The sequence below is a fragment of the Planococcus koreensis genome, assembly GCF_004761975.1.
In the GTDB taxonomy this organism is placed as follows: Bacteria; Bacillota; Bacilli; order Bacillales_A; family Planococcaceae; genus Planococcus; species Planococcus koreensis.
Genome location: NZ_RQII01000025.1, coordinates 1 through 57,671, shown reverse-complemented (window position 1 = coordinate 57,671; position 57,671 = coordinate 1). Strand labels below are relative to the sequence as shown.

The 57,671-nt window shown below is 48.7% G+C and carries 35 protein-coding genes; 6 read left to right on the top strand and 29 right to left on the bottom strand.

The window, feature by feature from the left end; translation table 11 throughout:
* Positions 1-624: 624 nt before the first annotated feature.
* Together EGV91_RS05930 and EGV91_RS05925 are read right to left on the bottom strand one after the other, a co-directional pair.
* The gene (locus tag EGV91_RS05930; RefSeq protein ID WP_135501631.1) at positions 625-1,644 is read right to left on the bottom strand and encodes an acyltransferase; all 1,020 of its coding nucleotides are present in this window, start codon (positions 1,642-1,644) and stop codon (positions 625-627) included.
* Between the two features lie 79 nt (positions 1,645-1,723).
* The gene (locus tag EGV91_RS05925; protein ID WP_135501629.1) at positions 1,724-2,743 is read right to left on the bottom strand and encodes a patatin-like phospholipase family protein; all 1,020 of its coding nucleotides are present in this window, start codon (positions 2,741-2,743) and stop codon (positions 1,724-1,726) included.
* A gap of 625 nt (positions 2,744-3,368) precedes the next feature.
* Here EGV91_RS05925 and EGV91_RS05920 point away from each other — a divergent pair.
* Complete coding sequence (locus EGV91_RS05920) at positions 3,369-4,160, top strand: C40 family peptidase (RefSeq protein ID WP_135501626.1); 792 nt, start codon at positions 3,369-3,371, stop codon at positions 4,158-4,160.
* A gap of 672 nt (positions 4,161-4,832) precedes the next feature.
* Here EGV91_RS05920 and EGV91_RS05915 read toward each other — a convergent pair.
* Positions 4,833-6,260, bottom strand: coding sequence for a S1C family serine protease (locus tag EGV91_RS05915; RefSeq protein WP_135501624.1), 1,428 nt, complete (start codon positions 6,258-6,260; stop codon positions 4,833-4,835).
* 484 nt (positions 6,261-6,744) lie between these two features.
* Complete coding sequence (locus EGV91_RS17455; RefSeq protein WP_277751536.1) at positions 6,745-10,977, bottom strand: S8 family serine peptidase; 4,233 nt, start codon at positions 10,975-10,977, stop codon at positions 6,745-6,747.
* A 934-nt stretch (positions 10,978-11,911) separates the two neighbouring features.
* Here EGV91_RS17455 and EGV91_RS05905 point away from each other — a divergent pair.
* Positions 11,912-12,847, top strand: coding sequence for a nuclease-related domain-containing protein (locus EGV91_RS05905; RefSeq protein WP_158290571.1), 936 nt, complete (start codon positions 11,912-11,914; stop codon positions 12,845-12,847).
* A gap of 552 nt (positions 12,848-13,399) precedes the next feature.
* Here EGV91_RS05905 and EGV91_RS05900 read toward each other — a convergent pair.
* From EGV91_RS05900 to EGV91_RS05885, 3 genes are all read right to left on the bottom strand, one after another.
* Positions 13,400-16,894: a DUF6359 domain-containing protein gene (locus EGV91_RS05900; protein ID WP_135501621.1), complete on the bottom strand. Its 3,495-nt coding sequence runs from the start codon at positions 16,892-16,894 to the stop codon at positions 13,400-13,402.
* A gap of 217 nt (positions 16,895-17,111) precedes the next feature.
* A complete protein-coding gene (locus tag EGV91_RS17340) occupies positions 17,112-18,653 on the bottom strand; it encodes an endonuclease (RefSeq protein ID WP_241666117.1) in 1,542 nt (513 codons plus the stop codon).
* A gap of 986 nt (positions 18,654-19,639) precedes the next feature.
* The gene (locus EGV91_RS05885) at positions 19,640-21,442 is read right to left on the bottom strand and encodes an FAD-dependent oxidoreductase (RefSeq protein WP_135501619.1); all 1,803 of its coding nucleotides are present in this window, start codon (positions 21,440-21,442) and stop codon (positions 19,640-19,642) included.
* A 147-nt stretch (positions 21,443-21,589) separates the two neighbouring features.
* Between EGV91_RS05885 and EGV91_RS05880 the strand changes: the two genes are divergently transcribed.
* Positions 21,590-23,461, top strand: a complete 1,872-nt coding sequence (locus EGV91_RS05880) for an LTA synthase family protein (protein WP_135501618.1) — start codon at positions 21,590-21,592, stop codon at positions 23,459-23,461.
* A 54-nt stretch (positions 23,462-23,515) separates the two neighbouring features.
* On the opposite strand, the gene EGV91_RS05875 is transcribed toward EGV91_RS05880, so the two are convergent.
* Positions 23,516-25,717, bottom strand: a complete 2,202-nt coding sequence (locus EGV91_RS05875; RefSeq protein WP_135501616.1) for a 5'-nucleotidase C-terminal domain-containing protein — start codon at positions 25,715-25,717, stop codon at positions 23,516-23,518.
* Positions 25,718-26,028: 311 nt separating this feature from the next.
* Here EGV91_RS05875 and EGV91_RS05870 point away from each other — a divergent pair, with 311 nt between their 5' ends.
* Positions 26,029-27,153 carry an acyltransferase gene (locus EGV91_RS05870; RefSeq protein ID WP_135501614.1) on the top strand — a complete coding sequence of 375 codons (1,125 nt, stop codon included), beginning with the start codon at positions 26,029-26,031 and terminating at the stop codon, positions 27,151-27,153.
* Positions 27,154-27,231: 78 nt separating this feature from the next.
* Here EGV91_RS05870 and csaB read toward each other — a convergent pair whose 3' ends face one another.
* The 5 genes from csaB to EGV91_RS05845 form a co-directional block, all read right to left on the bottom strand.
* Positions 27,232-28,377: a polysaccharide pyruvyl transferase CsaB gene (gene csaB / locus EGV91_RS05865; protein ID WP_338325021.1), complete on the bottom strand. Its 1,146-nt coding sequence runs from the start codon at positions 28,375-28,377 to the stop codon at positions 27,232-27,234.
* Positions 28,365-30,233 (bottom strand): DUF5693 family protein, encoded by a 1,869-nt coding sequence (locus EGV91_RS05860; RefSeq protein ID WP_135501610.1) that lies wholly within the window; start codon positions 30,231-30,233, stop codon positions 28,365-28,367. The genes csaB and EGV91_RS05860 overlap by 13 nt, the downstream gene beginning before the upstream one ends.
* A gap of 108 nt (positions 30,234-30,341) precedes the next feature.
* On the bottom strand, positions 30,342-31,892 hold the full coding sequence (locus EGV91_RS05855; RefSeq protein ID WP_135501608.1) for a putative polysaccharide biosynthesis protein: 1,551 nt from the start codon (positions 31,890-31,892) through the stop codon (positions 30,342-30,344).
* The gene (locus tag EGV91_RS05850; RefSeq protein ID WP_135501606.1) at positions 31,889-32,623 is read right to left on the bottom strand and encodes a WecB/TagA/CpsF family glycosyltransferase; all 735 of its coding nucleotides are present in this window, start codon (positions 32,621-32,623) and stop codon (positions 31,889-31,891) included. The genes EGV91_RS05855 and EGV91_RS05850 overlap by 4 nt, the downstream gene beginning before the upstream one ends.
* Before the next feature lie 118 nt (positions 32,624-32,741).
* A complete protein-coding gene (locus EGV91_RS05845; protein WP_241666116.1) occupies positions 32,742-34,703 on the bottom strand; it encodes an S-layer homology domain-containing protein in 1,962 nt (653 codons plus the stop codon).
* A 434-nt stretch (positions 34,704-35,137) separates the two neighbouring features.
* Between EGV91_RS05845 and EGV91_RS05840 the strand changes: the two genes are divergently transcribed.
* The gene (locus tag EGV91_RS05840; RefSeq protein WP_135501602.1) at positions 35,138-36,532 is read left to right on the top strand and encodes an N-acetylmuramoyl-L-alanine amidase; all 1,395 of its coding nucleotides are present in this window, start codon (positions 35,138-35,140) and stop codon (positions 36,530-36,532) included.
* Between the two features lie 85 nt (positions 36,533-36,617).
* Positions 36,618-38,276: a S8 family peptidase gene (locus EGV91_RS05835; protein ID WP_135501600.1), complete on the top strand. Its 1,659-nt coding sequence runs from the start codon at positions 36,618-36,620 to the stop codon at positions 38,274-38,276.
* Between the two features lie 382 nt (positions 38,277-38,658).
* Here EGV91_RS05835 and EGV91_RS05830 read toward each other — a convergent pair whose 3' ends face one another.
* From EGV91_RS05830 to EGV91_RS05755, 16 genes are all read right to left on the bottom strand, one after another.
* Complete coding sequence (locus tag EGV91_RS05830; RefSeq protein WP_241666115.1) at positions 38,659-39,696, bottom strand: C40 family peptidase; 1,038 nt, start codon at positions 39,694-39,696, stop codon at positions 38,659-38,661.
* Between the two features lie 278 nt (positions 39,697-39,974).
* Complete coding sequence (locus EGV91_RS05825; protein ID WP_135501598.1) at positions 39,975-40,457, bottom strand: VanZ family protein; 483 nt, start codon at positions 40,455-40,457, stop codon at positions 39,975-39,977.
* Between the two features lie 575 nt (positions 40,458-41,032).
* A complete protein-coding gene (locus EGV91_RS05820; RefSeq protein WP_135501596.1) occupies positions 41,033-42,448 on the bottom strand; it encodes an alanine/glycine:cation symporter family protein in 1,416 nt (471 codons plus the stop codon).
* Positions 42,449-42,542: 94 nt separating this feature from the next.
* Positions 42,543-43,634, bottom strand: coding sequence for an amidohydrolase (locus tag EGV91_RS05815; RefSeq protein ID WP_135501594.1), 1,092 nt, complete (start codon positions 43,632-43,634; stop codon positions 42,543-42,545).
* The gene (locus tag EGV91_RS05810) at positions 43,624-44,760 is read right to left on the bottom strand and encodes a mandelate racemase/muconate lactonizing enzyme family protein (protein WP_135501592.1); all 1,137 of its coding nucleotides are present in this window, start codon (positions 44,758-44,760) and stop codon (positions 43,624-43,626) included. Before EGV91_RS05810 ends, EGV91_RS05815 begins: the two co-directional genes overlap by 11 nt.
* Positions 44,761-45,372: 612 nt before the next feature.
* Positions 45,373-46,986: a M20/M25/M40 family metallo-hydrolase gene (locus EGV91_RS05805; protein ID WP_135501590.1), complete on the bottom strand. Its 1,614-nt coding sequence runs from the start codon at positions 46,984-46,986 to the stop codon at positions 45,373-45,375.
* Between the two features lie 45 nt (positions 46,987-47,031).
* A complete protein-coding gene (locus EGV91_RS05800; RefSeq protein WP_135501587.1) occupies positions 47,032-48,192 on the bottom strand; it encodes an aminotransferase class I/II-fold pyridoxal phosphate-dependent enzyme in 1,161 nt (386 codons plus the stop codon).
* Positions 48,193-48,288: 96 nt separating this feature from the next.
* Entirely contained in the window at positions 48,289-49,203 is a 915-nt protein-coding gene (locus EGV91_RS05795; RefSeq protein WP_135501585.1) for a DMT family transporter, read from the bottom strand.
* 549 nt (positions 49,204-49,752) lie between these two features.
* Complete coding sequence (gene panF, locus EGV91_RS05790) at positions 49,753-51,213, bottom strand: sodium/pantothenate symporter (RefSeq protein ID WP_135501583.1); 1,461 nt, start codon at positions 51,211-51,213, stop codon at positions 49,753-49,755.
* Positions 51,210-51,479 carry a YhdT family protein gene (locus tag EGV91_RS05785; protein ID WP_135501581.1) on the bottom strand — a complete coding sequence of 90 codons (270 nt, stop codon included), beginning with the start codon at positions 51,477-51,479 and terminating at the stop codon, positions 51,210-51,212. Before EGV91_RS05785 ends, panF begins: the two co-directional genes overlap by 4 nt.
* A 116-nt stretch (positions 51,480-51,595) precedes the next feature.
* Entirely contained in the window at positions 51,596-52,894 is a 1,299-nt protein-coding gene (locus EGV91_RS05780; RefSeq protein WP_135501579.1) for an efflux RND transporter periplasmic adaptor subunit, read from the bottom strand.
* Entirely contained in the window at positions 52,887-53,579 is a 693-nt protein-coding gene (locus EGV91_RS05775; protein ID WP_241666114.1) for a hypothetical protein, read from the bottom strand. Before EGV91_RS05775 ends, EGV91_RS05780 begins: the two co-directional genes overlap by 8 nt.
* A gap of 184 nt (positions 53,580-53,763) precedes the next feature.
* Positions 53,764-53,985, bottom strand: a complete 222-nt coding sequence (locus tag EGV91_RS05770) for a DUF2187 family protein (protein WP_135501577.1) — start codon at positions 53,983-53,985, stop codon at positions 53,764-53,766.
* 377 nt (positions 53,986-54,362) lie between these two features.
* Positions 54,363-55,304 (bottom strand): C40 family peptidase, encoded by a 942-nt coding sequence (locus tag EGV91_RS05765; protein WP_135501575.1) that lies wholly within the window; start codon positions 55,302-55,304, stop codon positions 54,363-54,365.
* 23 nt (positions 55,305-55,327) lie between these two features.
* Positions 55,328-56,251 (bottom strand): S66 peptidase family protein, encoded by a 924-nt coding sequence (locus EGV91_RS05760; protein ID WP_135501573.1) that lies wholly within the window; start codon positions 56,249-56,251, stop codon positions 55,328-55,330.
* Between the two features lie 48 nt (positions 56,252-56,299).
* The gene (locus EGV91_RS05755) at positions 56,300-57,124 is read right to left on the bottom strand and encodes a M55 family metallopeptidase (protein ID WP_135501571.1); all 825 of its coding nucleotides are present in this window, start codon (positions 57,122-57,124) and stop codon (positions 56,300-56,302) included.
* Between the last annotated feature and the right edge of the window lie 547 nt (positions 57,125-57,671).

The following is a 57,671-nucleotide window of genomic DNA, read 5'->3' as shown; positions in this document are numbered from 1 at the left end:
TCAAAGGATTAATTGGAAAAGCCCTTCGCTTCGGCGAAGGGCTCCTTCTCTTGCACTTTCGCATTTCGCCCAGGCGAAATGCATGCATTTATGGTTTTAGGTTAAGAAGGTTCTCCCGTTAACATGATCTAAACCGATGTTAACATGATCTAGCTTGAGATTAACATGAAGTGTGGGAGCGTTAACATGATCTAGCTGGAAGTTAACATGAACTGTTTTGCGTTTAACCGGCACTAGCTGTGAAGCTTCTCTCCAAGGTCTAAGTTCAAGAGCGGAATTGGAAAAGCCCTTCGCTTTGGCGAAGGGCTCCTTCTCGTGCACTTTCGCATTTCGCCCAGGCGAAATGCACGCATCTATAGTTTTAGGTTGAGAAGGTTCTCTCGTTAACATGATCTATATCGAGTTTTACATGATCTAGCTTGAGATTAACATGAAGTGCGGGAGCGTTAACATGATCTAGCTGGAAGTTAACATGAACTGATTTGAGTTTAACCGGCACTAGCGATGGAGCGTCTCTCCACGGTCTAAGTTAAAGAGGAAAATTGGAAAAGCCTAACGCAGCTGACAGCTGCATTAGGCTCTTTTTCATAAACGTGCGCATTTCGCCGAGACGAAATGCGCTGGCTACGGCACCAGGTGTTTGACACCGGGCAGCTTTTGCAAGACGCGGATGATGGCGTAGGACACGATGAAAATGATGATCCAGGTGATGGGAATGGCTAATGCCGGATGGAACATGGTCGGGCTGATGGACAGGTATTTGTCGAGATAGTATTGGATGAGCGGATGGATGACGTAGATGCCGAGTGTGGCGGCGCTGATCCGGGTGATGAGTTTATTGGCTTTCAGGCGACCTTCCAAATGTTGGAATAGAGTGAAGACGAACAGCGTGATGGCGAGTGAGTTCGGCCGGTAATGCTCGTAGAAGAATTCGTCGAGTTCGCCTTTGTAGTCGCTCAGGCCTTCGGTGCCGATGTAAGTGCCAATATAGCCGAGAAAGGCTGCGGCAGCGAGATGCGGCAGGTATTTTTTCGGGATGGGATAAAGGAATAGGTAAGCGCCGAGCATGAAATAGCCGATATACGGCTCGAACATGCCCGCTTTGAATGCGACGTCGAAGCCGAGAAAACGATTGATGAACGGCATCAGGACGCTGAAGAGAAACCAGAATCCCAGGAAATACAGGAAGGTCTTCTGCGTCATGCGGTCAACGAGGATGCGCAGGAACGGCGCCATCAGGTACAGGCCGATGATCGTGTACAGGAACCACAGGTGGAAATAGACATCATCTGTCAGGAATAAGGTGATGGCTTCCCCGGCGGTATAGCTGCGGCCTTGTTCCAATATGCGGTACAGCAAGTAGATGCCGCTCCAGAACACCAACGGAATAAATGCTTTGGCGAGGCGTTTTCTCAAGAAGCTCCATACTGGTTCGTCGGGCTTTTTCGTCAAGAGCAATGCGCCGCTCAGCATGAAAAACACGGGCACACACCAGCGTGTGGCGGAGTCCATGGCGTTTGCGAGCTGCCATTCCCATGCTTCCGGCGGTTCGGCGTTGATGATTTTCGACAAGACGTGGATGCCCACGACGGTGAAAATCGCCAATACCCGCAGCCAGTCCATGTATTCAAAGCGTTGCGCCATCGTCTTGCCTCCTTCATTTATTCATCCGATCGGTGTTTGTACGTTAGTAATCAATGCCCTGCTTTGCTGCAGGGTAAACTCACCCGTGCAGCAGGCAGTCGCATAGTTCGTCAAGCAATTTGCGGTATTGCGGATCCTTGGTGATGTCGATGCCAAGCGCTTCGAGCTTGTCGAGGTTGAACGGATCGGTGTTGTCGAGTTTTTCCGTGCCAGCCCCGTCCAGCTGCGCTTGAAAACGGAAATAACGGCGGCGGCCGTTGACGGGCGGAACGACTTGGCGCAGCTGGTAGTCGACCGTGTCGCTGCTGCCGTCCATCATGATGTCGAGCATCGGGCGCGCCCAGCCGATATGGCCCCATTTCGAAGCATCCTTTTCGTTGATCGGCGCATGGGCGGCCCCGGTGCCGAGCGACACGACAAGGAACTCTTCCTCATCTGCGTAAATCGCTTTGGCTTCGGCGTACGCGCACATTGCCGGATTATTGGCGAAGACTCCGCCGTCAATAAAAGCATATCCGGGCAGCGAGGAGATTTTTTTCGGCACGAAATACGTCGGCGCCGCAGAAGAGGCACGAGCCGCTTCTTTCATATAGATGTTTTTATGCGGAGGCGTATCGTTGTGAGGAGCTTTCGGCGCTTCCGGCACTTCCCCCAGCCTTGAATGCGGACTACGGAAAAATTCCGGGCTGCGCTGTTCGATTTCATAGCTCGGTATGAGGACGTCGGCCAACGCGTCCGACAAGCGGGCTTCGCCGAAATAATTGTCCAGCACGCTTTCGATGCCGCGCTGGCTGTAACGACGGTAAAAGAATTGCCCGAATGGCAGGTTCAAGAGAAACGGCCGCTTGAAAATCGTCGGCAAGTCGCGCTTCAACGATTCACCAAGTTCTTTCGCGCTATATTTGGGAGCGGAATTTTGGCTTTCCGGATTTTTCGGTATGGCGAGGCCCAGTGCCAGCATGCCCCCCACTGATGTGCCGGCAATCAAATCGAACAGTTCGGAAATCGGTTTGCCGGTGCGTTTTTCGATATCGTCGAGCACCACTGCAGGAATGATGCCGCGCACCCCTCCGCCATCTATGGATAGTATCTTTTTCATCGCGCTGCCTCCTCAAAATATCAAATTTCTATAAATTCTGATTGTTATCAGGGTAAGTTAGAAAGGCTTAAATGTCAAAAAGAGCAAACACGCGGTTTCTTTCCGCCTAAAAAGGAAAGGTTTTATTATTTTATTTTAACAAATACATTTTTCAGAATAGTAATTTATCCAATACATCAAAAATATATTAATTCGAGATAAGTATTTCCGTATTCGAATTAATTCTGAATACTCTCAATTGTTGTGTATTTGTATAATATTTATACAGCATTTCTTCTGATCCAGCGGCGTTTGCTGGCGGATGTTTCGCCTTCGTTTATTACGACAAGCGTAATATTTATCACTAATCTTTGGTAATTAATGACTGAAATTCATGTAATAATTACGTAAAAAACGGCTCAAAACCCATTTTTTCTGGATTTTAAACATTTTTTCGAAAAAAGATGGACGCTGAAAGCGTTGATACGACTGGTTTTATTAACACAGAATATTTTTGTTATACAACTGTAATATAACTGCAATCGAATTGACGTTGTTATTATATGACCCAACATCTATAGTAAATATCAGATTGGTAAACAGACAAACTTATTGTTCGATAATATAAAACGTTAGGGGAAAAACAATGAAAAAATTAGTCTTCACACTTCTTGCAGCTAGTTCATTGGTATTTACTAACTCTGCTACTGACGCACAAGCAGCGTTCACATCAGAAAACAACACAACTACTACAGCTTATGAGGCTGTTCAAACATTAGAAACTAACGAAGTAAACGAAGTGGTGGAAGTCGCAGCAGCGAAAGCAACTGCAAAATCCGGTACTTATAAATTGAAATACAACACAAATGTCCGCGCTGACGCTGGCACGAAATACAAAGTGTTGAAAGTCGCTAAAAAAGGCGCAACTGCAACAGCTACTCACCAGAAAAAAGTCGGCAAGCAAACTTGGTACAAAGTGAAAGTCAGCGGCAAACACGGCTGGGTCCTTAGCACATTGTTGACATCTACGAAAAAAGCTACTGCTAAAAAACCGACAGTAGTCAAAGCTTCAAACTCAACTGTAACTTCTAAAGCCGTTTCAGTCGGCTTGTCACTTAAAGGAACACCTTACCGTTTCGGCGGCACAACAACTGCAGGATTCGATTGCAGCGGCTTCACGCAATATGCGTTCAAACAAGCAGGCAAAAGCATTTCACGCACAACACTTGGCCAATTCGCTGATTCAGTAACTGTTTCAAGCCCACAGCCAGGAGACTTGATCTTCTTCGCTAACACGTACCGCCCAGGCATCTCTCACGTCGGCATCTACATCGGCAACGGCCAATGGGTACACTCTGGCGGCAAGAAAGCTGAAGTCCTAAGCGTAAACGCACCATACTGGGGCGATAAATTCCACAGCTACAAGCGTCTTAAATAAGAAATTTCGAGAGTCCCCTGTATGGGGGCTCTTTTTTGTTGTTTGGAGGATGTTGTTTTATATAGAAGGAAGTTTTTTTTTGTGGAGAGTTTCTTCTATATTGATTGATGCATTTCGCCATGGCGAAATGCGCACGTGCACGAAAAGGAGCCTAACGCAGCTGACAGCTGCATTAGGCTTTTCCAATTCATCTCTTGAACTAGAATCTTAAAGAGACGCTACACGGCTAGTGCCGGTTAACTTCCCAACAGTTCATGTTAATGTCCAGCTAGGTCATGTTAACTCTCCCGCACTTCATGTTAACTTCTGGCTAGATCATGTTAACGCCGATTTAGTTCATGTTAACGAGAGAATCTTCTACTCAAACCACAGATGGATGCATTTCGCTCAGGCGAAATGCGCAAGTGCTGGAGAAGGAGCCGTTCGCCGAGGCGAACGGCTTTTCCATTTATACTCTTGAACTAGAATCTTAAAGAGACGCTCCATCGCTAGTGCCGGTTAAACTCAAAAGAGTTCATGTCAAACTCCTGCTAGGTCATGTTAACGATCCCGCACTTCATGTTAACTTCCGGCTAGATCATGTTAACGCCGATTTAGTTCATGTTAACGGGAAAAAGCTTGAATCTTAGCCCATAAAAAAAACACGCTCGGCAGCTGCCGGGCGTGTTTGGTTTATTCGTGCATCATCGTTTGGATCTGGTAGTCGCCGTATTCATCGATGACGACGGTGAAGATGGTGTGGTGTGTTTCTTTCAGCGTTTCGCCACTTTCCGTGTCGTGGTAGATGAATTCGGCTGTCGCTTCGATCAGCGCGTCGTTTTTGCTGATTTCAACGCGGGCAATAGTGGCGTTTACGGCGTCGAACGTCCGTGTTTCACTTCTCAGCTCTTCCACTTGCTTCTTGCCTTCAATCGCCCCTTCACTGTCTGGAAGCAGGTAAGATTCGTAGTAATTCATTTCTGGGTCGTTCAATGCGTATGGCAGCAATTCGTAATAGCCTTCAATAAAGCTTGTCAGTAAGGCTTCGTCGAAATAGGCGTCTTTGACGTCTGGCAAGACAACTTCTTCTTCTTCGTATTCAATCGGATTGCTGATCCATTCGGCCAATTGGCCGGAGATGCTGTGGAGCGGAATGGCGTAGCCAAGTTCAGGCGTCTCTTCGAGGATAATCGAGTTGATGCCGATGATGCTTTCCGATTCAGCATTGATCAGCGGTCCGCCGCTGGAGCCTTTTTTCAAGATTGCGGTCATTTCGTAAAGTCCATTGTATTCGTAATCGGATGAAAAGCTCTTGCCGACTGCGGTGATTTCACCTTCGGTAGCGGTGTTCGCCTGGTCTTCCGGGCTGCCGATTGCGACTACTTTCGTACCTACAGCAACTTCTTCTGAAGCCATTGGCATCGGCTGTTTGCCGGCCAATTCTTTGACCCGTACCAACGCAACGTCGGTCGTTTCAGAAAAGCCAATGACTTGGCCGTTGAACTCCTGGCCGTTGCTGTTTTTCAGCATCACATATGACGCATCCTTGACGACGTGGGCGTTGGTCAAGATATCCCCTTTATCGTTGTAGAGAAAGCCTGAGCCTTGTTCCAGGTCCGTATAAAGCGTATAGACATGCGTTTGGGCGTTGGCAATCATTTGGTCAAGGTCTTTTTCAGGTGCTTCGACCGATACGGCCACCGGTTCCACTTCTGGTTCCGGTTCTTGTTCTGCTTCAGGCTCCGGCTCGGTCACGACAATTTCTTCAACCGGCTCTTCTTGAGCAGGTTTGTCTTCCCGTGCGTCCTCAACAGTACCTTCAACAGGCGGCGCTTCTTCTGCCGGCACTTCGATTTCTTCCGCTTTCGTATCAAAACCTGCGTAATTCTTCTCGCTGAATGCGTGTTCTTTCATTTGCATGTCAGGCTGGTCGTTTTGCTCAATCAAGGCATAGCTTCCGCCGGTAACTCCCAGCAAGAACAAGAGTGATAATACCGCTGTCCAAATGCGGCGTTTCGGGCTCTGGCCTTGTTTTCTATGTTCAATGCGTTTATTCATAAAATCCGTCACTTCCCTTTTCGTGTCCTTCATATAGACGAGCGAAGGTGCTAATGGTTTCACCTGGCCAAGTTGCTTTTTCTATTATAGCAAGCCCCGGCGAAAAGTTCCGCTCAGAGCGCTAAGATGCATCAAAAGAAACCCTAAAAGCACCGTTATGCAACTTTTTCTTTAGAAATGCAAAAAAACTCGCGCAGTCATGGAGGCTGCGCGAGTTTTAAACTGACGAGAATCTTGATGGTTCGAAGCGATGCAGAGACAAGAAAGTGCGTTCCGCTTCATTCAAAGTTATTTCTTAACACCAAGTCAGTTCTTTTAATAATGAACATAAAACATACATCCTCTGATTTTTCTTGGAGATGTCCCAGATATGGAGCAAAACTGCCGAGACGCCTCCGGAAAGCGAGACAGCCGAGACCCTGCAGGAGCGAAGCGACGAAGCGGCTCGGCGCTCGCCCGCGGCAAGCGAGGTAGTTTTGCGGAATATCGGCTCATCTTAACAAACTGAAAACCCGCACAACCATGTAGGCTGCGCGGGTTCAAGAAATTAGTTATTATCCAAAAGCTCTAGAATATCAAGGCTGCGATAAAGCACTACTGCTGTTTCGCCGCGTGTGATGCGTGCTTGTGGATCGAACGTATTGCCTTCGCGCCCAGTGAACACGCCAAGTGCTTCGGCTTGTTTCACAGTTTCAAGCGCGTACGAACTGATTTTCGATTGATCCGCAAACTTATGCGTTGCGTCCAAGCCTTCAAGGAGTGAAGCATCCTCATAAGCGATTGCTCGGATCATCATCGTTGCAGCTTGTTCGCGTGTAATCGGCGCGTTCGGGTTGTAGTTCCCTTTTTCATCGCCTTTGACGATTCCAGCGCGTGCAGCTGCTTCGATTTCTTTGTAAGCCCAAGTCGTTTTCGAGTTGACGTCAGAGAATGTCCCTGTCGAGTCTTTGACTTCCAACTCCAGCGAGCGGACCAATAATGCCGCAAGTTGAGCGCGCGTCAAGTCAGCGTTCGGTCCGAACAATGTGTCTGTTTGGCCGTTGATGATGCCTTGTGTCGCTAGCGTTTCGATCTGGTCTTTAGCCCAGTAAGTCTGGATATCCGAGAAAGTTGTTTTCTCTTTCGTGATTGTGAACGTTTTCTCTGTCACGTGCCCAGCCAAATCTTTCACTACGAATTTGAATTTATTTTCGCCCATCTTCACAGGTACTGTTGCCGTGATGTTTTTATTGAAGGCTTTGTCATATGGCTCTACAAGGTCTTGGCGGAACACTTCATCGTCATAGATGTAAGCGGCGATTTGGCCGAAATTGTCTTTGACATTGAATGTTACTTCCACTTCATCCACATTGCCTTTAACTTTTGCCGGTACGGTTACTGCTGTAACGACAGCCGGTTTCGTATCAACGTGCACTTCGCGGCGCAATTCCATTTCGTTGCCGAATGCATCCACTGCTTTAACCGTTACATATTGCACGCCGTCAGCCAATGTCAATGTGTGTGCAAAGTTCTTGCCATCGAATGAAGTGGCTTCTTGGCCGTTCACTGTCAATGAAACGATTTTCGAATCGTCTTCGACCGTTCCTTTGACTTCGACTTTATTCGTATTATGAACTGAAGTCACTTCAGGTGTTGTGAAGAAGATGACCGGTTCTTTCGTTTCTTCTGGGTACGTTGAAAGTTCGACTTCTGTTGAGTTGCCAGCAACGTCGTAGAATACCGCTTTCACGTCATCGCCTTTCACAACATCAGCAACTTTGTATTCGTTTGTTGCTGGAGACAATGATTTCGCCGTTTCGCTTTCCGTCACTTCTTTGCCGTTGACGAATACTTCCCAGCGGTCTGCGTCGTTATTGTCTGTGAAGCTTGATACTTTTACAGTGCTTGCAGCTGTGTCGAATGAAGCGTCTGCTTCAGGTTTAACCGTATCCACTTTGATCGGGAATTCGATTGACTGCCATTCAGCGCCTTCAAAATCGATGACTGCGCGCAGCTGGATTTGGTAATCGCCGTCAGTGACAGTTTTGCCGTAGACTTTTCCATCCCAAGCATAAAGCGGGTTAAGTGTGTACGGTGCTTCTGTCGAATAATGTTTGATCAGGTCTTTGCCTGTTGCGATCGTACGCAATTTCTTGCCGTCTTTGTCCAAGACGTTGACTTCCAAGTTTTTCGCGTTGCGCATCAATGTGAAGACCGGAAGCGCCAAGTCGACTGATCCATCCGCGTTCGGAGAAAATGCGAATTTCTCTGGCACGTATCCGCCAGCGAATGTGCCGCCAGTGATGTCATTGCCTTCGTCGTCAATCAAAAGAGTCGTGCCGTAGAAAGATGTTGGATCCCATGTAAATTCATCGAAGATGCTTGCGTCGTCCCATTCGCCGTTAAAGCCGAAGAATGGCACTTGCAGATCCGGGTTGCCGGTTACTTCTTCTTCAGGATCCTGTAAGGATACGAAGCCATCGATGAAGAATCCGTTAGTGAAGTTTTGGTAGAATTCTTCATCGCTCAATGCTGAAGCATCAACCGTTACTGTGAATTCTTTGCTGCTGTTTGCCGGTACTGTCAGTGTTTCCGGAGCGTCGATTTGAACGTCGTCCGTGATCACTTGTGAGCCGTAAAGGTTCGGTACTGTGATAGCCGTTCCTTTGTCATCCACCAGATTATCCGTTTGCAAGTCTACATATACATCGTAGCTAGCGTCTTCATCTTTGAAGTTCTCCGCTTTCAATGTGAATGAGAATTTGCCGTCTTTGATTTCTTTCAAAGCCACTTTTCCAAGGCCAGTTGCTGTGTCTGTCAACATTACGTCCGTAGACAAAGCATCATGCAATGACATAAGCCCTGCACCTTGGCGTCTTGGCGAAACGAATTCGTTTTCATCCAAGTTCACGACGTCTGCCGTGTTCATCATCAAGTTTTTCGCGTATGTCACGCGGTCTTTGCCTTTCAGGCCAAGCTCGTTCATCCGCTCGAACAATAACGCCGCGCCACCCGCTACGTGCGGAGCTGCCATTGACGTACCGCTCATCAAGCCGTACTCGTCGTTGTTCAATGTTGAGAAGATGTTGCCGCCTGGTGCTGTGATTTCAGGTTTGAAATCCAAGTTCGGAGTCGGGCCCCACGATGTGAAATCGCTCATTTCGCCCGCTGCCGGGTTTTTCATTTCAAAGAATTCGCCGTCGAACTCAATTGTCGGTGTCGTGCCTGCATCCAATGCTGCTTTCATCGCTTGTCCATCCGCTTGAAGCGCTGACATATAAGGGATTTGAATCGCTGCATCAGAAGCCATGCTGATTGTGCCAGTTGTGTTGTTGTAGATGATGACCGCTGCAGCGCCTGCTGCTTGGGCGTTCAATCCTTTTTCAACAAATGAAATCGATCCGCGGGATACAAGAGCTACTTTGCCCGTGAAATCTTTGCCTGCGAAGTCAGCCGCTGTACCGAAACCAGCGTCCATCACTTCATAAGAAGCTTCCGGCAAATCGCGTGGATCTTTGTCGTTCGCCAACAAGTACAAACCGCGCTCTTCGCCTGTGCCGATATCAAAACCGAAGCTCATCGCTGTGATGATGTCGTTTTCGAATGAAGCCACGCCGAACGAATCCACTGATACACTTGGTGAACCTGTCAATGCGTAATCCTGGTTATCCGCTGATGGGTAATAATAGCCTGATCCGAACATATCCGAGTTCCCTGCAGAAATGGACATCAAAATGCCGTTATTCGTTGCGCGTTCAACCGCTTTTTGCTCAGGGTTCGACGTATCAACGAAACCTGCAGTCGAACCAAGTGACATGTTGATGACATCCGCGCCCAATTTAATCGAATCGTCAATTGCTTTTACATAAATATCGCCGTAAGTCGATGGGAATTTAGGATCGTTGCCGAATACTTTCAACGCCAATAGCTGCGCTTCAGGAGCAACACCTTTAATGCCGCCGTTTTCTTCATCTCCGTTCGCCCCGACCGTACCTGCAACGTGCATACCGTGCATAGAAGCTTCTGGTCCAAGGTCAAGGATTTCGTTATTGCCATCCATGTAGTTATAGCCGAAAGGCACTTTTGCTGTATGGTATTGACCATTTTCCACTAAACCGTCTGCCGCCAATTGATCCACTTCCGCTTTCGTGATGTCGCCAGTCGCGTCATCCGTCAGCACCATGTCTTTGTGGCTTGGATCGATTCCTGTGTCAATAACGCCGACAACCATGTCTTCGCCAGTGTAACCGTAATCATTCCACACTTCTTGTGCCTGTACCAAATCCTTCGAATACTTCATCTCCGGCTGGACTTCAGGGCGCTGGTATTCAGTCGCTTCGTAGACTGCTTGTACGCCAGTCGTATTCGCGATGCCTTCTACTTCACCCGCTTCAACTTCTGCTGAGAAGCCGTTGAAAACAGTAGTGAAATTCTCGAAATATGTAATGCGGGGTGATTTCTTCAAAATCGAAGCCTTAACAGAAGCTTGATCTTTTTCTACCGCCGCTTCTAATGACTTCTTCTGGGAATCCGGCAAGCTCTTATAAAGAACGCCTTGGTTGGTAGCCGTTTCAATTGCTGGCGCTTTCTCAAGCTCTACAATGATCCGCACTTTCTTGCTTGGATTTTCCGGATTGACGAACTTGTCCGGCAAGGCCAAAGCTGGCTTTTCTAGTTCCATCGTAATGGGTTGTCTTGCTTGCAGCTCTGCTGCCGCCGTGCCGGTGATGCCGAACGTCGCTGAACTCAGCGTCATCATGATGGCTGCAGCCACCACTAAAACTGATTTAGACTTGCTCAATGTGTTTCCCCCTTGTGCTTTTTTTGCAATTGATACAATGTTTTCAATTGCGTAACAAATTAAATTTACCATAATTTTTCATTAAAGAAAAGATTATTAAATGATTCAAAAGGTTTATTTTTTGGAATGTGCTTACAATTTAATATGTATTTGTAATACAACAGTCTACACTTCCAATTTCAACCTTATGAACTTGGTATGAGATGGAGGACTGTAGTCAGGGTGATGTTTTTTTGCGAATATGGGTTGAATTTTATGTGGTTCTCGTTAAGTTGAGAGCTTTTTAAATTGAAAAGTGAATGGTTGAGAGGTGCTTTCTGCTAGTACCGGTTAAAGTCCAAACAGTTCATGTTAAGCTGCTGCTAGTTCATGTTGATTCTTCCATACTTCATGTTAACTTCTTGCTAGATCATGTTAACTCTGATTTAGGTCATGTTAACTTGAGAACCTTCTATCTAAACCCACAGATGGATGCATTTCGCCAAGGCGAAATGCGAAAGTGCTTGAGAAGGAGCTGTCCGCGGAGGCAGACAGCTTTTCCATTTAGGATTTTGAACTTGGATCGTGAAGAGTCGCTTTTCCGCTAGTGCCGGTTAAAGTCTAAACAGTTCATGTTAACCTCCTGCTAGGTCATGTTGAATCTCTCGCACTTCATGTTAATGTCTCGTTAGATCATGTTAAGCCCGATTTAGGTCATGTTAACTTGAGAACCTTCTATTTAAACCCATAGATGGATGCATTTCGCCCAGGCGAAATGGGAAAGTGACTCCATGTGCAGAACTTTAACCAAGATATGGCTTATAACTCGTATTCCGACTTTTTCTGTAGCGCTTCAAATTTCATTTTTGCTGTGTATAGGGCTTTCAAATATGACATTTGGATATTTATGGAATTTAATTCAGATACCTGATACACTCTTCTGGAGGTGATGCTAATGATTATGAAATACCGCGACAAACCAGCAAAAATTGCCGGGTATGAAGCGATGCTGAAAAGGTTGGCTCCAAATCATCCAAAACGCACGATGATTTCCGATGCACTTTACAATCATGTCGCAGGCATCGGTGGCGAAGAACGCGTCGACGATGCACTTTCCTATTTTGAACCGGATTATCCATTTTTGATTATCCAAGATTTACAATTACCAAACCGCGCCCAAATCGATACACTGATTATTACTGAGGATTGTGTCATTATTTTGGAAATCAAGAACCTTGGTGGCCAGCTGCGCCTTCGAAGCAACCCGAGCGCGCTGGACCAAACCGCATTGAACGGCCAGCGCCGATTTTTCCGGAGCCCTGTCATTCAAGCAGAGACGGCAAAAATTAAAATGGAAAGTATACTGAAAAGCTTTAATTGCCCACTGCCAGTAGAAACCGCGGTTGTGATGGCTTACTCTTCTCAATTCATCGAAAATGTGCCCCCTGGTGCAACAGTTTGGTCAGCTGATGAAGTATTGATTCAGCTAAACCGAAGAAACATTCACACGAGACTTTTGACTCCCGCTCAAATGGAACAACTGGCGCAAAGCCTTCTCTCCTTCGATCTCGAATATCAACTTTTCCCACTTTCCACTAAATACGGTATCCCTCTGAGCGATATTGAAAAAGGGGTATTCTGCCCGCGCTGCCAACTCCGGAAAATGGAGCGCACCGGCCGCCGCTGGGAATGCAAATTCTGCAATCTCTATAGCAAAGATGCTCATTTAGAGGCGGTCGATCATTGGTTTATGCTATGCAAATCCACGATCAACACCAATGAATGCAAAAACTTTCTTGGGCTGACTGATCTCGATGCAGCTAAACGCGTCCTTAAACGCAAAGGACTAATCGAAGTCGGGGGACGAAGAAATCGCACCTATCACCAATAGCTTTTTTTGCATTTACGCTTTTGAACCTGGATTGTGGAGAGTTACTTTTCTGCTAGTGCCGGTTAACTTCCAAACAGTTCATGTTAACCGCTGGCTAGGTCATGTTGAATCTCTCGCACTTCATGTTAACTTCTCGTTAGATCATGTTAACTCCGATTTAGGTCATGTTAACACGAGAACCTTCTCCCCAAACCCACAGATGGATGCATTTCGCCTGGGCGAAATGCGCAAGTGCTTGAAAAGGAGCCGTCCGCCGAGGCGGACAGCTTTTCCATTTACGCTCTTGAACTTTGATCATGGGGCGATGCTACACTTTTCTGCTCTCTCCTAAAAGGGACTCTCCCATGCTAATTCATCTTAAATGCTAAACAGAACATGTTAACCGCTGGCTAGATCATGTTGATTCTCTCGCACTTCATGTTAACTTCGATATACTTCATGTTAAACCCAATTTAAGTCATGTTAACGCCAAAAAAGCACAGATCAACGTATAAAATCTCTCCACAAAAAAAAGACCCGAGGCGCATCAGCGCCTCGGGTCTTTCGACATTTTTATTTCTTCTTCGCTTGCCCTTTGTTCGTGACGACTGTGTAGTTGCCCAGTTCGTTGATGCTTAGGGTGAACGTTGAGCCGTCAAGTTCGCCTTGGATGATTTTCCATTTGCCATTCTCGTCTTCGCGTGCACCGAATTGAATTTTGATCTTGCTGTCCGTTTCAAATGCCAGTTCTACGCTTGACGTGAAGTTGACAGGAATTTCATTGCCTTCAGCGTCTGTGATGGCCATGTTGATTTGCTGCGTCAATGCCGGGCGGCTGTCTACTGTTGCCGCGTCTTCAACTGCCAGTTCCAGGTTGAAGCCTTCGCCAGCTGCTGCTGCGATTTGCTGAAGGTTTTCTGCTGACAAAGTCAAATCTGCTGTCGGCAAGTCGATCAATAGGTCTTTGCCGCTTTCAAGCAATGCTTCGACTGTGCCTTCTGTGAATTCAATCGTCAATTCGCCTTCTTCGTTGAATTCTCCAGCTGTGACGACAGCTGTTTCACCTGTTGTGTCAGGCTCTGCTTCCTGCTCGCCAGGGACTGCTGGCTGTTTGAATGTGATTTGCGCCAATAATGGATCGTGGTCAGACGCGCGTCCGTGTTCTTCCATGAACAATGCGTTGATGTGGACCATGTCCAATTCTGTGTTGGCTGCCAAATTATTCGTTACCAGCAAGTGGTCAAGCACTTGTGAATTGCCTTGGTAATAATAAGAGAAGCGGTCTTCCAATGGCACATCTTCGACTTTATTCGTCAAAATGTCGCCTTTTAATGCTTCAAGTGCTGGTGTGAATTCGAAATCGTTCATGTCGCCTGCAACGATGACGTTCAAGTCAGGGTCTTGTGCAAGGCCATCTGCAATAAATTCGTTGATAGCTGTAGCCAATTTGATGCGTTCTTCAACTGAACCAAGGAATGGAGGCTGGTTCTGGCCGAATAGACCTTGGTCGCCGCCTTTCGAGTTCAAGTGGGCGCCGATGACAACCACTTCTTCACCTTGGAATTCGAATTGTGCTGCTACTGGCTTGCGTGTGTTCGGCATAGCGAACGGTTGGATGCGTCCAGGGTTCAATGACAATTCGCCGTCCACCCATGTTGTATCTTGAGTCGCTGTACCTTTCGTGCCTTCAGAAAGTGTGACGCGTTCCGGGTTGTACAGATAGCCGACGCGGATGTTCCCGCCTGGCTGTCCGCCGTCCTGGTTGTATTCAGGTGCGATGTCAGTCCACGCATAAGTTGGTCCGCCAGCTGCTTCGATTGCTGCAATCAAGCGCTCGTAGCTTCCTGTTGCGTCAGAGTTTCCTGATGCAATCGGGCCGTCCGTGTCTTGTACTTCGACCATCGTGATGATGTCCGGCGAGTTCAAGTCGTTGACGAATGATTTGCCGATGCGCGCTGCTTTTTCATCGCTAGTGTGGCTTGGATCTGCCGAGAAGTTCTCGACGTTATACGCTGCGACCGTCAATTTGTCATCTGCGTTTTCGATCCATGTTTGTTCCGGCTGGGTTCCGCCGTCAATTTTTTCTGGCAATTCGTTTTCGTTTGTCCAGATCTGGTAGTTTCCGAAGCCGTAGCCAAGGACGCCGACTGGCGCTTCAGCGAACGTATCACCCGCTTTGGCAATAAAATCTTCGCCTGTCTTAACTGTTATGCGTTCCGGGTTGTAGTCATCTTCAGCAAGAAGGATGCCGCCCATTTTGTGGAACTCGTTATTAGTCGCGTTTTTTGATACAACGAACACTTCGCCGTAATCCTGCGGTCCGACGATTTGTGCGTCAGCTACGCCAACTCGCATCAACTCTAAGGATTCCCAGAAATCAACGCCGTCTTCTTTCGGATCGAATGTAGTCAATCCGTCATCGTCGATGTTTTGAGTCGGCGGGAATACGTCTTCGCCGATAAGCAATGGTGCAGGAAGTTCAGCCGTGCCGTCTTTCACGACTTCTGTTGAACGGATGCGTGTCAACGGAAGGTCATTTTCCTTCATGTCCGAATAGCCGCTGTAGAACCATTCTTCCACTGTTCCGGCAACTGTTACCACGTCGCCGACACTGAATGAACTGCTCGCGCTTGAGCGGTTGACGAGGATGGCTTCAGACGTTGTATTATCATTATCTGGATTTGTATCTTGGATGACAAAGTTTGCGCCGTTATAGAAATGCGTAATGACGCCCGTGATTTCATTTACCGCTACGTTTTCGTAGTTCGTGAAATGCTTTTTCGCTTGGATATCACGGATTTTCAGGTCCGCTGTTTTCAAGACGGTGTATTTGAATGTGAAGACTTCCGACGTTTCAGCGCCCACTGCGATGGCTTTGATGGCCACGTCTTCTGTCAATGTGATTGGTGCTGTGTAAAGTGTGCTTGCAGCCGTTGGCGTTGAGCCGTCCAACGTGTAATAGATCGCTGCGTTTTCCCAGCCGGATTGGAGATTGATCTCTACGCCTTGAGAAACGACGCCTGGGAAGACATCTGTGTATACTGCTGGCTTGTTGACGAGGTCAAAACTTTCGATGCCAAGCGTTTTCACTTGGTACGAATCGTTGTATTTCGAAGCGATTCCTGAAACATGGACCAAATCGCCTTCTTTGTATTGCTGCATGAAGCGTTCGTACGTCAATCCGTTGCGGTTATCATTGCGGATGACGACGCTCTCGCCGTTTTCATGTGTTGCCGTGAATTCGAACGTACCGAATGAGTTCACTGCCGTAAGGCCCGTGATCGTCACGTTTTTAAGTTCAACCAATTCGCCTTGCGTATCTTCATTGACGCCAGCTGGAGTGATTTCCTGCAGAGCTGGCACTTCGTTGTTTGAAGAAAGGACTTCTATTGTATTCGGCTGGAATTGCAGTTCGCCGGAATACTCGGATACTGTACCCACGAGGCGCACATTATCGCCAGGCGCTACTTTTGCACTTGATGTATAGACATAAATCCCGGCAGTTTCGTCCTGGATGTAGAACGCGTTTCCGCCCCAGAAGCCCGTTCCAGTTGTCACTGTGCCTTCAACTGAGATCAGCTCGCCTGGTGTTGTACGTGCCTCAGCAAGCGTGTCGACTGCAGTTGGTTCAGGCGGTGCTTCGCCTTCCGATAAAATTGTGTAAGCAGATGCACTGCGGAGGCCTGGAACTGTGAAGTAAGCGCCGAGCGTTCCTGTGATTGTTACTTGTGCTTTGAAGTTTGAAGGGTTATCGACAAGATTCACTCCTGCACGTACAGAGCCTGAAGGCAATTGTACCGGCAGAATTTTCTTAGGATCTGTTTCATCCGGAGAATCCGCTAGACCAACGTTGGTGCCACCTGTAAAAGGAGCTTCCTGATCGTAGCTCGTGCCGCTATTGGCCACTCCCACGATATATCCTTTCACGGTCGCCGTTCCTGTATTATTTGCAATGGCATCCGCTACCGTAATCGGGTCTGCGGCATTTGCTGTTGCCATGAAAGGCAGGACAGCGGATAAGGCCAGTAAAAGACTTAGAAAAATCTTACTGAACGAACTTTTGGTCAAATTGCTCCACTCCTTGGATTTTTTTTGAGTTACAGGATTTATTATACATTTCGTTTGTAAGCGCTTCATTAAGATTTTGTAATATTTCAAACTCATTGCCCATTCAGCCTATATAAGTGTAAAAATATTGAAGATATAACGAAAATATATTTATGTTATATACCTATAATGCAAAAAGAGTTGTTTGTGCGCCAAGCACACGAACAACTCTTTTCAATTACCAGATGGATTCAGCCCATTCCGGATGGTCGATAAATGGATTGCGGTTGCCTTGAATCGCTTGAATTTTTTCATTGCGCTGTTGTTCCCAAGCGCTGACAGGATCTTGCGCATGCCATTGGAGCAATACTGAAAGTTTTCCGTGGTAAGGCGCTGTCCCGTTATTCAATTGGTCGTTTAGCTCAAGGTCGACTGGGTCGCCCGGTTCGTAGCGGACCGCCATGTAAAACAGCATACGCGCTACGTCGCCTTTCACATTATTCGGCGGTTCCCACGAAGTCGACGTGCGCAAACAGCCATCACAGCCACTCACCGTGCTGCCCCCGAAATCAAAATCAAGGTTGCCGCGCAGACCGTTCACTTGCACATCGGTCGGGCGCAAATGATGGATATCAGTTCCCGCTCCCATTGCCGTCCCGAAATCACCATGCGATTTTGCCCACGTGTGTTCACGGTTCCAGTCGCCGACATCACCGCCATTCAGAAGCTTCGAGCGCGATTCGCCAGTATACAGCAAGAGGACGTTATTCGGATTGTTCGGGTCTTCATCCGTTACTTTCAATGCATCCCATACGCCTGAATAGCTGAGCTGCTGGTGGCCATCGATGATTTCATGCAGTTCCGCTTTCAACGCCGGCCCCTGCAAACCCGCTGCTGTTTCGTAATAGCCAGTTGCAGGAGCTGAAGCGCTGACAGTCACTGAGAACGACTGGGTGACGCTTTGGTTGCCGTCGCTCGCGGTCACTCCGACAATATGTGAACCTTCCGGCAAATCGAGAGTCAGTACAGAACCGGATACGGTCCCTTTCGTCGCTGAGAATGAAAGGCTCTGCCCTTCAGGATCCGAGAAATACTCACGCAGATCGTATTGCAGACTCGCTCCCGTTTGAATTTGTTCATTCACAAACGTTTTCGTCGCGACCGGAGCCTCGTTCGGCACCGTGCTTGAGCCGTTCATGGTGTGCGCTCCGAGTTTGCTGAAGGTGTCTGATGGATAAGCTGTCCATTGTGCAGATGGGCTGAACGCATCATTGATGACGCGATCTCCGGACGTTACGTCCGCATTTCGCACGAGCGTGACGTCGGCGATATTATTGACGCGCGCACCGGCCTGGCCGATGGAATCGATTGCCGCGCCAGACTTCTCCAGCACCAACGCATCATCTCCGTTGAAATTAATGACGCTGTCATTCCGCAAATCGCCTTGGCCTTTGATCGCAGTTGACGCACTGCCATGATAGACAACAAACGTTTCACCGTTTGCGAGCGTGCCGGACAAATTCACTTCGCTTTGCGGGGATGTGCTGCCATTCGAATAAAGGGATAGCGAATACGAGCTCAAATTGACTGAAGCCCCAGTGCCGTTATAAAGTTCGACCGCCTTGTTCATGCTGCTTCCTTCAACGTATTCCGAAATCAAAAGATCGCTTGCCGCAGTAGCAGCTTGAACCGTATCTTGTGAACCTGGCAGCCATAAACTTGCAGCTAACCCAGCCGAGAGTAAAACTTTTATTCCCTTATTCCAATTGGTTTTGGCCATCTTAATGTGTTCCTCCTCTTTTCTGGAAAATGGACTTCATGGGCAGGTATTATGCATGTCTATCCTTTCTTGTATTAATGTAAATTATTAACTATTAACATCAATAATTTACATTTTTATCTATTTACTTCTTTAACTCTAGCGAATCCCCAGCTCTTCGTCAACGCTATTCAAAAAGACTTACACAAACTTAATAGAAGCATTTCAATGAGGTGAATGCTTCTATTGAAAGAGCTGTTCAAGCGGACTTTGCCAATTATGATCTGGAAGTTTTAGAGCCGCTTCATCGCTAGTGCCGGTTAAATTTCAAACAGTTCATGTTAAAGTCCTGCTAGGTCATGTTGATTCTCCCACACTTCATGTTAACTTCTGGCTAAGTCATGTTAACGCCGATTTAGTTTATGTTAACGAGAGAAACCTTCTATACAAAACCACAAATGGTTGCATTTCGCCAAGGCGAAATGCGCAAGTGCTTATAAAGGAGCCGTTCGCCGTGGCGAATGGCTTTTCCATTTATGCGCTAGAACTTGAATCGTGGGGCGATGCTTCACTTTTTTGCTCTCTCCTAAAAGGGACTCTCCCATGCTAGGTCATGTTAAATGCTAAACAGTTCATGTTAACAAGTGGCTAGGTCGTGATGATTCTCCCGCACTTCATGTTAACTTCCCACTTGATCATGTTAACGCCGAATCAGTTCATGTTAACGAGAGAAACCTTCTATCCAAAACCACAGTTGGATGCATTTCGCCTGAGCGAAATGCGCAAGTGCTTGTAAAGGAGCCTAACACAGCCGGCAGCTGTGTTAGGCTTTTCCAATTTTGCTTTTGAACTTGGATCTCAGAGAGACTTTACTCCACTAATGCCGGTTAAACTCGAAACAGTTCATGTTAATATCTCGCTAGGTCATGTTAACGCAAGAACCTGCAAAACCTCCCCCAATAAAAAAGCTCTTCGCCGAAGCGAAGAGCTTTTTCCCAGTAGAAATTTCATTGCCCATTCTTTAACTTCTCCAACGCAGCAGCAGCCAAGCTATATGCTTCTGCCCCATTGAGCGGGCGGTTTTCCTGCAAACGTTCCTGCAGTGTTTCGTCTACTAGGCCCGCGCTAATGGCTTGCTTCCATACATCCGTTCCCGCAAGCTCTTCACCGGTCAATTGCAGCACCAGCTCAGCGGCTTTGTCACGCTGCAGTTCCGTTTCATCCTCAGACAACTGGACTGCCGGCTTGGCGTCACTGCCAGCGAGGCCGGCAATGCGGGATGCGCCTTTATTGAGGATCAGCGTGAAGTCCTTGATCGCCATCGGCTCGTCAACAGGCATCTTATTTTCATATGCCCCTTTGATGAGGCCCAGGTTCAGCAGCGCTTTCAGCTGTGGATAAAACCATTCGCCTTGATACGGATAAGCCAGTTCGAACGGATACAGATTCGTCCCTTGCTGTTTGAGGCGTTCCTGCAGCTCATGGATCAGCGCTTTGTCAGCAGCCATTTCCCTGAATCCTGTCTCTTCTTCAATCGACAATGCCGCAGCGGTCCCCGCCGCTTGCGCTGTTGTCATGCCTGCCGGCAAAACGCGTGCACTGCCGGCCGCCAGCGAACTATAGCCGGATGCTTTGCTCGCAACAAGCAAGCCGTCGACTTTGAGCGGCACCAGCGATCGGAAAGGGATGGCGTATTGCACGGGGCTGCTGTAGACTGCACCGTAATCTTCTATAGAAGTCGCTTGTTCATCGACTGGGTATCCGCCGAAGCCGATGCTGTCCCAATGGTCTTTGAATTCCCAGACATCGCTGAGCGGCAGCTGGTATTCCGCTTTCACGTGGCGGGTTTCCCGGATGTAAAGCTCTTCCGGGTAACTGGCCACTTCCGCATTTTCGAAACCTGGGAAGTTTTCACGCAGGAATTCTACGATATAACCGGTTTCTTCTTTACCGATTTCAATCGCTTTGGCCCGCGACTCCGGGTCTAGCCCGTCAATGCCGAAAACTTGCAGCGCGTTGATGACAATCGTGTTGTCGCTTTGGCGCATGATGTTGAGTCCGCGCAGCCGCGTCTCTTTTTTAAAATGCGGCATGTAATCGAAATGGAGTTCGCCGAAGCCCCATGCCGTATTGCCGTTCACGCTTCCTCCGCCAAAAACACCGTTTTTCGCTGCGAGCTGGATGCCGTGCCAATCGACCCCTTTCAAGTGGATCATCAGCGTCACAGCCATTCTGCGGTCTTCGACTCCGACGTCTTCACCGCCGATATAATACGGCGCTCCCGCTTCTGCAGCAAGGTCCGCGTCTTTGGTGCTGTCGATAAAGCGTTTCGCAGAGACGGCCACTGTCTCGCCTTCCGCATCCGTCACCTTCACACCAACCAGCTGGCTGCCTTCTTTTACGATGCCTTCGAGTTCAGCGCCGGCGATGAGCGTCAGATTTTCTTCCCCTTCCACCAGTTCATGGAAAGCTGTTTCTGCGGCTTCGATGTCAAAGCCGACCTGGCCGCCGACACGTTCATGCCATTCCTGGAAAATCCCTGTATTCAGCGGATTGCCGTCCATGTCCGTGCTGAGGTCCAGAAAATTGAGCATGCCTTTCGTCATCAGCCCACCGAGCCGCTCTTCTTCAGCCACCAACAAGGTTTTGCTGCCGTTCCGCGCCGCAGCCACCGCAGCGGCTACGCCTTCAGGCTCTCCACCGAACACCACGACGTCATATGCTTGGTCTTCGCCAAAGGCGAACCACCCTGCCGCAAATAGCATGGAACCAGTCGCAATGATTAATAATACGATCAAATAATTACGCATGTTGCCCTCCCGTTCCGATATACATAGTCATGTAATTTTACCAGACTCTCCTAGTTCATTCAATCTATCCTACCCTTGACTTCTAGGCCATATTAACGAACAATAAGAGCAAGGAAATAAAATGGAAAAAGAATTAGGTGGTTGATTATGGAGAAGGACAAACGGTTTGGTTTTTTCAGAAGCCATTTCTTTATCATTACAGCATTTCTGCTGAGCAAGGTGATTCTGCTGCGGTTTCTGTTGTTTGAAGAGTTCAGCATTTGGCAGGCGGTCGTTCTGGAACTCAGTTACATCGTCGTCTTTGCGGCGATTATCGAGTTGATCGCAATTAAATGGAAGCCTGGGTTCTACTTGCTGCTGAGCCTCGTGCTGTCGACGCTGTTTTTGGCAGTCATTATGTATTATTCGTTTTTTGGGCGCATCGCCACATATTTCGCGCTGTTCCAGGCTGGACAGGTGGGCACGATCAGCGACAGTGTAACGGCATTATTGAATCCGGTGTATATCCTGTTTTTCCTGGACATCGCCGTTTTGCTGGTGCTCCTTGCGGCCAATAAATACCCGATCCACAGCAAGCCGGTCGACCGCAAGTCCATCGTGCTGCCGCTGCTGGTTCTGGGTCTGGCCATTTCAGCTATTAACTTCGTCATCCACAAAGATGAAATGATCGCCAATAACGTCATTGCGGCGCAAGAAAAAGGCATCCTCACATACGAAGCGCTTGAAATCGTATTTGGCCCTGAAGCCTTGGCGCAGAGCAATCCGGGCATTGAAAACGCAGCTGAATTCAAAGAAGAAATCCGCGAGTTGAAAAAACTCGAATTTCTTCCTGTTGCGGAGCGTAAATTTTTCGGCGATGCCCGCGGGCGCAATTTGATCATCATCCAAGTGGAATCGATGCAAAGCTTCCCGATTGGCCTCGAAGTCGGCGGCCAGGAAGTCATGCCTCATTTGAACAATATGCTCGGCGGCAGCTTTTATTTCCCGGACACGGCTCAGCAGACCGGCCCCGGCAATACATCCGATGCCGAGTTTATCGTCAACACATCACTTTATCCGCTCGCGTTCAATCCGACATCGCAAACCTATGGCAATAAAAAATTTCCGAGTTTGCCGCGCTTGTTGAATAACCTCGATTATTCGACGATGACGTTCCATGCCGATGATGTCGAATTCTGGAATCGCGATGAGCTGTATCCAGCACTTGGCTTTAGTGAATATTACCATGGCCAATTTTTCGGTGAAGAAGATGTCATCGGCATCGGCCCATCCGATGAAGTGATGTTCCAGAAAGCGCTGCCCGTGCTGCAGGAACAAACTGCACAAGGCAAAGCGTTTTATGCGCATCTTGTCGGCCTGACAAGCCATCATCCATTCAAGCTGCCGGCGGATAAAAAAGAATTGCAGCTGCCCGCTCATTTCGACAATTCGCTGACCGGCGATTACTTGATTTCGATGCATTATACCGACCGCGTCATCCATGATTTTATTGAACAATTAAAAGCTGAAGGCATTTACGACAATAGCGTCATCGCCATTTATGGCGATCATTTCGGCTTGCAGCAAAGCGCCATCAGCGAGAACGATGTCGATTTGGTCAGCGAATTGCTGGGACACGAATATAAGACGCTCGACCGTTTGAACGTGCCGTTTGTCGTCCATGCGCCGGGCATTACCGACCAAGGCGAAACTTTTGAAGGCACCAGCGGCCAGCTCGACATTATGCCGACGCTCGCGAACATGCTGGGCATCCCGCTTGATGACCAAATCATTTTCGGACAGGATCTGTTGAACCATGACAGCAACCTGCTTGGTGCGCGCTATTATATGCCGGCCGGTTCGTTCTGGAACGATGAGATTTTGTTCATGCCGGAAAAAGGCTTTGAAGACGGCAACGCCTATGACCTTGAAACCGAAGCGCCGCTGGAGGATTTCAGCCGCTTTAAAGAAGATTATGACCGCATCCTCAAACTTGAAAGCTTGTCGGACGCCTATCTCGAAAGTTTGCCTGAACGCTAAAAAAATCCCTCTGTTGCCGGATATCCGGCGACGGAGGGATTTTTTAGCGTGCTGTTATTTTGCTGCGTAAGGCAAGTACAATGAGAACACTTTAGCTGTTTCTTCACGTGAAGTGAGTTTAGCCGGCATGTAGTTGTTTTCATAGCCTTCGACAATTTTGAAGTCATAAAGCATTGTGATTGCTTTTTTCGTTTCTGCATCAAGCTTGCTGATGTCTTTGAATGGCGCTACGTTTGTATACTTGTACTCGCCATTGTCTTTTTCGTACATGCGGTTCATGATCAATGCGAAATGGTCGCGCGAGATTTTCGCGTTCGGGTTGAATTTCGTGTCTGTAGCACCTTTGATCAATCCTGCAGCATAGGCAGCGTTGATCTCAGCTTGGCGCTCAGGCGGCAAGTTGCCGATATCCGTGAACTTCGATTTTGGTGCATTTTCAGTTTCCAAACCTAACGTACGGACCATCAGCGTTACTGCCTGCCAGCGCGGCAAGTCTTGTTTCGGTGAGAATGTTGTTTCAGTTGTACCGTTGATGATGCCGCGGTCGAACAAGTCTTTGATGTAAGTGTATGCCCATCCTTCTGTATCCACGTCAGTGAACGGGAATTCTGCAGGCTCTTCAGAAGCGCCAATTGTGATGCGCCCTTCAACAGCCGGGTTTACTTCTGTTAATGAAGTAATGTGATCAACGAACATATCGAAATCCGTGAATCCTGGCTCTGATACGCGTCCGTCTTTATAAGCTGCGCCGAATGACGTATAGCCATCGCCGCCTGCAGCTACGAATGTGTTCGTTGCTACTTTGTAGTTTTTAGCAGTGTCTAATGCAGTGAATGTTCCGCCTTCATTTACGCTTACAGAAGTGACGCGCGATCCTGCTGCTTTCGTTGGATCGAATGTGAACTTCATGCCCGCTACGTGAAGGAATGAACCCAATTCGTTCGGGTATTCAGAAACACTGTGCTCAAGAGCTGTTTTCAGCTCAGCACCAGTCAAGTCCATGATTGCAAGCGAGTTGCCGAATGGCAATGTCGTCAAGACTTCACCGTAAGTGATCGGTCCAGCATCGATTGATGCACGGATGCCGCCGCCGTTTTGGACAGCGATTACTGTTTCAGCATCAACGGTTTTCGCTTTTGCAAGCATGCCGTCAGTGATCAAGTTTCCAAGGTTCGTTTCAGAAGAGCGTACACCAACTCCGTCTCCTGGAGTTTGGCTGCGTCCACCGTTAAGGGCAACTTTTGATTCTGCGCCTGTCGGTTGGGTCTTGATTGCAGCAATTTCGTCTGAGTACGGTTTAAGTGCAGCTGCTACTTCAGCATCTGGAGTCAGTTGAGTTGCAGCTACATCATGCAAAGTACCCGTATGGCTTGTGATAACGCCGGCATCGTCGAATGTAACATCCAATTGGCCAAGGAATTTACCGTATTCGTTCGCTTGCACGATGACAATCGGGTCGCCATTTTCCACAACAACTGGCGGTGTAACTTTCGTATGCGTGTGTCCGCCAACGATAACGTCGATTCCTGGAACTTCTGCAGCCAATGTCAAATCATTGTCGTATTTTGCTGAATCATTAAATCCGATATGCGTAAGCGCGATGATTTTATCGACGCCTTCCGCTTCAAAAGCCGCTACAGCTCCTTCAGCCGCTTCGATGTAGTTTGAGAATGTTACATCACCAGGGCTTGAAATGTCTACTGTCTCTTCTGTCGTCAAACCGAAGATTCCGACTTCTTCACCATCGATTTCTTTGATGATGCCGTTATAAACTTCACCGTCTTCAAATACTCGTGTATATTCTGCATTTTGGTAATCTTGGATAAATGGGTTTTGCGAAAAGTCCACGTTCGCCGATACGAATGGGAAATCAGACGCGAACATAAACTCATCAAGCGCCTCATGGCCGTCTGATGCGCCAAGGTCAAATTCGTGGTTGCCGAAAGTCATGGCGTCATAGCCCATCAAATTCATCATTTCAGCGTCCGCTTGCCCTTGGAATGTATTGAAGTAAAGTGTTCCTGAGAAAACATCTCCCGCGTCCAGCAATAGATTATTCGGTTTTTTCGAACGGATATCATTGACGATTCCGGCGCGCTTCGCCACTTGGTCCAAGTTCGCGTGCGTATCATTCGTGTGCATGATCGTCAGTTCGAAATCACCTTCTGCAGCTTGTGCATTGCCCGGAGCTTGAACTCCGATTACACTGGCTGTCATTGCAACAGCAATCGCGGTTTTAAAGATTTTTCCTTTCATTCGACACCATCCTTTGTTTTTTTTCGAGCGATCGGCAGCTACTGAGCTGTTGCCTGTGCACACAAGCACTGGGGCAAGTTGTATTTCTATGTATTCTGAACACAGCAAGTAAGCGCAATCATTCGATTTCAGTTTAACACGTCTGATTTATTAGAACAATAAAAATTTATAATCATTTCCCATTTAACTAAATCTTTATACCCCCTTTACAATAGATTAATAAGACCTATGTTTTATGTGATAAAATTGTAGGGGCATAAAGGCTGGGGCAGTTCCTGCAACCTGGCAACTAAAGAAAGAACGGTGATTAGATGGCTTTGCCAAGAAAACACTTAAGCGGAATTCAATACGCACGGGCGCTCGCTTTGTTTGCAGTATTCGCCGTGCATTCCAGCTCGACTGGCGTCGGCGGCAGCGGCAAAGATTCGCTGGCGTTCGCATTTTATAATTTCTTCAATATTGCCGGAAAAATAGGAACGACAACTTTTATTTTTTTGAGCAGTTTTATACTATTCTATACTTATTACCACCGGGACTTAACGATTAAGCTGTTTCTTCAATTCTATAAGAAGCGGCTGCTGTACATCTTGGTCCCTTATCTCGTGTTCTCCGTCTTCTATTTCTGGTTGAACACCTACCTTTTCGGCAGTTTCAGCGATATCCCGCTGCTGTTTGAAACATTTATGGCCAAGCTCGCCACAGGAAAAGCAGGCTATCATCTGTATTTCGTATTTGTCAGCGTCCAGTTTTACTTGATGTTCCCTGTGCTGCTCTTTTTGTTCAAGAAATTCCGCTGGATCCGGAAATATTCGATTTTCCTTGGCATCGCCTTGCAATGGGCATGGGTCTACTTGAATTCGATTTATTTCCAAGTACCGGCTAAAGGCTCGATGGCATTCTCTTATTTCATGTTCTATTTCTTCGGGGCATTCCTCGGCGTCTATTATGAAAACGTGATGGCTTGGCTCGCCGACCGCCGGCGCAGCCTTCCGGGGATTGCGCTGCTCGGAGCCAGCTTCGCGGCGATGATCTATTATTACGTCAACATGATGTATGAAATGCGCACCGGCCAGACAGTGTTCACCACCCGCCAAATCGAATTTGCGTGGAGCACACACGCCCTGCTTGCGTGCGCGGTGATTTTCCTGGCCGCCCATTTCATCGATTCGAAAAAGCTGCCTACTATTAAAAAAATATTGGCAGAGCTTGGCACGGTGTCGTTCGGCATGTACTTGATCCACCCCGTATTCCTGATGGGCATGCGCGGTTTCCTGCCAAGCGGCGACCCGCTCATCTTCCATTCATGGCAAGCGCTGAGTTTTCTCGTCGCATTTTTCGGCAGCTGGTTCATTGTCCGTACGGTATTTGAATTCCTTCCGTTCAGCTGGGTCATTTTCGGCAAAGGCAATAAGCTGCTTAAACCGAATGGCCAATAGGCATTCAAAATCTATTCAGAAACAAAAAAAGCAGGCAATCTTTGGCCCATCACTGATGGGGCAAGGATTGCCTGCTTTTTATCTATTGCGCAATTTCGCTTTTTCAGCGTATGTGATTGGTTTTTGTGAGCCATCGGGTGCTTTTCCAAGCGCATCGATCACGGCTTTTGCAGTCGCCCCGGCACTTTCATGGAGCGGTTCGACGAATTTCTTCAAGTTATCGATATGGCAGGATGGATTCGACAGAATGCGCTCGATCGCTTCGACGATTGTGTCAGCGAAAACATCGCGTTCCTTGATGCTTCCAACCACTTGCTGGTCGACGATTGCAGAGAATGAATCGATTTTCGGGTCATACGAGATTGCAGCAAACGGCGTATAGCCGACTGCCGCGAAAATCAATGCGTGAAGACGCATACCAAGCAGCACATCCGAATCCTTGATGACAGCCATCTTTTGTTCGATGGAGCTGTCATGTGGAAAGATTGTTGCATCGTTTGCCATCATGCCTTTGACGCGCTCCGATGTGGACAAATCGTGTTTGCCATGCATCGGCACCAAGACGATGTTACGTCCACGCTCCGCTAATTTATCAAGAGCGGAGGCGATTTCATCCAAATAAGAAAGTTCCTCTGTCCAATCGCGAATTGATACGGTGACGACCGGTCCAGTAAACGATTGGGCGGCGAGCCAGTCACTTTGAAAACCGCTTGGGTCCATACCCATCACCGGATCCGGCACCAGCCCAATCGGCGCTTTGACGCCAATTTCTTCAAGCAATATTTTTGAAGCCGTGTCGCGCACTGTCAATAAGTTTGCTGACTGCAATGTATTTTTGACAATCAGCTGGTTCGCCCGCAAATTGATCGGCCCGATGCCTTGTGCATAAACGAACACCGGTTTCCGCAATAGCTGAGCAATCTTCATGACACCGGCGTAATACGCGATGCTTTTGCGGCCGGTTTCATCCTGCAGCAAACTTCCGCCGCCGCTGATCAAACCATCCGCACTTTTTAGCGCACGCGTGACCTCCAGCAAACTCCACCGATTGACGGCATCTACACCATACGTGTCTGCCGTCTTTTCAGGTTTATTCGACAGGACGGTGATCTCCACTTTCGGCTGGTAAGCCCGCAAAGATTGGATTATGGCATAAAGAATAGCTTCATCCCCTACGTTGTCGAATCCATAATATCCAGATAAAACTATTCTCAACCTTGCCACCTCGCCTTTATCTTTTCAACGGCGCGCTTCCCTGCCCAGTTATAGAGCAGAATCAGCGCATAGCCGATTATTAATCCCAATATGATGCTGTATAAACTTCTTAATAGCGAAATCGACAGCGGAATGTGCAGATGGGTGAATGTATTGACCATCGACAAAAATCCGATCACTGCCCCGACCAGCAAGAAGTAACTGGCCATTTTATACGTTCTCCCGATATGCAGCGCCAGGATGAACAATGGGAATCCAATAAGGAATTCCTTCGTCCGCGGGCGAACATAGAGGATTTTCTCCAGGAAAAGCCTTGCCTGCACCTCGATATTGCTTACTGAGCCCTCGTTGCCTGTGCGTCCGATATAATACAATCCAAGCACAGCGATTATGCCGAGCAACGCGACATGCCAGTATTTCACACTTTCTTTCATCAAAGGAATGAGGTACTCCCAAATCGCATATAGTAAAACGGCCGCAATCGGCACGATATAAATCAATTTTACGCCTCTGAACGAGTCTATACCTAACAAGAATTCATTTCCATTAAGCAATACGATTATAAACCAAATCCCTACGAAAGTCACAGCAAGGGCTTTGATGTATTCCTTCAGAATAAATCCTTTGGCACTCTCGTTGCGATCCTGCAGTATGGCCACAATCGGCGCTGCTAATCCGACAGCCAGCGCAGCCGCTTTCAAGATGAGGCTTGTGCCGAGCACTGCATAGAGCAGCGCCAACAAAACGGTGCCTGCAATTGCTGCAAGCGCCAGCCAGCGTTTTTTGAAAAGCGCCAAAGCCCCGAACGCCAGGAATGCACCGGCGCCGATCAACCCGACGAGTTTTTGCCATAACGGCGCCTCGTATTTCACAAAGGTTTCTGACTTGCCTCTTTCAAACGAAGCGGGCATGCCGCGGTCCACTTCCGTTTTTAGCTCGTTGAGCAAATCCATCGATTCTTCACGCTCGATCGTATCCAAGTTCAGAAAAATCGCCCGGATGTTACGTTCTTTTACCGCCCGGACAATGCGTTCCGCTGTCGTCGTAATTGTGTCCTCCGTCACCGGCACACTATGCAAGCGTACAACGTCCAAGTCCATTGCGTATGCAGCAGCTGCAAAACCGATTTGCTCGGCAAGCTCGATGCTGAACAGCGAATAGCCCGCCTCTTTCAAATCGGCCATTGCTTGTTTCATCAATTCAGGTTCGTCTGACAGCAGCAAATCCGTCCCGCTAAACAATATGTTGTCGATGCCTTCTTGCTTCAGCGCCAGCAATTCATCCAGCACCCGGTCAGTTTCAACTTCCGTCTCGTATTTGCCGATCCGCGGAACAACGTCCATGCCGGCTGCCAAAATCGCTGCGGCCGCCTCTTCATCGTAGCCGACCGTCGTTGTCAGAATATCCGAACCTGTTCCTGAAATGAACGTATACTCATAACCATTGATTTCCACATTCCGCGTTTCTTCGAAAATGGATGCTGCGATGTCCGCAAACGGATAATCAGAGTCCGCATTGACAAACAATCCGGCACGATCGAAATAATCATCCAATGGCTCCTGGTTGTTCAACAGCAAATGCTCCCGCATGCGCGCAGCATTTAAGGTTGTAATCCGCCCTTTCGTTTCCAAGGTCTGGACCGTATCCGGCTCCAGGCTCACCGACTGTACGCCCGTTCCCCTGACATCCGACAGCGCCTGTTCAAGCGTCAAATCCGGATCAGCGGCCATCCATTGATGCAGCAGTTTATAAGGAACGATCGTTTCCACTTTTTTGCTGGATTCTTCTGCTTGGATCCGTTGGTACCAAGATGGGATTGTTAAAATCATGGCGGCGATGATGACGCCGATTAACGCTTTTTGCAATGCCTACACACCCTTATTCATTACTTGTATAAATTTTAATATGGCTAATGGCCCGTATAGCAGATTCAATATGCCACTTGTTTGGTTCAGCTTAGATATTTATGAAAATTACACGAATCTCTTGAATATCGGGATTCTGCTCAATAGCTCCGGGCCGACTGCTTTGAAGGCAATCAGCAAGCCGAAATAGAAGGCCGCTCCGATGGTGATTGTAACGGTTACGTATATTAATGAAAGTACTCGTGAAAGTTCACTGAAATCGAAGTAGATTCCAGGCATCCATACGGCTGCTCCCATCGCGAGTCCCGCAACGGATACCAATAGGAGTTTTTTTGAAAAGAAATTGAATTTCGTGTATTTCCAGATGAAATACGTGTTGATGAGATAAAGCACAAAATACACGACAGCGGTGGAAATCGCCGCTCCCATAAGACCGTACATATTGACGAAAATCAGGTTCAGCACCAATTTCAGCACGACACCGGCAACGATGATCCATGCTCCGAGCCGGGCTTTGTTGATGCCTTGGAGAACACCGGTGCCGAGCACAGCCAGCGAGGTGAAAAGTGAACTGAACGAAACGACGGCAAGTACGGCGCTTCCTTCCAGGTCTGTAAATAACGCCCGGTTGATCGGCAGCGTCAATGCTACTAAGCCGACAGCTGCAGGAATCGATATGACATAAGTCAGGAAAAATGTATTGTTGATCAGTTTTTTCACGCCTTCAGAATCCTGTTGGGCGAGTTTTGCTGAGATGGACGGGATGAGCGGCAAAACGACGGAGCTGGCGAACACTGTGACGATTTGCACGAGTGCGAGGCCCCTGCCGTAGATGCCGTATAAATAATTGATGTCTCCTGCAGAAGTGCCGTAATTTTTCAGGCCTGCCGGCACTGTTATGGAATCTGCCAGATTCAATAAAGCCATCGTAATGGCGCCGATTGCAATCGGAATGGAAATTTTCAGGATCATGCGCCCTGTTTTCCAAAACGGTTTGTGGTTTGCTTCAGTTTTTTGCAGGGCCTTTTTATGTGTGCGCTGATAAAGCAGGCGCAGGTAAATGAGTGACGCAGCTGCGCCGAGGAACGAACCGATCATGATGCCGCCTGCCACTTCTTGGTCGCTGTAAAGATTTTGCACCATGATGACCGCAACAACCAAGATTAAACCGACGCGGACAAATTGCTCGATGACCTGCGACACTGCTGTCGGCGCCATGTTTTCATAGCCTTGGAAAAAGCCGCGGTACACAGCCATGTATGGGGCGATGAGCAATGTCAACGCGACAACGATCAATGCGGGCCGTGTAGAAGAGCCGCCTAGCACTTCAGCCAATTGATGGGAGAAAGCGTAAATCAGCAGGAAACTCGTCAGCCCGAAAAGGCTGGCGAGCACGCCTGACACCTTGAAAATATGGTTGATTTCCTGCTCGTCGCCTTTCGCGCGCGCTTCGGCGATCAGTTTCGATATGGCAATCGGAATGCCCGCAACCGATAAGGTCAGCGCCACCATATAGACCGGATAGACGAGCGTGAAAATACCGAGCACTTCATCCCCCGCGATGTTCTGGAGCGGGATGCGGAACAGGCTTCCGAGTATTTTTGACAGGAGCGCGGCGATGGATAAAATCAGCGTGCTTTTGAGCAATGTATTCTTCATTTGCTGCTGGCTTTCCGCTGCAGTACCACCAAAGCGAATTTCGGCAAGACAAGCATTCTTCTCCAGCGGGAAGGCTGTTTCACTAGCCGGTAGAACCATTCAAGGTTCATCTTCTGCCACATTTCCGGCGCCCGTTTGACGTTTCCGCTGAATACGTCGAAACTGCCGCCGATGCCGATGAAGACGCCTTTATCGAATTTATCGATGTTTCCGCCGATCCATAGCTCCTGGCGCGGGAAACCGAGCGCCACAAACACAAGATCCGCCTGTGATTGGCGGATGCGCTGCGGAAGTTCAGGGTCTTCCCAATCAAAAAAGCCATTTTGCTGCCCGGCGACGATAACGTTCGGGTAGCGCTCTTTCACCAGCCGTACCGTTTCTTGAAGGACAGGTTCTGCTGCGCCCAAAAAGAAAATGCGCTGGTGCTTTTCATTGGCCAGGACAAGTAGGTCGAGCATCATATCATAGCCGCTCACGCGCTCCGGCAATGAATCGCCGATCAAGCCGGCCGCTTTGACAATACCGATGCCATCAGCGGTAATGTAATTCGCTTTATCCAATATCTTTTTGTAGGCCGGATCCTGAAGCGAATGCATGACGATTTCCGGATTGGCGGTGACGACGAATGTTTTGTCGTTTTGGGCAATGCGCTGTTGCAGTTTTTCTATAAACTCGCGGCGCGTAGCTTTGATAAAAGGCACGCCGAGGATGTGTACAAATTTTGATGTCATAACAAATCTCCTATTCAAAAAGGCAAAATATCTTAGCCTAGTATAACATAAACAAAAAATCCCGGCTCCGGCGAAAAGCGCCAGAACACGGGATTCTTTTGTAAAAATTGTTAAGATTTTATTTCGCTGTCGGTAATTCACGTAAATATGCACCATGAACGAAAGCGTCATTATAGAGCTTGTTTTCCGACTGGACGTTATACCAAGTCGCTCCATTTGATGCTGCTTGGACCGTGCCTTTGATGACGGCAGGAATGCCGGCCATCTCCAGCTTGTAAAGCGGAGCATACAATGTCGAAGCGTCTTTGCGGAAATTCAAACCGCTTGTTGTCGTTTCGCCAAGCGCCATTTTGTTGATGTCTTTGCCGCCCAAGTTGATATCCGCTCGGTACATATGCCCGGCGATTTTCTCTCCCCAGAACGGATCCGACGCGTAGCGCACGTTCATGCCCACGCCTTTATGGCCCAATACCGAACCATTGTAGTAGCTCGCAGTCACTGTGTGGTAATTGGCGTTGATTTTTTGAGCCGCATATTCGATCGACTCTCTGAACGTCGCATAAGAATAAGCCCCGTTATACGGATCGGCATCTACCGCGCCGTAGCCATAAAGATTGAATTTATCCTGAGCGATTTTGCTCGTGCCCCATCCGCTTTCGTGGATGGCATGCGCCATCAAGTACAGCGCATTCACTTTATACGTACTTTCCATCTCTTTAAAGAATTTCCCTGTTCCAGCAAGCGGGCTAGTCGTCCACGTCTTGCCTGCTTGAAGTTTATTGTAATAAGGGAATAAATCCACCAGGAATTTATCAAGCTCTTGGGCGGAATAATTCGACGGTGTATAAAGCGGAAGTTTGTTGAAATACTGATGCGCTTCCGTCACCTTGTTGCCGGTTTCGTCAGTGAAATTCGCGCCGTCCCAGCTGTAATATTTTTTTCCGACAGCCATTTGCGCCGGCGCTTTGCCGATGACGCCCATCGAGACAGTCTTGCCTGTCGAATGGTTGTACAAGTAATGGATCAAGCTGCCGTATTGTGATACCTCGTAATACGATTGCCCTTTTTTCATCACTTCAGGAATCTGGTTGATCGAGTCTTGGCTGACGTAGCCGACCTTCCCTGCCAATTCCACTTTAACCGTACCAGCCGTTGCATCCAGGTATTTCATTTCTGTCTGCGCCGGTACATACGGGCGGAATTGTGAAGCCATCACTTTCAAATCGGTTGTCGGATATATTTCTGTGAACTTGTTCGTCACAGCAATCCCTTTTTCCATCCAGACAATTTGGTTGGAGCGTTCCACGGCTGTTGCCGCGGAATTTGTTTTGACGTATGACTTCGCTTCTTCAAATGTTTCAAAATGCTTTAATACGGTTGTTTTTTCTGCTGAAACCGCTGATGCCTGAAACTCCAATGGTGTTGGCGGGAATACAAGTTCTCTTCCTCTTAACATAACAAGCGCCACCATCCATCGTTTCGAACTGTCTTTCGGTTTGAACGTGCCGTCGTCGTTGCCTTTCACAATGCCAAGATGCGTCAAGATCTGAACATCCCCGACATGGACTTTCAATATAGTCGACAGATCTTTAAAGTCCAAAGGCGCAGCTTCTCCTTCAGTTAGCGTGTAGCCTTTCGCAGTCAATGCGCGCGACACCATTGTTGCCATTTGTTCGCGTGTAATCGGGTCGTTCGGGCCGAAGGTATTGTCCGGGTATCCTGTTACGATGCCGGCTTCCGCCGCTTGCATGATCGGATTATAAAACCATTTGTCCATTGGTACATCTTTGAAGCTGGCGGTAAGGCCAGTGGTGTTGGAAGCTACAGCAGCACTTTTGAATTCGGCGCTTGCAGCGTCCGTTCCCAATTCAAAAGACAGAATCACCATCTTCGCAAATTCTGCGCGCGTCACTTCACGCTCCGGCCGGATTGAGCCGTCATCGTAACCCGTAATGATCCCGAGCTCCATCAATTCTCTCATCTCTTTTTCATATGGATGCCCTGTCAGGTCGTCGGCCGCTTTCGTATGTAATGGAGCGGCAATCGATATGACCATCGTCGCCATAATTAATAGCAGCATTAATTTCCTCATTTTTTGAATGCTCCCCCTCTTAAACTAGTTATTTGACAACGAAAAGTTATTATCTAGTAATCACTTTCCGGTATTTCTAACCTTATATCATTTATCACATATAAACTATACTTCTTTTTATCTAATTCACCTTATTTTTAACATTTATTGTATATGTATATAGTTCAAGTATAGCATTAATTCAATAATAAAAAGGACTGCATTTATTCATTATATTTCCAGTTGATAAAATATCATTATAAAAATAAACTTTATTTTCATTTTTGCAGGTAATATTAACTAAGAAAACGAATATTACCCTATTAGCAAATTTTTAAACATTACTTTTTGTCTGTTTCTAAAAAATATACATATTTTTGAACAAAAGTCTGCTAATATGACTAAAGAAATTAATAAAAATACAGGGGGAACATTACAATCTTATGAAAAACTTGTTCATGAAGGTTAGTTTATTTCTCGTCGCAATCGTCTTAGTGATCTCTTCCATCGGCTTAAGCCCCACATCTGCTGCAGTTCCATTTAAAGATATCCTGTCCACTGACAAGGAAATCATCTACTTGTACGACAGAGGCATGATCAAAGGAACCTCCGCTACTACTTTCAGCCCTGACGCCTCGGTGACGCGCGAACAGGCAGCGGTGATGATCGGCCGCGCATTCAATTTTAACAGCACTCCAAGAAAAACTTCGTTTACCGATGTGAAATCATCTTCTTACAGTTCCGGCTATATCCAAGAGGCCGTTAATAGAGGCATCATCACTGGCTACGGCGACGGCACATTCAAACCGCTTCAAACAATGACACGCGGCGAAATGGCATTTTTACTAAGCCGCGCATTTAATTTGACCAAGACAGGAAATGTCTTCTTCACAGACATCAAAGTCGATACAGCTTCTACCAGCCTTTACACAGCTGTCAACAAAATCGCTACTTTCGGTATTTCAAACGGAACTGGCACAGGCACTTACGCGCCGAACGAAGACTTGAACAGAAGACAGTTCGCAGCATTCCTGGCACGCGGACTTAACCCGAACTACCGGGTCGTTTTCCAGAACGCTTCAATTGATACATTATATGTAACAGTCGACAGCTTGAATGTCCGCACTGGACCAAGCACAGGCTATACAGCAGTAGGGAAATTGAACACTGGCGCTAAATTCACGGTTTACGGCTATAACGGCGTTTGGGCATACGGCACAAGCGGCACGATTTCAGGCTACGTCCATTCAAGCTACCTCTCAAAAGCAGTTGTATCTGCTGAGAAAAGATACATCGCGATCGATGCAGGCCACGGCGGCACTGATCCAGGCGCAGTTGCAAACGGCTTGCGCGAAAAAGACGTCAACCTTGATGTTGCAAAACGCGTAGAAGCTTACCTTAAGACAAAAGGCATTTCCGTTTACATGACACGCTCGACTGACAAGACGATCGCTTTGGACCAACGCGTGCCATTAGCTGTGAAGAGCGGCGCAAACGCATTCGTCAGCATCCATGCGAATTCAGCAACACCTGCAGCTAGCGGTTCTGAAACATTCTATTCAGCAGCACTTGACGAAAACGCAATCCACAGCAAGCAATTGGCAACATTCATCCAGAACAGATTGTATAAAGCGATGTCCCATAATAACCGTGGCGTTAAAGAAGCACCTTACCTGGTACTCCGCACAAATCCGATGCCAGCCGCTTTAGTGGAACTCGGATTCCTGACAAATAGCTCAGACGCTTATAAATTATCAACTGTGTATTATAAAGACCGCGCAGCAAGCGCCATCGCAAGCGGAATCGACGATTACTACAAATGGAAAGCGAATAACTAATCAAAAAAAACGGGCATTCAAGCCCGCTTTTTTTTTGATTTAAGCTATAATTACAAGAAAGCCTATAGCAATTGGAGGGACCCCCTTGAAAAAATTATTGATGTTTTCCGCTGCATTGTTGGCCGTAAGCGTGATGGATTATGCCCCGGCAGAAGCCTCCGATTCCAAAACTGAATCTGAAAAAGTGATCATATCTTTCAATGGCGAAATCGATTATGAATTCCTGGAAGAAGCTGGAGCCGAGGTGCACGAAGAATTCGATTCGATTTCTGCGGTGTCGGCCACATTCCCGGACGGCCTTCCCGCTACGGCTGCAGACGCACATTCTTCTATAGAATATATTGAAGAAAACCAAACCGTAAAAGCTGCTGCACAAAAAGCGAGCTGGGGCTACTCGTTGATCCGGGCTAATAAAGCAACTAGCCTCGGCTATACCGGCAAAGGCGTGAAAATCGCCATCATCGATTCCGGCATCAATATTAAGCACCCGGACCTGAAAATCGCCGGCGGCATTTCAAAAGTTCCTGATCGCTCCGCTTATTCGGATATAAAAGGACATGGCACACATGTCGCAGGCATCATCGGCGCACAGAACAACGACATCGGGACCATCGGAATCGCACCGGATTCACTCATTTATTCGGTGAAAGTCTTGAATGATATCGGCGTCGGTGACCTCGATGACGTCATTGCCGGCGTACAATGGGCGATCGATCAAAAAGTGGATATTATCAATATGAGCTTAACTACTGCAGGTGACAGTGAAGCGCTGAAGGATGTACTGAATAAAGCATATGACAAGGGCATCATCATCGTTGCCGCTTCCGGAAATTATAACCCTGAGCTCCAAAAGACTCCTTCCAATGTTTTGTTCCCGGCGCGCTATTCTTCTGTCATCGCCGTCGGTTCCATTTCCCAGCAGAATAGGCTGTCCTATTTTTCCCATTCTGGCCCTGCCCAGGAACTGGTCGCTCCGGGTGAAGGAATCGTCAGCACGTTCGTCAATGCGAAAACAACGACACAAGATGATTACTCAAGCTCTGAAGGAACGTCGGTCGCAACTCCGTTTGCAGCCGGCACGTTCGCCCAGTATATGGAAGCTTATCCACATCTGAGCAACGTCCAATTGCGCGCAACAGTCGCACGCGCTGCACTGGACCTCGGGACAGCCGGAAAAGATATCCGCTACGGCCACGGCATGGTCCGTTCGCTTGCGACGGCCGCTGCGCTTTTCCCGGATATGAAGCGCGACCAATGGTATACAGCCCCTATCCAGTCTGTTTTTGACCGCGGCATCATCAATGGCTTCCCGGATGGCACTTTCCGCCCCGGGAGCTCGATCACACGCGCCGAAGCCGCCACCATAATCGGACGTGCATCAAACTGGACGCCTGATACCACAGTCCAGCGCTTTACCGACGTGCCGAAGTCGCTTTACTCTGCCGGCTATATCAATAAAGCCTACGACCTCGGCTACATCAAAGGCACATCCGACACCAAATTCAGCCCGGATGCGCCGATCAAGCGCGCTGACCTTGTGCTAATTCTTCAGCGCATCTACGCTTTCCAAAGCAGCCAAAGCCACACTTTTGAAGACGTAGCACCTGAGGCTTATTACTTCAAGGCCATCGAAGCTGCTTACGATAATGGCTTGCTGACTGGTTATGATGACGATACGATCCGTCCAGAAAACCCGATTACACGTGCGGAAAGTTCAAAATTGCTGGATGCTGTATTAAAATAAACCTTCTATATAATGCATAAAAGATGCGGCGCGAAATTGCGCCGCATCTTTTTCTATTCGGAAACCTTGAATTTCGTTCGAGAAAGACCCCTGCCGCTCCATAAAAGGGTCAAATCGAATTTAACAGGAGTTATTTCAGACTTAACAGGCATTGGCTGACAATCAACATGCATTGATGGACCGTTAACATGACTTGTCCGGATTTTGACCGGCACTAGCCAAAATCGGCTCGCTTTATTTCAATTTCAATAACTCAATGTGAAAAGGCGCATTTTCCCATTTGCAAAATGCACCTGTGCATCATTTCTAACCCATAGAAAAAAGATACGGCGCATGCGCACCGTATCTCTTTTCTATTTCAGCCGAGTTGTACGACTTCTCTTTAGTTGCCGATGGCGCGATAAATGAATGCTGCAAGTTCAGCGCGTTTCGCGCTTGCATCCGGCTTGAAGCTGCCGTCGTCGTAGCCTGTCGCAAGATTGCTTGAAGCGACTTTGATGACGGATGATTCAGCCCAATGGCCGCTGATGTCATTGAATTTAACAGTAGTATTTGTCGCTTTCATCGCAAATGCGCGCGTCAGCATTGCGCTGATTTCAGCACGGGTGACTAGTGCAGTCGGCTCGAAATAGCCGTTTCCGCGCCCGTCGATGATTCCAGCATTTTTAGCTACATTGATATAGCCGTTTGCCCAATATGCAGAAGAGACATCTTTGAACGAAGTGCCGTTGACCGGTTTAAGGCCAAGCGCTTTAGCGATCATTGTTGCCGCTTCCGCGCGGTTCACCGGATTTTCCGGTTTGAAAATGCTGACGTCGTATCCGTTGATGATGCCTTTCGAGCTTAAGCTTTTGATTTCATTGACAGCCCAATGGCCTGTTGAAACATCGTAGTACTGCCCAACTGGCAATGCCGGTTTTGGTGCCGCTACTGGTGTAGTCGTCGTTTCCCTCACGCTGCTGTAGCGCTTTGCTGCTACATAACGCGGTGCCCAGTAAGGGTTTGTGTTCAAGCTTTCAACTGCAATCCCTTTGCTTGATGTTGCAGAGACGAAGTTACCGTTGCCCACGTAAATTCCTGAGTGGGAGATTCTCGTATTGCCTGGCTGTGCGACGAAAAATACCAGGTCGCCAGGCTTCAGATTGCTTTTGGAAATGGACGTACCGACTTTTTGCTGATCCGCTGACACGCGCGGAATGGAAATTCCGAAATTATTGAAAACATATTGCAGATAACCTGAGCAGTCAAATCCTGATGGAGTTGTACCGCCCCACTTATATGGGACACCCTTAAATTTCAACGCATATTCGACTAATGCACTCGGTGTTACTGTTCCACTGGCTTCGGCTTCATTTGACATGAACGGACTTGCTGTAAAAACCATCACAGCTATCATCATAACTATTAAACGTTTTTTCAATTGGACACCTCTGTAAGTTTGTGGATTCAAGATGCTGATCAAACACCGAATCGTCTATTTTTTGCACTAGTTCTTATTACTCTTCTGAGTTTATCAGATAAATGTACTAAACTACGTTACATTTATATTACAAATGCACATTTTAGCTCTATTATATGTTTATCTTTAGGAGGTAAGGGTATTAAAGGGTTTTTATGCTTTTTACTGGAAAATAAAACCTTTAAATATTACAGAATTATTTCTTCCAATTATTGTTTTTTTATAAACAGAAAAAAGGCTCAATCCATTTCAGGATTGAGCCTTTCAGCAGTTTTGCATCTTTTGTTTTTCCAAAGCAGCCAGATTCCTAAAAACAATGCTGCCCCAAACATATCCAAGAGAACATCGTGGACAGTCGGCGTCCGGCCACCCGTCAGCGATTGATGGTATTCATCGACAAAAGCGATGGCGGAAGCGACGGCAAAAGCGATCCACACTTTCGGTTTTGGTAGCATATTCAGCACCGCCAGCGCGATGAGCCCAAAGATAAGCACATGGGACGCTTTTCGGATCATGAATTCGATAAATGCGTAATAGCCTCTTTCTTCAACAGAAACCATCGTTCCCCAATAAGGAATTTGGAAGAGGCTCAGAAAGCCCTTGAATGGCTCAGATGGCAAATATCGCTGCAGCGCCGGGATAAGCGTCTGCTGTTCATAGGTCTGGCCTGACGAAATAAAGAGTATGGCAAATAATATAAGGAATATCAGTAATTTTTTCATAAAAAGATTATATCACGGAGCCAGCTGTAAAACTTATGGAAATTAACCAGATTGGAAAAAAGCTTTTTTATTGTGCCTGTTTACCACATTATCTCGTTAACATGCACTATTTTGGCTTTAACATGACGAAGCTGCGAGTTGTCATGATATGCGGATGATTTAACATGAACAAAGTTCCCGTTCACATGATCTATTCCGACTTTAACCCGCACTAGCAGAAACGCGCCTCTCCACAATCTTAATTCAAAAACATAAATGGAAAAGCCATTCGCCCCTGGCGAACGGCTCCTTCTCAAGCACTTGCGCATTTCGCCCAGGCGAAATGCATCCATCTGTGGTTTTAAGCAACTTTTTCCCACGTTAACATGGACTAAATCTGCGTTAACAGGAACTAGCGGGAAGCTAACAAGATGTGCGGGAGTTTCAACATGAACTAACCAGCTATCAACATGAACTGTTTCGACTTTAACCGGCGCTAGCAAAACAGGCATCCTTCTGCCGCCAAAAATATTCCATATGAAAAGCCCTCCGCATCATGCAGAGGGCTGCTTCAAATTCACATAAATTCTCTAGTATTAATTGTCCCGGCTGTGCTCGCCCCAACAATCCGTGCCTTTCAGGCCAGGAATGTTCTTAGCGAAGAATTCGGGATTCTTGCCTTCTTTGCGCTGAGCGGTGTAGTCGCCGAGCACTTTGAAGGCGATTTTGCCGAGTGCTGCGATGACGACCAGATTAAGCACAGCCATGATGCCCATGAACAGATCCGCCATGTTCCAAACGAGCGACACTTTAGCGAGCGCTCCGAACATGACCATTCCGAGCACGCCGACGCGGTAAGCAGTCAGCCATGCGCTATGCGCGTTGATGAATTCGATGTTCGTTTCGCCGTAATAATAATTGCCGACAATCGAGCTGAACGCGAAAAACAGAATGGCGAATGCCAGGAAATATGGAGCCCAGTCGCCGACATGGACGCCAAGCGACGCCTGTGTCAACAAGATGCCTTCCTGCTCGCCCGTTTTATAGACACCAGCCAGAATAATGATGAACGCTGTCGCCGAACAGATGATGATGGTATCGAAAAATACCCCAAGGCTCTGCACAAGCCCTTGCTTCGCTGGATGCGAAACGTTGGCTGACGCGGCAGCGTTCGGCACCGAACCCATACCTGCTTCGTTCGAAAACAAACCGCGGCGTACGCCTTGCATGATGGCCGCACCGATTGCGCCCCCTGCCGCTTCTTCCAAACCGAATGCGCTTTTCACGATCAATGTGAAGACAGCTGGAACTTCCGTGATATTGATGATGACGACCCACAATGCCACTAATATGTATAGGACTGCCATAACAGGAACGAGCACTTGCGTAACTCGTGCAATGCGTTTGACGCCGCCGAAGATAATCAGCGCCGTCAGCACAACAAGCGCTAAGCCGACAACCCATTCCGGCATATTGAAGACGTCGCCGAATGATTGGGCAATTGTGTTCGATTGAACGGAGTTGAAAATAAAGCCGAAAACAATCGTCAACAGAATCGCGAAGACCACTCCCAGCTTTCTTCTGCCAAGCGCTTTTTGCATATAATAAGCCGGGCCGCCGCGGAATTGTTCGCCGTCACGCACTTTATAGACTTGCGCAAGCGTACTTTCAATGAAAGCCGTTGCCATACCGATCAACGCAACGACCCACATCCAGAACACGGCACCCGGGCCGCCGCTGGCAATTGCCAGCGCAACTCCAGTGATGTTGCCTGTCCCGACGCGTGAAGCGGTCGAGATGGTAAAGGCCTGGAATGCCGAAACGCCTGCTTCGCCGTCTTTCTTTTCCGAAATGACGCGGAACATTTCTCCGAATAATCGAATCTGCACAAAATTCGTGCGCACAGTAAAATAGACGCCGAGTCCGAGGAGCAGGGCGATCAGAATATAAGTCCATAATAAATTATTGCCTTCGTCGACGAGCCACGTCAACGCATCTAAAATAGCGTCCATAAAAAAGCTCCCTTGTAATAACTAGATTTATCTTTCATTACCCTAAATGTTCTTTAAAAAACCTGGCCTGCCGAATTTACGGCAGGCCAATCCCTTAACTATTTCTCAATGTCTCAGCCAGCACGCGCGCGCCGATGTCGAGCGCAGCGTGATTGAACGCCATGTCCGGATGATGGAGCCCCGGAGCGAGATCCGCCCCGATGCCAAGCATCGCCGCTTTCAATTCCGGCTTTTTGATCGTGTAAAAATGAAAATCATCGGCGCCGGTCGTATCGAGCGGCGGCGCTGTGTTGGCATCTCCAATAACGGAACGGATGGCGGCATCTGCGATATCTTTCGCTTCTTCCGACACTTCCGCCGCCGGCGTGTAATCATCCCATTGCCAATCGATGCGGATATCGTACAGCCCGGCAATCGATTGCAAACCTTCGTCAATGCGGCTTCTCAGTTCACCCATAACCCGATTTGACTGTGCACGGACATCAAGCGCAAAAGTGGCGCTTCCGGGAATGATATTGAGCGAGTCGCCCCCCGCCTGGATATTCGTCAGCTTCGCCGAATACGACTCGAACGGGGAAAAATAAATCGACTTGATGAATTGGTGGATGGCGGCAATCACATCAATCGCGTTCTTGCCTTGGTGCGGGCGCGCGCCGTGCGCATCGACGCCGGTGATTTTCCCTTTCAGGAAAATACCCGATCCGTGATGGATTGCAGGCGCCGCTTGGCCGTGCGGCAATTCTTCGATTGGCCGCAAATGGACGCCGTATAAATGCGTGGCATCTTCCAATGCACCGTGTTCAATCATCGCCAGCGAACCGTTGCCTTTTTCCTCCGCCGGCTGGAAAATGAAACGAATACGTTTCGTCAGGGTTTCATCTTTCAAGTACAAGAGCGCTCCCAGCACCATCGCCATATTGGCGTCATGGCCGCATGAATGGTTGGCTTGCACCTTGCCGTTCACTTCCTGCCACAGCGCATCGATGTCGGCGCGCACTGCAACGACCCGCTCGCCTTCCCCGATTTCCGCAAACAATCCTGTTACGCCATCAAATGTCCGGTGTGCGATGCCGAGCTCCGCCATGATGGACGCAAGCTTTTCAGTAGTCCCTGTTTCCTTCCAGCTCACTTCCGGATGGGCATGGAAATAATTGAACCATTCGTTGATTTTTGTTTCAATGGCCATGAAGTGTTCGGCCCCCTTCTACTGTACAGGACATGATCGTCAGCTTATGCAGCTGCTTTTCGTCGACTTCGATTCCAAGCCCCGGCTTGTCCGATAGCATGACGTACGGCAATTGGAAGTCCAGGTCGCCGATCTCTTCGGAAAATAAAAGCGGCCCTGTCAATTCGGCTGTCTGGATATTGCGGCGCGACATGACCGCGTGGTAGCCGGCTGCTGAGCCGACCGACGATTCCACCATCGAACCGATCTGCGCGATGATGCCTGCGCTTTCCGCTGCTTTTGCCATTTGCACCGCTGGGAAAATGCCGCCTGATTTCATTAGCTTGATGTTGATGTAATCCGCTGCTTCCAAACGGATAATTTCGAGTACGTCTTCCATCGTCTGGACCGACTCATCCGCCATGATCGGCGTTGCCGTTTTTCTGCGGACGTCTGCCAGGCCGCGGATATCGCCCATGCGGATCGGCTGTTCAATCCAAGTGAGGCCTGCGCCATCAAGTTGGTTGATCACCTGGATTGCGTGCCCGGCTGTTTTCCAGCCTTGATTGACATCGATGCGGATCGGCATGTCCGGCCCGACCGCTTCGCGAACCGCGTAAATGCGTTTGATGTCCATCGCCGAGTCAGGGTCGCCCACTTTCAGCTTCAAGCTGCTGAAGCCCTGCTCCATCGCAAGCTTCGCTTTTTGCGCCATGATTTCCGGTGCTTCGATGCTCAGCACTTTCGGATATTGCAGGTTGTCGTGCGCCTGTCCGCCGATCATGTTATAAACCGGCTGCCCCGATGCTTTGCCCATCAGGTCGTAGCATGCGATGTCGATCGCCGCTTTTGCTGCTGGGTTGCGGGCGATTTCCGAATTCATGAGAAAATGAATCTTTTCAATATCGAACGGGTTCTGCCCGATGACTGCCGGCACCAACACATTCTTCAGAATTTCATAAGTGCCGTTCACTTGCTCACCCGTCACGTGCTCATCCGGAACTGCCTCACCGTAGCCGACAAGCCCCGTATCCGTTTCCAATTTCACGATTACTGCCGCCATATGCGGATACGTCGCATACGAAATGATGAACGGTTCCTTGAGCGGAAACTCCACCACATAAATTTCTGCCTTCACGATCTTCATCAACCATTCCCCCTACTATGTATATACAATCCAATTGTACATGATTGCGAAGGCGTTTTGCGAGAAGGTTCTCGAGTTAACCGGCGTAAACTTGGCGGTAACATGAGCTATAAGTTGAACTTTGATTCTATAAATTTCGATATTCCGCAAAACAGCTACGCTTGCCGCGGGCGAGCGCCAAGCCTCCTCGTTCGCTACGCTCCCTGCGGGGTCTCGGCTGTCTCGCTTTCCCGCAGGCGTCTCCGCTGTTTTGCTCCATATCGAGATATCTCTTAGCTGAGGCGCGGCAAAGGGCTAGGCGAAGCTATGAGTCGAATGTTCTTCTCGACTCATGGCGAGAGCCATGCCCATAGCGTCCGAAGCGATGTATAAATCATAATATCATTAGTTCAACTTTTAAAATGAGAAGTTAACATGAACTGCGGAAGATTCAACATGACCTAAGCAGCCGTTAACATGAACTGTTTCGAATTTAACCGGCATTCGCTCAAAATCGGCGGCCAAGCTCTCCATATGAAAAGCCCTCCGCAAGTGCGGAGGGCTCCAATACTTCACATGCGCATTCCGCACGAAGCGGAATGCAATAAGACGTGGTTTATTTGCTGACAAAGATCACACTGTGCTTTTCACAGGAATCGATAAAATCATCTCTTCGAGCAGCAGCGGCATTTCTTCGAATGTGTTTTTGATGTGCAGCCGCTCGGTGCGCTTGTGGGCGTCTTTGCCGAACGGACCGACGTTGAGCACCGGCGCATCGAGTTCTTTCATCGCCTGGAACGGGATGCTGTAGGAATCGCCGTAGACCGGTGTGTTTTTTTCGTAGGTCACGAAGCTGTCTTCTTTATCGCCGTAATTGACGTAGCTGAGGTCCGAGATGCCGTTGAAGTAATGGATCTGCTGAAGCTCCAAGCCGAATTTTTCCTTTGCGTTGTTGGTGACTTGTTCGACGCAATGTTTGACGAGTTCATCGTCGGATGAGTTGACTGCCGGGTAATACGGCGGCGCGTAGAGCAAGACGCATGCCGGCGTAAGTTCCTGGCAATTGATGAGCAGGACGTCGGCGACGTGCATCGATTTTTCGCGCACGTCCCATTCCGGATGCATCATCGTGTCAATCAATGCGCGGTCGATGTATTCACGGCCGAACTTTTTGATGGCATAGCGCTTGAGGTCGCGGAAGCGCATGACGCGAATGTCGCCGACCGGCTCGATGTCTTCCCGTTTGCACATTTTTAGGTAATCGCTTGTGCAATGATCCATTGCTTCAATGGCGATTTTCTCGAACTGGGCGAACACTTCGTCAGCGTTCTTTTCCATCAGGAACACGTTGTACATCGCACTCGTGCGGTAAGGCGTCTGCGCGGAATACTCCAGTTTCATGTCTTTTTGCATGAGCGTCACCGGCAGCGGCGTCGTTTCGCCGTATACCGTTTCTTTGAAGTTTTCATTCCATTCCATGCGGTGCGTCAGGTAGGTCGAAATATAACTCGACGTGATGCCTGACAAGGGTTCGCCGACATGGGTCTCTTTGCCATAGAACAGCGCAGCCGGCATGATTTTGCCGATCGAGCCAGTGTAAAGGTAATGCCCGGTGTCGCCCGGTTTTTGCGCAAAGACAGGCTCGCCGTTCAAGAACAGCGTATATTCAAGGCCGAATTCACGCTCAAGGTCGAGCAGTTTCGAAACGCCGTAGCGCATCCCAGCCGAGTTGACTTCTTCGTCCGGCACGGACATCAGCAGCAAATTGATCGGCCATTGTTCCGTAGACGCTTTTTCGATCATCGCCATGTGCAATGCAAGCCCAGCCTTCATGTCCATCGTGCCGCGGCCGAACAGGTATTCACCCGAATCGAGGTCTGCCTGCGCATCCGGGTCCAGTTCATCGCGCACGCCTTTGAACGCTTCCGCCAATTCGTACGGGCTGCAGGCAAGCGGCTCCAAATCGCCGTATTCCGCTGTACTGACGGTGTCAAAATGGCTCATCAGCACGACCGTGTCGACGGCTTCCGGATGCTTGTAAAGCGCCGTAACGTTTTCGCGCTCCCAATTCACTTCGCTGAGGTGCAGATGTTCCGGGTGCTGCTGGAAATACGGCAGCTCTTCCAGTTTCTCTTTCAGCTTATACGCGAATTCGACTTCGCCTTCCGACAAGGTCATGCTTTTCCAGCCGACCATCTCTACCAATAATTCTTGCAGTTTCTCAGGTGTCCCCCATAATGAAGCCATCTAGATGTCCTCCCTTTATCGCCGCTGCGATAATGTCCAAGTGTTTTATTGTTCCAAAGTTTTGAGCCACACTCCGAGGCGCTCCATCGCGCGTTCGAGCGTCGGCATCGAATAGGCGTAGGAAATGCGCAAGAAGCCTTCGCCGTATGGTGTAAAAGCAGAGCCCGGCACAGCCGCGACTCCCCCTTCTTTCAATAAACGCGTTGCAAAGTCGAAAGATCCCATGCCGTATTTCTCGATCGACGGGAAAATGTAAAATGCGCCTTTCGGTTTGACGACGTCGAGCCCCATTTCGAGCAGTTTGCCGTAGACGAAATCGCGCCGCTCTTTGTACGCGCGGTTCATTTCCTCCGGCACATCGCGGTTGTTTTTCAGCGCTTCGATCGCCGCGTACTGGCTTGGCAGCGACGCGCAGACCGCATTGTACATATGCACTTTCAAGGCATGCTTCATGTATTGCTCCGGCCCCAGCAAAAAGCCCATGCGCCAGCCTGTCATCGAATGCGATTTCGACAAGCCCTGCACAAGGAACGTCCGCTCTTTGATGGCCGTGTAAGATGCGAATGAAGTATGGTCGCCTTCAAATGTATTTTCGCTGTAAATCTCATCCGTTACGACGAAGATGTCATGCAGCGCAAGCTCTTCAACGAGCGGATCCATTTGTTCTTTCGACAGCGTCACGCCAGTCGGGTTCGACGGGAAATTGAACAGCACCGCTTTGGTTTTATTCGTGATCAACGCCTTCAAATTAGCGGCTGTCGGCACGAGCCCCGTATCGGACGTGTCGAGCAGCACCGGAACACCGCCGTTCATCTCGACAATCGGGCCGTAGCCCGTGTAGCAAGGCGCCGGGATGACGACTTCATCGCCGGGAGCCAGGATGGTGCGGAATACCGCGTCAAGCGCTTCGGTTGCGCCGTTCGTGACGACGATTTCCGTCTGCGGATCGTACGTTAGGCCGTAGCGGTCTTTGAAGAAAGAAGCCGCTTCGGTGCGCAGCTCGATCAGCCCCGCGTTATGGGAATAGCCTGTCAGGTTATTGGTGATAGCGTCTTTTCCCGCCTGCTTGACCGCTTCGGGCGTCGGAAAATCCGGCTGGCCGATCGTCAAATTGATGGCATCGGGATAATCAGCCAGCTGGTTGAAAAACTGGCGGATGCCGGATATCGGAAGCGCTTCTGCGCGTGGATTCAAAGTTAAAGGCATATGTAGAAAACTCCGTTTCGTATTTGTCTTTCCTCTATTATATTGCATTCCTCAGGAAAATAAACCACTGCGGGCTGCGGAACCAAAAAAAGCGGCTCAAGAAGAGAGCCGCCTGCGCCGTTTGCGTATTAAATCCTCTGCTGCGCCTGAACCGAACAGCACGCCGATGATAATCAGCACAAGACCGAACATATGCCGGCCGGTGATCGCCTCGCCGAGAATGACGCTGGCACCAACCAGTGAAAAAAACGTATTGAGGTTCATGAAAATAGCGGCTTTTGTCGGGCCCGCCTGGCCGATCGAGTAATTATACAGCATGTGGCCGACCGCGGTACCGATGATAGCCGAAAACAGGAACGCCAGCCAGAACGTCGGCGGCACATCAAGAAACGCGCGGATTTCGCCTGGCTCCTGCACGAGCGAAATCAAGAACAGCACGAATGAGCCGATGATGAACATATACGCCGTCAGCAAACGCGGATCCATCGACCCGGCCGCTTTCGAAATGACGATATAACTCAGGACCTGAACGAAAATCGACACGAAGACAAAGACATCGCCGATATTCATGCCCGTCGCGCCGCCGCTGCCGACAAGCACTGTTGCCGCAACTCCCGCAAGGCCGATGATGACGCCGAACCATTGCAGTTTCGACGGATATGAGCGCATGATGAGCGACACCAGCACCGCTGTCAGCATCGGACCTGTGCCGAGAATCAGTCCCGCGTTCGAACCGCTTGTGATCGCGAGCCCGCTCGACAAGAAATAATGGTGGCCCACTACATTGAGCAGCGACCCAAGGAAAATATATTTCCATTCATTTTTCTTCGGCCACCGCAGCAGCTTCACGAACGCCAAGATTACGAAAACCGAAATCCCTGCAAGCAGGATGCGGAACGCCGTCAGCGTCACCGGTTCCACGAAGCTGACCAAATATTTGACCGAGGGCAGATTGAAGCCCCACGTTAGCATGACTGCCGTTAAAATTAAGTAGATTTTCCATTGTTTCAAATGCATGTGCCTTCTTTCGCCTTACGAATTATCCACTCATTCTACGCCCTATCTGTGAAAAAGTAAATGGATGGCGGCGAAGTGCTGTGTGTGTTTCATAACAAGAAGCTTGTCCGCTATTGGGGAAATGCCGATTAAAATCGTTCGTGTTAACACAAGAACCTTCTGCCTAAAACCACAGCTGGTTGCATTTCGCCAAAGGTGAAATGCGCAAGTGCTTGAGAAGGAGCCGTTCGCCATGGCGAACGGCTTTTCCATTTAGGCTTTTGAACTTGGATCGTGGGGTGGTGCTTCTATTCTCCACTCATTTTCAGCTAGTGCTGGTTAACTTCTGAATAGTTCATGTTAACGGCGGCGTAGTTCATGTTGATTATTCTGCACTTCATGTAGACTTCCAGTCAGGTCATGTTAGCAGGAGAACCTTCTAACCAAAGCTGTAAATATATGCATTCCGCCTGAGCGGAATGCGCCTTTTCAATAAAAGAAGCCGTTCGCGATGGCGAACGGCTCTTCTTATTAAAACATTGTAACTCTATAGGCAAAATGTGATTATTTCGCAATTCCCGTCTCGTAATCATACGCTTTTCGTCCGATGAGCAGGCTGAATGCGACGAACGCGAGCAGCGACAGCAAGACCGGCACAGTGACGGTATGGACGCCGAACAAATTGCCGTTTGCTGCGTTGTAGAAATGCAGCGCGACGTAGCTGGTGATGCCGGTCACCATCGATGCGATGGCGCCGTATTTATTGCTCCATTTCCAGTACAGGCCGAGGACGACCGGCCAGATGAATGCCGCTTCGAGCCCTCCGAACGCGAACAGATTAAGGAAAATCAGCAGATCCGGCGGGTTGATCGCCAGCAGGAACACGACGGCGCCGAGCGTTCCGGTGACGCCGAACGACAGCCGCTTGATCGTTTTCAAATCGGCATCCGGCTTGATGTAATTCAAATAGACATCTTTGACGATCGACGAACTGACCAGGATGAGCAGCGAATCGACCGTCGACATGACGGCCGCCATCGGAGCGGCAAGCACGATGCCCGCTGCCCACGGCGGCAAGGTTTCAAGTGCGATAAGCGGGATGACCTTGTCGCCGACTTCAATGCCTGGCAGGATCGGACGTGCAAAAACGCCGATCAAGTGCATATTAAGCATAATGAAACCCGTGACAATCGTGCCGATGATGAGTGCGCGGTGCATCGAGCGCGCGTTTTTATAGGACATTGCGCGCACGGCAATCTGCGGAAGGCCAACAACTCCGACCCCGACGAGTATCCAGAACGACGATACGTATGCGGCACTCAAATTGCCGTCTGCGCCGAATGGCGTGACGAGGTTCGGGTTTTCATTGATCAAATCGTTCATGATGTTCGGAATGCCGCCGCCTGCGATGATGACCGCGATCAGCAGCACCAAGGTGCCAAGGAACATGACCGCCCCTTGCACTGCATCGGTCACCGCAACGGCGCGGAAGCCGCCGATGGTGACGTAGACGAGCACACTGACTGCAAAGATGAACAACGCCGTGTTGTAAGGCAAGCCGGTCAACGATTCCACGAGGCGCGCGCCGCCGATCCATTGCGCGGCCATTGCGGAAAACAGGAAGACGATGATGCTGAACGCCGACAGCAGTACTACCCATGTGCTGCTGTAGCGGGCTTTCAAAAAGTCGATCATGGTGATGGCTTTGTAGCGGCGCGCCATGATGGCGAATTTCTTGCCGAGGATCATCAGCACGAAATAACCTGTGGCCACTTGCGTCATCGCGAGCAGCACCCAGCCGAAGCCCATTGTGTAAGCTGTGCCAGGGCCGCCGAGAAAGCTTGACGCACTGCCATAGGTTGCGACCATTGTCATCGCCAGCACAAAGCCGCCCAATTCACGGCCGCCAAGGAAATAATCGCTGATAAAGTTGGTGCTTGTCGCCAGCTTTTTGCTCGACCAATAGCCGATCGCAAAAATCACGACCAAAAACACCAGCATCGGAGTAAGTACTGCAAAATTCATCGGACATCCTCCTCTTCATCAAACGGCACTTCCACAAAGAAAAATTTCACAACGACGATGACCAGTACAACCATCAAAAGGAAGCCAACGACGCAGCTATAGAAAAACCAGTCCGGCAAGCCGAAAATATATGTATATTCCTCCACCGGGCGCGAGCCCAGCCCGTAAGCAAAGCCGAACCACCAGATAAAATTGAAGATGGCGAGCCCCACCCCAATCAATGCCTCACGGTTAGCCACTTTAAAACGCCAGTCCGTCTCTTTCATTTTTCCCACTCCATTTCCTAAAACCTGCCAATGACTCCATCGTACCAATTGCACACGCCGCTGTCACCCACTTTCAAGGCATTGAAAAACCCGGAAGCGGCCGCTTCCGGGTGGGATTACCGTGCCAATAAATATTCGACATACTTGCGCCAATTGGTCGCTTTTGCAAATTCATAGTCAGGCTGTTTGCTTGGGAACGGCACGAAGATGCGCGGGGCTTTTTGGAACTCCCTCAGTTTTCGTTCATTCAAGACAATCGAACCCGACTCAATGCCATCGTTCAACACCGCTTTGCCGCCGACATCAAATCCGACGATCACTGGAGAAAGTGCGGCTTTCCCGGTTTTCGACAAGACATAAGCCGAACCGCTCGTGTCGTAGCGGTCAAAAATCCACGGTTCCGGCAATGCCACTACGTCTATGGCTTCATTGATGATGATTTCAGCATTCGCGCTGCTGCCGAGCGGCAATGCCGCTTCGACTTCAGACCCGATGCCGATCTGCACTTTATAAAAGGCAATCGGATTGGCTTGTTCAATTGGATCAAGCCCCTTATAGGCTTCCAGCCATTTCGAAGGTTCCGCCGGAATTGCGTCTACACTTAAAATGGTGCCTGGAACAGCTTGCCCCAAGCCCTCCGCTTGGACCATAACCCGGTCATCTGCCGCAACTTCATGCCATTCGTCTTCCAAGAGATAAGTCACGAATGTTTTTTCAGGCGAGTAGATTTCCACGCTGAGCGGTTCTTCCGTGCGGTTGATTTTTGCGATGGTGCCTTCCGCTGGGCTGATCAACGCCGGGGTTGACGCACTTTGGTTCAATTGCGCGTTGACAACCGCCAGCTGCGAATCGATCGCTGCCAAGCGCTGTTCCGCCTGGGCGATTCCAGCTGCGTAAGAGCCGTCCTGCGGCACTTCGACGCCGACATTCAAATCGACGTTGAAGTTGACCGTGTTGCCGTCGTCGTCCGTATCGCTGGAACGGTCGGAATCGCTGCGTGATTCTGAGCCGCTATTGGACGAGCGCGCCGATTCAAGAGCCTGCAACGAACTTTGCACTTCCCCTTTTTCGGATTCCAAAGCGCTTTTTTCAGATTCCCATACCGCGCGCTGGTCTTCCGACTCCGCTTCGTTCAGGGCTGCAAGCTCAGAACCTGCCTGCACAACATCCCCTTCTTCAACGAGCCATTGTTCGATGGCCTGTGAATCCTGGACGTAAATCTGGACAGTGGAAAGCGGTGCCGCCACTGCTTCTTTCGGCAGATTTTCTTCGTAATCGTCTGTATATGCCTGCTCGTACTCGCTGACATAGACATTTTTTGAAATGATGCTTTTTTCTCCGAATAATAACAATGCGTTCGCTGTTAAGAATGCCGTCACTGCTATGGAGAGTCCGATGAAAAAGAATTTATTCAACAGAAGGACCCCCTCTCGTGAAATCACTGAGCATTTCGCCGAGCGGTACAAAGCTCAAAGAGGCGACTGCCAGCGCCACGACGACGTGCAGTACGATTAGCAGCAATAAAATCAGTTTCGGTGAATACGCTGTAAAACTGCGGATATAGCGGTATTGGACCGCGATGATCAAAGACGTGAATAGCGTCAATTGGTTAAAGAAGTAGATGAGGAACGGGATGCCGATAAACGTGGCCGCCAGCGGTCCGAACGAGAACAGCGACACCGGCATCGTGTAGCCGGCCAGCGCAAAAATCAGGAACGTCAGCGTTTTTTCAACGACCAGCAATCCCAGCACGTAGGTCTGCATAACGATTGCCGCGCGCCACGGCATTTTCAGGAATTTCCAGAATAAAAAAGCGGCTCCATATGAATGGAATGCCAAATAGATACCGGCCCAGATCAACGTGCCAGCGAGTGAAGCCCAGCGCGCCAATGTGTATTCCGCCCATTGGCCCTGCGCCAAATAAGGCGTCAGCGAGGCTGTGTTCATGCCCCAGATTTCACGCAGCGCAAAAACCAGTATGCCGAATGCAATGATCCAGCCCAGGCGTTTATTGAATTGGCGCATTTCGCCATTTTGTAAGTTATGTATCAATTCACCCTGTCGGACGAAATAATGCCAGAATCTAAAATCAAATATCATGCTGTGGGATTCCTTTCAACGCCAGTAGTGGTTTTGCTTTCTTTATTTTACCAAAAAAGCCGATGCTTTGAAACTTTAATAATGCCAGAACTTTCAAATCACTGCCTTTCGGCCAATAAAAAACCGCAGGCAACTCGAATCTTGCGAGTTTGCCTGCGGCCTGACTCCCGCCTTGCTGCGGGATTTAAACGATTTTGTATTTCTTATGGGAGATTACGGTCATGTTTGATGCCGCACCAATTTCTTTAGCGTCTTCTGGTGAAATTTCAACAATCACCGAGTTGTCCATAATTTTAAAAATGGTTCCATTAACTTCCACGCCATTGCGTGTGAAAGAAATCCATTCGCCAATTCTACGGGCTGCTACAAATTCCGATACTTCTTTTTCATGCGGTTGAAATGCCATCGTCATCCACGCCTCTCTGTTTATAGAAACAATATCTAGTAATTATAACATAAAAGCGACAGAATTTCACGTTTTAAAGAGGTTGGAAGGAACTGTGATAGACTTTTCATTTCGCTTCAGACGGACGCTTTCCGCGGGCCTGGCTTCAGTTTCCTCGTCGCTGCGCTCCTGCGGGGCCTTCAGCTCAGGCTAGTCCCGCTGGAGTCGCCGTCTTCCGCTTCATTCAAAGGTATTTCTTAATATAGAAAATCATTTCTTTTACCGAAGAACAGTAAGATATACATTCTGCATCTTCTTTTCAATATCCAGAGATGTAGAAAAAAAGCGGAGACATCTATGGAATATTAACTTTAAAAACTGAAGTTCTGCATACTCAGTTATTCTTCAGCGCCTTCATTTTCGACAAAACGGCGCACTGCGCATAGTTCTTTTTCGTGCACGGTGCCGGCAAGTTCGATGATTTCAATGGCTTTGCCCGGCGTCGGTGAATGGATCATCAAGCCGTTGCCGTAATAGATGCCGACGTGGTGGAGCCGGCCTTTGCCTTCTTCGTATGCGAAGAACAAAAGATCGCCGATGTGCCAGTCTTGTTGGCTGTCTTTGTTGATTTCATGGCCTTCCGCTGCTTGGTCTTTTGCATCGCGCGGAATGATTACGCCGTTCGCTTTCAGCATATTGTAGCTTAGTCCGGAGCAGTCATAGCCGTAGCTCGACATGCCGCCCCAGAAATACGGCAATTGCAAAAATGTTGCAGCCAGGTTTGCGACGTCCACGCCGGTGCCTTTTTCCACTTGGTTGAAGCCGCGGGCGACTTCCGCTTGCTCGGCCATGATGAAGGCGTCGCCAAGTGGCGTCTGCACGCGGATGAATTCCCCCAATTCCTTGACCGGCAGCATCGTATTGAATGGCACGACGAGGAGTGGTTTGAAATCTTCGGTCCATAATTGTGCCATTTGGGAAACGACGCGGGCATATCCGAGTTCGTCGAGTGCTTCGACTTCTTTCAGTTGGTCAATGGGCACCCAGCCCGGATAGCCGCGCTCGTCTTTTTGCGATGGCTGCCAGATAGCGGCGATTTTCGCCCAGCCATCCGCCATTTCATCAATCATTACCGGTTCCCCGAAAAGGAGCTGGGATTGGACGCGGTTGCTGTCGACCATGTCGCGGCTTTCTTCTGCCGTCATGGTGTTGATCCATTTATTGATATTGGGCGTTTTCCCTAAGCCTTCCGCATCTACTTCGCGGATTTTCTCCGGCGCCGTCCATACGGTCGCAACAGGCACAGTGCATACCCACCTTGTCGATTCTGTCTGCAGCATCTTTCTCCTCCGCCCTTCATCGTTTATTCTACGCCCGGCAATACCGTGAGCGTTCGTGCATCTCCGTCAAGCCGTGCTTTCGCACCGAGCGGCACAGAGAAATGCGGTTCGCAATGGCCGATCTTAAAGCCTTTGACTACCGGCACTTTCAAGTCTTTGAAATAATCCGCGAACACCTCATCCAAGCTCAACGAACGCTCCGGCTTTTTCGGATCTGCGTTTTTGAAGTCGCCGATGACGATGCCAGCCACTTCTTCAAACTTGCGGGCCATCTTCAAATGGTTCAGCATTTCATCGACCTGGTAAGGCTCTTCGTCAATGTCTTCGATCAATAAAATCTTGCCTTTCGTATCGAGTTCGAATTTGGTGCCGATCGAACTTCTGATCAACGACAGATTGCCGCCGACCAATTCCCCTTCAGCCTGTCCGCCCACTAGCGTTTCAAGCGGCGCGACTTCTTCCGTGTAATGCAGCTCGAACGGACCGAATAACTGGCCGAACATCCGGCCGCTGCGTTCGTGGAATTCATCCTTGCCAACATCCGACGCAAGCATCGGGCCATGGAAGGTCACGAGGTCCGCATATTGTCCGATCGCTGTATGTAAAAATGTAATATCCGAATAGCCCCAGAACACTTTCGGGTTTTCTTTGATCATCGCGAAGTCGATGCGGTCTGTATAACGCGCCGCTCCGTAACCGCCACCCGCGCAAATGATGCCGGCAATGTTCGGATCTTCAAACATTTCATGCAAATCAGCAAGGCGTGCATCGTCGTCTCCTGCAAGGTGGCCGCGTTTCGCTTCCACGGACTTGCCCATTTTTATATTGAGCCCCAATTCCTCTATGAATGGCAAAGCTTTCTTCAAATTGTCTAAGTTCGGCGGGCTCGAAGGCGAAATGATGCCGATCGTGTCGCCTTTTTGCAGCCGTTTTGGTGTTATACGCAAATAAATCCACTCCCATTTTCAGTTATGTACTTATCTAGCATACCGTTTTCAGCAAAATTTGGCTTGCATCGCGAGTTCCACCATGACGAGCATCGCCCGGTAAGCTTCTAAAATGTCCTTTGCTTGAAAACGAACAATGGTCGTCCCGTCCTCAATCTCACAGCCCGGCATCATCGCCGCCAGCTCCGCTTCACCATAATTCGTGAATTCGATTCTCAGCAGCGGTTTTTCCGGGGGCACAAGCGGTTCGACATTGCGGCGGTTTTCTATAGCCGCTGCCGTTTGTCGCGCCAGCAAATCTTGCGCTTTTTTCGGATGCAGCGTCTTGACGGCTGAACGCGTAATGGATTCTTTCACTGCCGCCGTAACGACGTTTGGAATTAGCGCTTCCGCCTCACGGCAGGCACAATCATCTCCCGCTACCATAAGGACCGGCACACCGAAATGTCCGGCAACATAGGCGTTCAAGCCCAACTCGCCAATTTCGGTTTCATTGATCCACATCGACCGCACACCGAAAATCATTGCGTGCGACATCACGCCTTTTTGACCCGCCCGCGCGTGGTAGCCCGCAAAAAAGGCACCATCGTAAGATGCATCCAGCCCTTCCACCATCGAAAAAGCCTTCACCCCGCCCGTGATCAGCTGCGCGTCTTCATGGAGATCTTCTGCAATCAAGTTATTCATCTTTGAATGGCTGTCATTTACGACGAATTCTTGCGCTCCATGATCGAATGCACTTGAGATTACGGCGTTGGCATCCTTTGTCATCAATCGGCGTCCGCGTTCATAATTGTGTTCAGCTGAGTCTACATATGTATAATCCGGCAATGCCGTCACACCTTCCATATCCATCGACAAATAAAACTTCACTCTGCAGCATCCTCTCACCTTGAATTGTCGGAAACTTCCTTCTATCTATTTACTGTATCAAGTGAAAGGCGACATTTCAATCAGTGCTTCATCTTTTAAAATAGCTTTCAAATTTACATTTCTATAGAAAATTGTTTTATTTTTGAATATTTAGTTATTTTGGTCCATTGTATCAAATTAACGCTCCATTATAATAAAAATAAGTCAAAAAGATATCTGAAAAATGTGATTACATCACTTAGGAATCTTTTATCAGACAAATAGGCATTCAAAAGGGGCGGATTGAGATGAATTTTGACAAAGTACTAGAATTGGGTTGGGAAGATTTAGCATTAGGGGTTGGCGGTTCTGCAATTGTCATGTTCGTTATCAATTATGTCACTTTGCTGTAAACTGAATTTACTGCAGCTCTTATAAGCCCTTTTCCGCACACAACGGAAAAGGGCTTTCATACGTTTTTTGGGCACACAAAAACGCCTGTCCTTTGTTCTGGGTGCGGACAGGCGTTTATCCATTGGCTGCTTTCACTTTTAAAAACCTCCATTTT

Excerpts from the sequence above, each read along its gene's own strand:
- EGV91_RS05930 (WP_135501631.1), bottom strand. The coding sequence starts at position 1,644 with ATGGCGCAACGCTTTGAATACATGGACTGGCTGCGGGTATTGGCGATT.
- EGV91_RS05925 (WP_135501629.1), bottom strand. The coding sequence starts at position 2,743 with ATGAAAAAGATACTATCCATAGATGGCGGAGGGGTGCGCGGCATCATT.
- EGV91_RS05920 (WP_135501626.1), top strand. The coding sequence starts at position 3,369 with ATGAAAAAATTAGTCTTCACACTTCTTGCAGCTAGTTCATTGGTATTT.
- EGV91_RS05905 (WP_158290571.1), top strand. The coding sequence starts at position 11,912 with ATGATTATGAAATACCGCGACAAACCAGCAAAAATTGCCGGGTATGAA.
- EGV91_RS17340 (WP_241666117.1), bottom strand. The coding sequence starts at position 18,653 with ATGGCCAAAACCAATTGGAATAAGGGAATAAAAGTTTTACTCTCGGCT.
- EGV91_RS05885 (WP_135501619.1), bottom strand. The coding sequence starts at position 21,442 with ATGCGTAATTATTTGATCGTATTATTAATCATTGCGACTGGTTCCATG.
- EGV91_RS05880 (WP_135501618.1), top strand. The coding sequence starts at position 21,590 with ATGGAGAAGGACAAACGGTTTGGTTTTTTCAGAAGCCATTTCTTTATC.
- EGV91_RS05875 (WP_135501616.1), bottom strand. The coding sequence starts at position 25,717 with ATGAAAGGAAAAATCTTTAAAACCGCGATTGCTGTTGCAATGACAGCC.
- EGV91_RS05870 (WP_135501614.1), top strand. The coding sequence starts at position 26,029 with ATGGCTTTGCCAAGAAAACACTTAAGCGGAATTCAATACGCACGGGCG.
- EGV91_RS05855 (WP_135501608.1), bottom strand. The coding sequence starts at position 31,892 with ATGAAGAATACATTGCTCAAAAGCACGCTGATTTTATCCATCGCCGCG.
- EGV91_RS05850 (WP_135501606.1), bottom strand. The coding sequence starts at position 32,623 with ATGACATCAAAATTTGTACACATCCTCGGCGTGCCTTTTATCAAAGCT.
- EGV91_RS05845 (WP_241666116.1), bottom strand. The coding sequence starts at position 34,703 with ATGCTGCTATTAATTATGGCGACGATGGTCATATCGATTGCCGCTCCA.
- EGV91_RS05840 (WP_135501602.1), top strand. The coding sequence starts at position 35,138 with ATGAAAAACTTGTTCATGAAGGTTAGTTTATTTCTCGTCGCAATCGTC.
- EGV91_RS05825 (WP_135501598.1), bottom strand. The coding sequence starts at position 40,457 with ATGAAAAAATTACTGATATTCCTTATATTATTTGCCATACTCTTTATT.
- EGV91_RS05820 (WP_135501596.1), bottom strand. The coding sequence starts at position 42,448 with ATGGACGCTATTTTAGATGCGTTGACGTGGCTCGTCGACGAAGGCAAT.
- EGV91_RS05815 (WP_135501594.1), bottom strand. The coding sequence starts at position 43,634 with ATGGCCATTGAAACAAAAATCAACGAATGGTTCAATTATTTCCATGCC.
- EGV91_RS05810 (WP_135501592.1), bottom strand. The coding sequence starts at position 44,760 with ATGAAGATCGTGAAGGCAGAAATTTATGTGGTGGAGTTTCCGCTCAAG.
- EGV91_RS05805 (WP_135501590.1), bottom strand. The coding sequence starts at position 46,986 with ATGGCTTCATTATGGGGGACACCTGAGAAACTGCAAGAATTATTGGTA.
- EGV91_RS05800 (WP_135501587.1), bottom strand. The coding sequence starts at position 48,192 with ATGCCTTTAACTTTGAATCCACGCGCAGAAGCGCTTCCGATATCCGGC.
- panF (WP_135501583.1), bottom strand. The coding sequence starts at position 51,213 with ATGAATTTTGCAGTACTTACTCCGATGCTGGTGTTTTTGGTCGTGATT.
- EGV91_RS05785 (WP_135501581.1), bottom strand. The coding sequence starts at position 51,479 with ATGAAAGAGACGGACTGGCGTTTTAAAGTGGCTAACCGTGAGGCATTG.
- EGV91_RS05775 (WP_241666114.1), bottom strand. The coding sequence starts at position 53,579 with ATGATATTTGATTTTAGATTCTGGCATTATTTCGTCCGACAGGGTGAA.
- EGV91_RS05770 (WP_135501577.1), bottom strand. The coding sequence starts at position 53,985 with ATGGCATTTCAACCGCATGAAAAAGAAGTATCGGAATTTGTAGCAGCC.
- EGV91_RS05765 (WP_135501575.1), bottom strand. The coding sequence starts at position 55,304 with ATGCTGCAGACAGAATCGACAAGGTGGGTATGCACTGTGCCTGTTGCG.